The sequence below is a fragment of the Paenibacillus sp. PvP094 genome (genome assembly GCF_040546835.1).
GTDB classification, from domain to species: Bacteria; Bacillota; Bacilli; order Paenibacillales; family Paenibacillaceae; genus Paenibacillus; species Paenibacillus illinoisensis.
On record NZ_JBEPOM010000001.1, the window covers coordinates 4,791,030 to 4,848,700 of the forward strand.

The window sequence follows — 57,671 nt, forward strand, 5'->3', positions numbered from 1 at the left end:
TCTTTCTTATTAGAATATTAAGCAATCGATATGCTATTTAGAGTCGATGTGAAAGATGCCAATTTCGTTATAATGCTCCAGCTTATAGTCAATGGTACCAAGACTGCAGTTCAGCACATCCAGTTGTTTCAGTATATTTTGTCGATGCTGCTCCAGCATAACCTTTCGCTGTTCACTCGTGGAAGAACCCTCCAGGCATAACAGCATAAATGCTTTGATATCCTCCAGGGACATGCCGCTGTCCTTCAGGCAGCGGACTAACTCCAGCCAGCAGATATCCATTTCGGAATATTGGCGGGTGCCGTATTCTGTCTTTTTCAACAAAGGCATTAAACCTGCCCTGTCGTAGAAGCGTAACGTGGAAGGCGGTAATTGGGTGCGTTCCGCGACTTGTTTAATCGTAAATTCCAAGCAAATCTTCCTTTCAAAAAATCGATTGAATGGCTTGACTTAAACCTAAGTTTAACCACTATCCTAAGATTGTTCAATAGAGCGTTTTCAGGAGAAAAGCTCTCATTTTAACATTCAATGAAGGAGTGATTGGGTTGAAGTACAGAAGATTGGGCAGAAGCGGATTGAAAGTAAGCGAAATCGGATTGGGGAGCTGGCTGACCTACGGGTCGGCTACATCGGAGGAAGCTGCGCGTGCCTGCATGCATCAGGCATATGAACTGGGCATTAACTTTTTCGATACATCCAATTCCTATCCCGGTGCGGAGCAGGTAATGGGCAGTACATTGAAGCAGTATCCACGCAGCAGTTACGTACTGGCTACAAAGCTCTTTTTCCCACAAGGACCGGGTCCTAACGATCGTGGATTGTCACGCAAACATATTATGGAGCAGTGCGAAGCGAGTTTAAAGCGATTAGGTACCGATTACATTGATTTGTATCAATGCCACCGCTTTGATTCTGAAACACCGATTGATGAAACGCTTAGGGCATTAGATGACTTGCAGGCACAGGGCAAAATTCTGTATGCGGGTGTCAGCGAATGGACCGCAGCACAGATTGCGGAAGCCTCCGGGATCGGCAAACGCCTGAATCTGCGTCCATTCATATCCAATCAGCCGATTTACAACATGTTTGAACGTTATATCGAGAGAGAAGGTATTATTGAACAATGTGAGCAGGAAGGAAAGGGACTTATCGTGTTTTCTCCATTAGCACAAGGTGTATTGACGGGCAAATACAAACCTGGACAGCAGATTCCGGAAGGAACAAGGGCTTCCAATAATCAAACCAATGGGGTTATCAACAGTTACTTGCGTGAAGACGTGCTCCAATGTACTGCACAGCTGTCGGAACTGGCTTATGAGCTCGGGGCAACGTTATCCCAGTTTGCTCTGGCATGGATTCTGCGTCAGCCTGCTGTAAGTTCGGCCATCATCGGCTCCAGTAGACCGGCACAAATTGAAGAAAACATCAAAGCGACCGAACTGGTACTTACTTCTGAGGTCATCGAACGAACGGAGAAGATTCTATCGTCAATCAGCCATTTTGCACCGCTGAGATAGAAATCTTGTGCAGATGGCGCGTGAAATTCACACTGAACGCTAATTATAACCTATCCTAGAATAGATCATCTGACTGCTTTTTGCTCCTGAAGGCACACTCTTATGTGTTAATCCTGTCGGAAAAAATTGTTGAATTTGTTGTCATAGGGATCGAAGCATCAATACAGGTCACGTCGCTCGTTATGACTGGATTATTTCTGTTTGGATGTGGTTTTGGTGCAGCTGAAGTCGGTCTGAACATGGAAGGTTCTGCAGTCGAGAAGGCGTTAAATAAAGTTTTATTGCCTGCTTTTCATGGTCTTTTTAGTGCTGGTACACTTGCTGGAGCAGCAATCGGAATTGGCGCAGAAGCCATTGGGCTTCCAATTATCGTTGGGGTCTTGAGAATACCTTACATATGCCCCATTCGCACAGGCAAGCAGTCCATTTATTGCGTAAACTACAGGAGATTCAGTAGAGCGAGGTGAATTCTATGGCTAAAATCAACGATATACGCCTAAAGGCAAAGCGATATAAAGCCAAACCCGTCTGCGTGACTCTTCATAATGGTGAAACATACATTGGTTATATCGCTGAAGTGAATAACGGTGGAGTGGTGCTAACTGGTGGAGGAACCGTATTGAGCACACCGACACCAGGAGACAGCTCCCATCGTTCCAACGGGAACCGTAAGGCTGTTTCAGGCAGTAAGGGAGGCTCCTCTCACAAAAGAAAACAGGGCAAAGGCACACGTAAGCCGTCTACGCGTTCGCGCCAAATGTCGCAAGCGCAGGTTTCGTCCTTTCTGCCCATGATGGGTTCCTTGTTTGGCGGGCTCGGTGGCGGGGCTGCAGCTGGAGGTGCTGGAGGATTACTTGGCGGAGGAATGCGGTTATTCGGCATGATTCAGCAATTCGTGCCCGTCGTGAAAATGGGCTACGGTATGATCAAGTCCATCAAGCCGTTCATGGGTGCTGTCCAAGGTCTCATGGCCGGGCCTAGTCAGGCCGAACAGGAAGAAGCATAATCAACTCACAGCCCCTTTGACAGACGTAAGGGGCTTTTCTTTTTGACATAGAGGATTGGTGTCCCGGCGATATCCCACATGTAAAATCTCTTTTTATAGTTCTGAATGTATGAACAGCTTTCTGAAAAGAAGGCCGTAAACGTATGCTAAAACTAAAGGCAGAAGGTAGGAAACGGCAGTCCAGTAGATGTTCCATCCATTGAAGTACACTACTCTGCCCAATTCTTTGGCCAGCCATTCAATGAGGGTAAGAACCACGGATGTAATGACTATGGCGAGCCAGGGTTTTGTGCCTTTTTTGATAATGGCATACATCATAAGACATCCTGAGATCGGGTAGATGCCCAGATCCATTGGAAGAGCGGTATAGGACTGATTATTGGAGTTAGGGAGTATGTTCCAGAAAAAGTTGAAACCCACACTGTTGATGCAAGCAGAGGCAGCTACTCCTAGCGGATAAAAAAGGAGAAGAATTTTGGGCTGTCTCCGTAAAATCCATCCACCAATTAGAACAGGAATCATAAAACCAAAAATAATATTTCCCAACATGTTGATCATTCCTCCTGTTCAACGACCATTAGCACAAAGCCGGTTTATCCATTAGTTCCTCTTATTTTTATCCTCAAGTAGGGTATTAAGCTTCTGGTTTAAGATTGTTAATTGTTTATCATAATGCTTATATGTAATAAACCCGATTACGGCTTTAACTGCAAAAAATAATATTGCCGCAATAACAATCAGTACGTAATTATGTGCGATCTGCTTGAGCCATTCATTTATCCCATTCAATCTCGAATCCCCTTCTCTCTGGAAAGTACTTTGATCCCTCTTTATAGGATGAACCAATTTGAAGAAATTATGATGTTTTGGCATTAAATTTCGTATTGACAGGATAGTTAATATCGCTTCTTTGCGTTATTATAAATAAATGTGGTCACAATTGGCCGAGTGTTCCACTTCTGAACACCGATGATTTTGGAGAGATTATAATAAGGCTCATCCAACAACCTGTCAGGTAAGTTTAGTTAGAGGTATGGTTACTCATTTACATGGTTTGAGTTATTCGAGAGAATAGCATTAATGAAGTGCACTGATGATAAAAGATAGTGAGGTAGAAAAAAATGATTGCAAAGACAGAAGAAGACTTTAATGGTTTGAAGGAAATTGGTAAGATCGTAGCCGCCATACGCGATGAATTGGTACAGCGGACCGTTCCGGGTATAACGACGAAAGAACTCGATGATATAGCCGGAGAGCTTTTTGCCAAAGAAGGGGCCGTGTCAGCTCCAAAAAGTGAATATGATTTTCCGGGGTACACTTGTATCAGTGTTAATGATGAAGTAGCGCATGGGATTCCTGGACAGCGCGTTATTCAGGAAGGTGATATCGTAAACATAGATGTATCCGGCTCCAAGAATAGCTATTTTGCAGATACGGGAATCTCCTTTGTAGTTGGCGAGGGAGAAGAAGTATTAACCAAAATATGCGACGTTGCTAAAAAAGCATTTGAAGCAGGGCTTAAAAAAGCAAAACCCGGTTCCAAAAAAAGCGGCATCGGAAAAGCAGTGTTTCAAACTGCCAGGCAGCATGAATTAACGGTTATCAAAAATCTTACAGGACATGGTATTGGACGTACAATCCATGAAGCACCCGATCATATTTATAATTACAACGATACATCGGATGATGAATTGCTGAAAGATGGAATGGTTATTGCATTTGAACCGTTTATTTCAACTTCTGAAGAAGAAGTATTCCAAAAAAATGACGGCTGGACCTTTGCTACCAAAAACAGCTATGTGGCTCAAATCGAACATACGATTATCCTGACCAAAAATGGTCCGATTATTATCACGGAGTAACGGGAACAAGAGCGTTGTCGAAGGTCGATTTCCATTGTGAAATCGGCTTTTTTGTGTCTCAGGTTCTTGTTCCAGGGGAACGAGAACCTGAGCATGTTACTGCAGACCTGTACCCATACATTTGCCGTGAAGGTCGTTTTTATCTTGGATTACCTGGAAATAAGCGGTCTGGTTTGCAGGTAGATATCGAGATCCGAACTCGATCCAGTAAGAATCTGATCCGAAACAATTTTGGCCAGGACACCGTTATACACCGTTCCGTTATCTCCGTATGCCATCAAAATATAGCAGTGGGGATATGTCTCGTATTGGCCGAGGACAGGCAATCCGTCATGCGTGCCTCCGTAGAAGGCGCCCAGGTAGTATTCAGGCTCGGCAGGAATGTCAGGAAATAGCTTGTTAAACTCTTGAATGAGCTTGTCCTTGCTCGCCAGAATTTTGGAATCTCGGGTTGAAGCGAAGGAAGTATCCTTATCCATTCCTCCGATAATAACCCGATTGTCCGGGGTTGTACGCATATACACATATGGGCGTGCAGTTTCCCAGATCAATGTTCGTTTGTGCCAGCTTGAAAAATCGTTAATAGGCTTCGTAATGACGGCATAGGAGCTTGCCAGCGTAGCATTCTTTTCGGATTTAAAATCACTATCTTCATACCCGGCTGCAATAATTACATGTTTGGCTCGGATTTCGCGACGTTCCTTGGTGTAGAAGACGGCATAATCCTGTTCGAATCGTCTGCCTGTTATCTCCGTGTTCTCATAGATCTTTCCTCCCTGAGCTTTTGCTTTCTCAAGAAGTCCATATACGAATTTTAAGGGGTTCATTTCTGCATCGTCATGATAGTACAGTGCTGCCTTTTTCCGGAATGGGTACGAGCCGGATATGTGCTCTTCATTCCACAGATCTACCTTGAATCCGTACTTCTGTAGAAGGGCATATTCTTCATTCAAAGCGGAAACATCCTCTTCATAGCTTGCGTAATAGAGGCTATCACGTCTTATAAAATCAGGATTGATGGGTAATTGACGGCTTACCTGTTCAATGTGGTTAATGGACTCTTCACATAGCTTAAGATGACGAGCGGCAACTTCTTCACCAAAGGAGTGGCTAAGCGAAACAAAACTTTTTTCACCTGCATACTGAATCAAGGCCGTATTGGTGCTGGTACTGCCTTCTCCAACTTTTCTCTTGTCGACAATAACGACAGATACACCCTGGTCACATAGGAAATTTGCACACTGAGCTCCGGAGCTGCCAGCGCCGATAATGAGCACATCGCAGGATATGTCCTCCTCCAACTTAGGATAAGAGGGGGGATTAGCTATTGTTGTCGGCCAGTATAACTTACCACTCTGCAGATCCATTCGAGTCTCTCCCTTATATATATTCGGTACGTAGTATGGGCAACTCACGGGAACTCGATGCAGCATTTAGATACTTTCGAACAACGTACTTCGGAAACTAACAATACAGGTAACTAGGTGAAGATATGCCTCATCAAAGTGATGTTTTTTATGATTTAAGTAAATGTTCACCAGACATGCGAAACATGTTACTATTTAAGTGCTTTAAAGTTATCATTATAAGGAGCGCTTAAATATGATCATCCAATTCATTCGTTTAAGGTAGGGAGAGGTACAGCTCACATCCCCCGGAATTTTTAAAACAAGAAGCCGGGTTTGTTTGACTGTGCCTTTTTTCGTTGACCTAAAACGAATGAAAGGGTGCTTTTTTGTGTTCAACAAAAGTAAAAAGTGGATGAGTATTGAGAGAATCAGGGACTCGCAAGAGATATTTCGTTGCCCGTTATGCAGTAAACCCATGAAATTGATTCACTTGCAGAGCTTAATCTGCATGAATCAGCATTGTTTCGATATTGCCAAGCAAGGATATATCAATCTATCTTCACGCTCCATTAAATCTAAGTATGATAGACAAACCTTTGAAACAAGAAGAATAATTAGTCAGAGCGGGTTATTTCATCCCTTGCAGGCTGCCGTAAGTGAAATAATGGTGAGTCAAAACAAGACCAAAGAACCAATACGTTTACTTGATGCAGGTTGCGGAGAAGGTTCTCATCTGAACAGCATACAAACCTTTATTAATCAGAGAAAACGTATCCCTTTATTGGCCGTTGGGATCGATATCTCAAAAGAGGGGATCAGTCTTGCAGCAGCGGAATATTCAAATGCCATGTGGTGTGTTGCAGATATTGCAAACATCCCACTGGCTAACCAGCAATTCAATTTCATCATAAACATTCTATCCCCAGCCAATTATTCCGAATTCCAGAGATTGCTCTCAGATGATGGTTTGGTGATTAAAGTGGTTCCAGAGCAGCATTATCTAAAAGAAATAAGAGATATCCTCTACAAAGGAACAGGTAAACAGGTCTATTCCAATACACCTACAATTCGTTATTTTAACGAACGTTTCGATTTAATAGCGGTTGAAGACATTCAATATCAAGTTAGCCTCAGTGAGCACCTCATTCCACCTTTGCTTGGGATGACTCCGTTATCTTGGGGGGCTTCACAAGAGTCCAGAGAACAGATTTTACGGATGGATCTGAGACAAATTACGATGGACTTTAAGATTTTAGTGGGTATGAAGCCATCACAGAACGAGTAGTCTGCATTTACGATTAACTAATACCAAAGTTTCTATCAAGGCAGCCGATCAATGGATCGGCTGTTTTTTTTGAGCGTTAATCCCAATATGTGGTACTATCATTGGAATACGAACATCTGAAATGGATCAAGGGGATGATAAGGTGGGCTCTAGGTTGATGCATTTGTTGATTTCAGATTTTGTGGGCAAGGAGCTGTCTATCAAGCAGCGTGGTGATATGCTCCTTGGCGCCATAGCGCCAGATGCAAAATCTGAAAAAGGAGATACCCATTTTCTGGGGGATCAATTCAAGTATGGCGTCAACAGGCGATGGGAGTACGGGCGTTTCATCAATAAATATAAGGAGCGTATTACTGAACCTTTCATGCTGGGTTACTTAACTCATTTGGTGGCGGATGAAGTTTGGGCAATGAAATCTTACTTTAGCGGATTGGAAGAGCGACTGATCAAGGAGCCTACACTGTACGATCGCTATCACCATGACTTTCGATTGTGCAATGCGAAGCTGAATGAGATGTTTATTTCTGAGGGACTATACGAAGCACTGAATTCCGCTGTATACATACCGGTTATGGATGAACTTAATGAGAAGAATGTATTTGTATTGAAGAAACAGGCGCTGAAGGACTTTAACTATCCAGTAGAACATGTCCAGGAGGAGATGAGTGTTTTTTCGTTAGACGAGATCTTGGCATACATGGAACGCTCTGCCTACCGCGCCTTGGATGTATGTCGATCACAGCTAGGTACAATTCATACTTAAGTGAACCTCTATGGTCTTTTAGACAAGCGGATAAGCATACTGGCTTTCTTATGGAAAAGGAGAATAAAAGATGTCTATAACATTTAAGAAATCAACCTTAGAAGATATTGAAACATTGCTTCTTCTTCAAAAAGCAGCTTTTCAAGAGGATTTGGAAAAGTACGAAGACTTTGAATCTAATCCGGCATGTGAAACCTATGATAAGTTGGCTGAAAATATTAGAAAATATCAACACTTTACCATTTTAGAGGGAAAAACAATTATAGGTGCGATTGATGTAAGAGGCAACGATGAGCGCATGCACATTGATAAGGTGTTCATTTCTCCATGTAATCAAAGTAAGGGCGTAGGTACTGCAGCAATTCAATTTGTGGAATCACAATTTCCGAATACAAAATTATGGACCTTATATACACCGCATTTAAGCTTTCGTAATCATTACTTTTACGAAAAGTTTGGGTACCAAAAGACTAAAGAGGTTCAGCTTACACAAAAGCTGATTTTATTCAAATACGAGAAACGAATAGAGTAATTCTGAAAAAATAGTTCGTTATTTTGAGGAAAAAGGCTTATTGTTGCCGTCGTATATCGATGAAACTCAATATCGCATTTCGCTAAATCTCATTCATCCCATACCGCCTTACTATGATAGAATGAATGCAGTTTGGATGATGGATAAGCGGAGGATAGAAGTATGAATAAAACGGAGCGGCATCTTGCAATTACCCTTGAGTTACAGCGCAGCAAAACGCTAAGGGCAGAAGATCTGGCTTCCCGGTTTGAGACAAGTGTACGAACGATATATCGGGATATGCAAGCACTAAGCGAAGCTGGGGTACCAATAATAGGAGCACCTGGTCAGGGTTACTCTCTAATGGAAGGATATTTTCTCCCCCCAGTTAGCTTTACAGCCGAAGAAGCCGTAGCCCTGCTCATGGGGGCAGACTTTATTGAACAGAGATTGGATCATACATACGCACATGAAGCCAAATCGGCTCAACGTAAAATTGAAGCTATTTTGCCAGAATCTGTTCGAAATGAATCTTCACGTGTTCGGGAAACCATGCGACTCCTTCATGGAAGTGATCCTTTAACTGGGGAAACGGTTAAAACGTACCTTAAGCAAATACGCAGCGCCATTTTGGAAAAGCACAAGATTCGTTTTATGTACCGTAAAAAAATGCCGGGGCCAGACGGGAATCGAAGCAATCTCCGGGAGGTTTCTCCATATGGATTATCCCTTTTGCATGAACATTGGGTTTTAATCGCACACTGCGATATGCGACAAGACATTCGTCATTTCCGACTGTCCCGAATGACGGAACTTCACGTATTGAAGGATCGCTTTCTTTTACCGGATGGTTTTGACCTAAGCAAATATCGGCCGTCTGATGATCGGAATGTACGGGTATTGATTAGGGCAAACCCTGAAATAGCAGACAAGATTATAGAGGGAGTCAACTTCTATATTGAAACCATAGAGGATCATGTGGACGGTGTGAATTTTCATTTTCGTGTCCGGCATACGGAAGAACTATTGCATCATTTGCTTGGCTGGGGTGGGGATATTCAAGTGATTGAGCCGGAGTCTCTGCGCTTGCGAATTCAAGAAGCTGCGAAAAATATCTTAAAACACTACTGACATACCCCTGTCAGTAGTGTTTTTTTATACTTTGATTATATCTAAGATGAAAAGGGGTTGCTGGAAGGATGAAAAACACACTTCATGTATTAAAATCTTTTGAAAATGTGGTAGAGAGGTATTTGGCTGAATTGAAACAGCTGGGTATGGAGCAATTACATAGAAAGACGAATGAGGAGGAATGGTCCATAGGACAGATGTATATGCATTTGATTCAATCAGCGCTCTTTATGCACCTGCCTAATATAAAACAATGTTTGGTTCACAGCGAACCATCGGTACATTTGAATAAGGGAAAAACGGAGCTGGGGGAAAGCGTGTTCGAGCAAGAACAATTTCCGGCCATTCGAGTTAAAGTCCCTGCTTCACCGCAATACACTCCGAAGTCACCGGAGAACAAGGAGCAGCTGGTTGAAGGGCTGCATCAAGTCATTGAAGAAATGAGGGACATAGAAGCTGTTTTACGCCCATCGCCTGCAACGGATAAAGTCATTCACCCAAGACTTGGGGCACTGGACGCCCAGGAATGGTTTTTATTGATCGAAATGCATTACAGACATCACTTTTTGCAATTGGATCGTTTGAAGATGGAATTAGGCATTGGGCAGAGAGAAGGGGAAATCTAATGTCGGTTATAACAAATCAGACAAGTAGATATTGGATTGGCGTTGTTTCTGCTTCTCATGTCCATACAGCCGTAGAAGGCGGATTTGCACAGTTGTGTCACGGGAAGGCAGCATCACTGCGTCTGATGTCCCCTGGTGATTGGCTGATATACTATTCTCCGCGCACAGACATGTCGACAGGGAAGCCGCTCCAGGAATTTACCGCTATTGGCCAGGTGAAGGACAGCCCAGTCTACAAATATCAGATGACGGAATCATTTGTACCCTTCCGCCGGGATATCCGTTATGTTCCGTGTCGGGAAGTAAAGATTGCCTCTCTATTAAACGAACTCGACTTTACACGCGGAAATCGAAATTGGGGATTACCATTCCGCAAAGGACATTTTGAAATTGGGGCCGAAGATTTCATGACAATCGCTGCCTCCATGATTGATCATGAGGACTTTCAAATCTGATAGGAATGTGATCATTGCTATTTGAAGTATTGCTTGCGAAATTGCAGCGGAGAAAAGCCGAATTCCCGTTTGAAACAGGACGAAAAATACGGGGAGTACCGAAAACCCACTTCCTCAGCGACCCGGTCAATGGACCAATCGGTCGTGACCAGGAGACGTTTGGCCCGCTCCAGCCGAAACTGCTGCAAATAATCGGATGGCGTACATCCGTATCTCGACTTCATGCATCGTACAATATAGTTTGGATGAAAGTGCAGGGCTGACGCGATGCCTTCATTGGTGACTTTCTCCCGATAGTTAGCTTGAAGGTAAGCTACCGTCCGCTCGGCCAATCGGGAGGCCACCGAATCTGTTCGGCCGAAACATTCTTCTTCAAGCAAGCCGAGCAGTTCTCCGAGAAGCTGCTGTTCCTGCCAAAAGGAAAGTGTGGACGGCTGGGTGAGCAGCTGTTCTACCATACCGAACACGGTACGTGAGTCAGGCAAATGCATGTATTTAGGCAATCGCAGCGTGTAAGGGTTAATAAATGGCCTGGTTGTGTAAGGTGATGTATGGTTCTCCACTTCCTCTGTCACTAATGCATCCCGTCTTGGTGCATGCTCAAAGTGAACCCAGTAAAAAACGGTATCCTGATCGCAAGGTCGGATCGGATAATGTTCTCCATCAGGCAGCAGCAGCAGCATGTCTCCCTCGGTTAGTGTCCATTGTGATCCATTCTCGCCGATGTACATCTCTCCGCGGACAAGGATCAGCAGATCATACGCCCCGATGTTGCTGCGATGGGGATGCTGGTCCCCGCTTTTATACTCTGTCAGGCCCGATCCCAAATAGTAGGGGAGTGGGGGCATATGAAGTTCAATCATGGTGTCTTCACCCAGAACATTCGCATCCTTTCGCTTGTGTCATATTTTATAGAAAATGGTTCATTCCATTCCTATTAAGTCGGTTATACCAAGCATATAATTGAGTTCGTAAAGAGTCAATTAATATAGGAGGTACTACTGATGCAGACAACACAGGTTCATATCCGGGACTCATTTTGGGAGGATTATTCCGCACTGGTACGTCAAACCGTCATACCCTATCAATGGGAGGCATTGAATGATCGTATCGAAGGGGCGGAACCCAGTTACGCCATTCGCAATTTCCGAATTGCTGCGGGTCTGGAACAGGGAGAATTCGGCGGATGGGTGTTTCAGGATAGCGATTTATATAAATGGTTGGAAGCGGTTGCTTATTCGCTGAGGAGTCATCCTGATTCCGAATTGGAGGACACCGCAGATGGGGCAATCGACCTCATCGGGCAGGCTCAGCGGGATGACGGATATATCAATACTTATTTTACAATCAAGGAACCGGGCAAAGAGTGGAAAAACCTGTATGAAGCCCATGAACTGTACTGTGCCGGACACCTGATCGAAGCTGCAGTGGCTTACGCTGATGCAACGGGCAAACGTAAGCTGCTGGACATTGCCTGCCGTTTCGCTGACTTAATCGACAATCTCTTCGGTACGGGAGAGAACCAGAAACGGGCATACTGCGGGCACCAGGAGATTGAACTGGCTCTCGTCAAGTTATATCATGCAACCGGTGAGGAACGTTATTTGAATCTTAGCCAATATTTCATTGATGAGCGGGGCAGCAGCCCAAGTTATTTCATCCAGGAATGGGAACGGGGAGGCAGAACAAACATCTGGTCGCACGGTTCACCGAACTTGGAAATGTACCAATCCCATCTTCCGGTACGGGAACAGACAGCAGCCGTTGGGCACGCCGTACGTGCCGTTTACATGTATACGGCCATGGCCGATCTCGCCCGTTTGACGAAGGATGAGAGCTTGCGAGCAGCGTGCGAACGGCTGTGGGCCAATACAACTCGCAAACAGATGTACATTACGGGAGGCATCGGCGCGACACATTTGGGCGAGGCATTCACTTTCGATTATGATCTGCCGAATGACGCGGTGTACGCGGAAACTTGCGCATCCATCGGACTGATCTTCTGGGCTCGCCGCATGCTTCGTCTGGAGGCGAAGAGTGAGTATGCGGACGTGATGGAACGTGCGCTGTACAACAACGTGCTTGGCAGCATGTCCAAGGACGGCAAACACTTTTTCTATGTCAACCCGCTTGAAGTATGGCCAGAGGCCAGCATGCGCAATCCGGACAAGCATCATGTGAAACCGGTCCGTCAGAAGTGGTTCGGCTGTTCATGCTGCCCGCCAAACGTCGCGCGATTGCTCAGCTCGCTGAACGATTATATTTATGATGTCTCAGCGGAAGAGAATGTGGTTTATGTTCATTTATACATTGGCAGTACGGTAGAATTTACGTCTTCCGAAGGCAGGTCAGTCAAGCTGAGTCAACAATCCGAACTTCCATGGAACGGAAAAATCAACTTCAATATCTCGCTTGCTCCAGGCAGCTCAGATGGTGCTGCATTCACACTTGCGTTGCGAGTTCCAAACTGGTTCCAGAGTGGGCAGCCAGTTTTGCGAGTGAATGGCGAAGAGCAGGCATATACATTGAACAATGGTTATGCTCATATCCAACGACTTTGGTCGGAAGGAGATTCATTAGAGTGGTTACTGCCATTTGAAACGCACTTGATAGAAGCTCATCCGCAGATTCGAGCTGATGCAGGCAAAGCAGCCATTCAGCGCGGACCACTTGTATATTGCGTGGAAGAGGCGGATAACGGAGCGCCGCTAGCTTCATTATCCATTGCAGAAGCAGCGAACTTAACGGAGCGCGATGCACCGGAATTACTTGGCGGATGCGTTGTTGTCGAGGGCGACGGACTGACTACGGATGGGTCAGCATGGCAGGAGGATCAACTGTACCAATCGATCCGCAAACCTCGCATGCCGGTACGTTTTACCGCCATTCCTTATTATCTGTGGGGGAACCGTGAACCGGGTGAAATGAGCGTCTGGCTGCGCAGCTGAAGTGTGGGTCATCGAAGCAGCTCCACTGTTTGAAGAGGTTGAATGGCACCTGAACATAATGCGTGGTTTCAATATTGGCAGGACAGAAGGTCCCTCGTATATTACCCGAGGGACTTCCGCCATGTCTGGCCTTCTCGAAACCCGGAAGCGGAGATGAATGCATGAAACCAGAACATGTACGAAGATCCCGTATTGAACGAATTACACTCAAAAACCGAATTCTTTTCCTTTTTGCGGCAGTAGCCCTCATTCCTTTTCTTTTATCCTGCTATCTATCCTACCGAACAATCCATTCCATTTTGACGACGAAATTGCAATCCGGGATCCAAAGTAACCTGAAACAGGTGACACTTTCCTTGGAAAACACTCTCAGCAACCTGAACCATGTGTCTCAGCAGCTCGCCTTCGAGGGAAGCATTGGTAAACAACTGGAGCAGCTCATGCTTGCGGATCAACCATATGACCGCAGTTATTTGACCGACCAGATCAAAAATCAGCTGAACCTGATTGCGTTTACCAATCCCAATATCGGGTTATCGATGTACTATTTTCGTGAAGACGACACCTATCTCTTTGAAACTATGGGGGTGAAGGACTCATTCGATCCGGAGAAATTGCCGATCATGGCGAGTTATTACGGAATCACGTATTTCGGGCCTCATATCAGTAACGACAGGTTCAACGATCAATATGTTCTTTCCGCGCTCCGAAAGGTGGATCTGCCCGAACGGGAGGATGCCTATGTATACATTGAAACCGGGTTTAATCTGACACAGAGCATTCTTGATCTGGATGATGTCAGTAAAAACACGGCCCACCTCATTTTGGATAATCACGGACGCATCTCTTACAGTGAGTTAAGGGACGCTTTCCCTGAGAACGCAAATTTCCCGGTTTCCGGCCAGCTCTCCGAACCTTCTACAACGTCGGGAATCGCTTCGGGCTATTATTGGTACCAGCAATACAGCAACCAGGGATGGAGCGTTGTGTCGCTCGTGTCCAAGGCAGATTATGATCAGGAGAAAAACCGCTGGATCATGCAGATGGTTCTGTTAACCGTGTTATTCGCGGCAGTCAGCTTGGCCATCGGCTGGTTGTTGTGGAAAATGGTATATCGGCCGTTGTCCCAATTCCACAGGGAAATGAAGCTGATGCTGAACAGCAACTTCAACGTGGTCGACGCGAACTCGCGCATACCTGAATTTGAAATGCTGCTGACACAATTTGGACGAATGAAGTCCCACATTGCAAGGTTATATTCCGAAGTGGAGTTAAAGGAGAAGCGCAGGGCAGACCTGGAAATTGAAAAGCTGCTCTACCAGATCAATCCGCATTTTCTGATGAATACGCTCGATACTGCGCACTGGCTGGCGGTCATGAATGGACAGGAGGAGATCGACCGGCTGGTTACTTCGCTGAACAAGCTGCTGTATTATAATTTGCGCATGGGCGGACAGAGCTCAACCATACGGGAGGAGATTGATTCGCTCAAGCAGTATCTGATCCTGCAGCAGATTCGCTATAATTTTCAATTCGATGTTGGCATTCATATTGATGACAAGCTGCTTAACGTGCCCGTGCCGAGGTTTATTTTGCAGCCGCTCGTTGAAAATTCGCTGTACCATGGGCTGGATGACAAAGGAAGAATCGAAGTTGAAGTAAGCAGGCACAACGACCGGCTTGAAATTTCGATCAGAGACAACGGCAGGGGAATCTCCGAAGAAAAGATCAAAGCGCTGCTGGAACAAGAACAGGCCGAGCGTCATCGGGTCGGAATGGGGATTGGCATGAATTATGTCAAGCGTATGCTGGAGTCATATTATGAAGGCCAAGCCAGTATGAACGTATCCAGCGAACCGGGGCAAGGAACCTGGATCGTCATTGAGCTGCCAATTCACTGTGAAGGAGAGGAAAAATCATGATTGACGTACTCATCGTCGATGACGATCAACTCGTGCGCAAAGGCCTAATGCTCGCAATGCCTTGGGACAGATTTGAAATGAGGATCGTTGGCGAAGCGGGAAACGGAGAGAAGGCGCTTGAATTTCTGTCTGAAAACCACGTCGATCTATTGATTACCGATCTGGCCATGCCGGTCATGTCAGGGATCGAGTTAATCCGTACCGCTCGTAAGCTATACCCGGATCTGCCAATTGCGGTTCTGACCCTTCATCAGGATTTTGAATATATTCAGGAGGCACTCCGTCTGGGCGCCATCGATTACATTGCCAAAGTACAGCTTGAGAAAGAACGGTTCGAGGAAGTGCTTGGGCGCATTCATGACCGTATCCAGGCCGACAGGCGAAAACGGTTCAATGACGAAGCCACGATGGAATCCGGAAAGGATGCGATATTTTATGGGGAGCAAGGAAAAGAAACTAAATCGTTCGGTGACTCGCGCTGTGAACGTGAACGGTTCGAGTCATCAGTCGTTGAAGCGAGCGATGGGAGCGTTAAGGACAAGTTGCATTCGTTTCGCTGGGTTCATGAACAGTCTTATATGGTTGAACTTTTGGATGATTTGAAAACTATGAGATTGCCTGTCCCCCGATTGATGCAGTTGCTGTACGGTGTAACGGAAGACTGGAACCGGACGTTTAAAAACATTGTCATCACGGAAATGACGATACCTGTTCATTTTGCATCATGGAACGATGTGGTGGAATGGATGGCGAACTTTCGTGCAGAAGCGCTACGTTTATCAGGTGGGCAGTATCTGCGCAAGGAGGTCAGCAGCAGTATCATGACCGCCGTCAAAATCATACATGACGAGTTGCAGAATCCGTTATTCGCCAGCGATGTATCGAAGCGGGTCAACCTCAGCCGCAGTTATTTCAATCAATGTTTCAAGGAAATGATGGGTTATTCGTTTAACGAATATCTGCGCAAAATTCGGATCGACAAGGCGAAGAACTATCTGACCCAAACGGCCAAACCGATTGTCTGGATCGCGGAACATACGGGCTATGCGGACGAAAAATACTTCAGCCGGATTTTCCGTGAGCAGGTAGGCATGCTGCCAAGTGAGTACCGCAATACACCAAGAAGAGGGTAGACGAATGGAGAGAAGGTAGGATGAATGAATTGTAAGCGTTAACAAAAACAGACGTTTCACCTCCTGTTCTTCGTTCGGCTCTCTATCCATAAACGTTTTCCGGCCGTGTTATATTGTTGGTGCTGGACGCGAAGGACATTCCATTTTAAGGGGGAGCATCCATTTGGGTAAAAAAATGGTCATGGTGGCAATGATGCTGTTGCTCGCATTCACGAGCGCCTGCAGCGACGCGGGCGACAAGGATGAAACGGCGGAAAATAATACTACGCCTGGCGTTGTAGAAGAAGGGCCGGCAGATCCATTCGGCAAGTACGACCAGACGATTACACTAAGGTATGGCAAAGAGGTCGATCCAACAGACAAAAGTTTGCCTGCCGGGGACACACCGGAGAACAACCAGTATTCACGTTATGTGAAGGACAATCTGAATATTGATACTAAAGTCACCTGGCAAGCGGCGACCGGAACGAACTATGAGCAGAAAGTTAACCTCGCGATTTCAAGCAACGATTTACCCGATGCACTCGTGGTCAAGGATACCCAGCTGCGGGCGATGGTGAAGGCGGGCCAGCTGGAAGACCTGACCGATGCATTTAATCGATATGCTTCACCAGCCATGAAGAGTTATATGGAGAAAACAAACGGTGTGTCTGCCGAGGCGGTAACATTTGACGGGAAAATGTACGCTATCCCTAGTATACAAGTACACTCCGATGGTGTTCACCAAATGTGGATACGCAAGGACTGGCTCGACAAGCTGGGACTTGAACCGCCCCAAACGATGGAGGAACTGGAGAATGTAGCGAAAGCATTCGTGGAACAAGATCCGGACGGCAACGGCAAGAACGATACGATTGGGATTGCAGGACAGCAGAACGGCGGCCGATTATATGCGAATTTCCTGGAATCAACGAATAACACGTATGGACTTGATCCAATCTTCGGGGCTTACAAGGCTTATCCTGGTTACTGGTTAAAAGACGATGCTGGCAACCCGGTCTACGGCTCCATTCTGCCAGAAACGAAGGAAGCGCTCGCCAAACTGCGCGACATGTATGCGAATGGGCTAATCGACAAGGAACTCGGCATTCGCAAAGCCGCGTCCGAGCCCGTAGTCAACGGTAATGCTGGTATTTTCTTCGCACCATGGTGGATGGGATATGGACCTCTTCCCGATGCGATTAAAAACGATCCAAACGCCAACTGGCAGGCATACTTGCTGCCGCTGGATGCTGATGGACAATTTAATGCTCATATGGGCGCTCCTTCTACCGTATTCGTTGTTGTGCGCAAAGGATATGAGCATCCCGAAGCGGTCATCAAAATGCTGAATCTGCTCATTCGGGATGAATCGAAGTTTGATATCTCTGTGCCTGTAGGTCACTATCCGCTGCGTGTACCGATGTCTTATATGGATGAGAGCGAATATTCAGCGAAAGCTTTGCAAGAAGTACTTGCTGGCACGAAAAAAACCGGAAGACTTCACCGATCCAGGCTACAAACTGCTTGCTGCAGACATTCAGAACGTCAAAAAGGTGAAGAAAGAGCCGTATGACAATATGGACATCCAGTATTGGGACCCTCAGGCAGACCTTGGTGTATGGAGCCGCATCTATTCACTCTTGGTCGGATCATCGTCCTTGCAGCAGGATTACAACAAGGTATACAGCTTGCTCTATTCCCAAACCCGCACGATGGAAAGCCGCTGGTCGAATCTGAAAAAGCTGGAGGATGAAACCTTCCTGAAGATCATTATGGGGGCTGCACCTCTGGATACGTTCGATACGTTCGTCAGCGACTGGAAAAAGCAAGGCGGGGACAAAATCACCGAGGAAGTGAAGGAGTACGTCAAGTAGAAGCTGTCCAGAGCGCCGGGGGTCAGTCATCCGGCGCTTCTTCCTGAGAAGATCAGGGATGGGAGATTGCAGAGGAGGAACACCGGATGCGAAACCGAAGTTTCATCAAACATTATTACATCATGCTGCTGCCCGGAATGGTGTGGCTGCTGTTCATCAGCATCATTCCCATGTTCGGGATTGCCATTGCCTTTCAGGACTTTAACCCGGGCCAGGGCATTTGGAAATCGACCTGGATTGGGCTGGAGAACTTCGAATATATGTTTAGCCTGAACGATACCAAGACCATTTTCTTCAATACCATGTACATTGCCGTCATGAAAATAGCAGGTAACCTGATTGTGCCGTTAGTCTTTGCGATCATGCTGAATGAACTGCGTCTTATGGTGGTTAAGCGCTGGGTTCAAACGATCGTGTACCTTCCGCATTTTTTGTCCTGGGTGATCCTGTCAGGCATATTGCTCGATGTGTTTTCGTACACGGGTCCGGTCAACGGATTACTGAACATCGTGGGGATTGAACCGGTGTTGTTCTTCGCCCGTGCAGACTTGTTCCCATTTATTGTCGTCGGCAGCGATGTATGGAAGGAGTTCGGCTTCAACACGATCATCTACTTGGCTGCACTCACGGGCATCAGTCCATCCTTGTACGAAGCGGCTTCGATTGACGGAGCAACCCGGATGCGGAGAATATGGCATGTAACACTGCCTGGCTTGCGAACCACGATTGTACTCTTGGCGGTGTTAAGCCTTGGGAACGTACTGAACGCAGGCTTTGACCAGATTTTCAACCTGTACAACCCGCTGCTCTATTCCACGGGTGACATTATCGATACTTGGGTATACCGCGAAGGATTGCTGAACATGCAGTACGGACTTGCAACCGCAGTTGGTTTGCTGAAGTCGATAGTCAGTTTTGTGCTCATTATCGTTTCGTATCTGCTGGCTTCGAAGTTCGCCAATTACCGTATATTCTGATAAGGAGAAGGAGTCGAGCGAGATGATTAGAGAAACAACGCTGCGATCCAGGGTGTTTGATGTCACGCTTCTGGTTGTGCTGCTCCTGATTGCATTCCTGTGCATACTGCCCCTCTGGTATACGCTGGCCGTGTCCTTAAGCGAAAAATCAGCGGCGGCTGCCGGAAAAGTATGGTTATGGCCCGTTGGCTTCAACTTCAATTCATATCAACAAATTATCGGCGACCGTTCCTTTTTTAATTCCTTCTGGATTTCCATTCAGCGGGTTGTGCTTGGTGCAACAATCACGTTTGTGGTGACAACGATGATGGCTTATCCGCTCTCAAGAAGCCCGCGAGAATTCCGTATGCGGAATGTATTCATGTGGATTCTTGTGTTCACGCTGCTGTTCAACGGCGGCCTGATTCCATGGTACATGACGGTGAAGGCGATAGGTCTATATGATACCATCTGGGCACTTGTTCTTGGCGGGGGAGTGCCGGTATTTAACGTCATTCTGATCGTGAACTATTTCCGTAATCTGCCCAAGGAACTGGACGAGGCTGCGCTCGTGGACGGGGCCGGGCCTTGGCGAATGTTAATCACCATTTATGTACCGCTGGCCGTACCGGTACTGGCTACTGTCACATTGTTCACCATCGTCTACCATTGGAATGAGTTCTTCCATGGATTGGTGCTGACTTCAGGGCAGGATCATTATCCGCTGCAAACGTTAATCCAGCAATTCGTTGTGGTCATCGACGCGTCGAACATGACGGAAGACCAGTATAAACGCATGAACGAGTTGTCTAATCAAACTTTAAATGCAGCCAAAATTTTCATTGCCATGCTTCCTGTACTTATTGTCTATCCATTCCTGCAGCGCTTTTTCATTCACGGTATTACACTGGGTTCGGTGAAGGAGTAGCTGCATAGGACATAGCCTAAGAACAAAAGAATAGCGTGACTGAATAGGTCTGTAGTCGATTTCGTCGGGTACGGACCTATTTTTATTTAAGCGTTCAGTTAACTCAAGCTGCTACGAACCAAAATTCACTTTTCATTTAGGCTGTCTCCGAATAGTGAATGTGGAGTCGTGAAATTAACAACCCGTTTACATGAACATGAAACAAAAGAAATATTTCTGCTTTAACATGTAAGATGACTAACGAGGGAATGAGGACTGAATCATGAAGAACTATCCGATCATCGCCTCCATTACGGTAGATGAACAGATTGCACAGGCTATAGCAAGCGATGTGAAGCGAGTTATTCTGATGACAGGAAACATTACGAATCTTGGCTCCATCATAGACAGGTTGCATCAGAGCGGCAAACAGGCCTATGTACATACCGAGATGGTATCCGGGATTGGACGGGATGCCTCGGCCATTCAATATCTTGCCGATGTGTTTAGAGTTGATGGTATCGTGACAACGAAGAGTAATGCAGTTTCTGCGGCAAAGCAAGCAGGCATACTGAGCATTCAGCGCATATTTGCCATTGATTCAGCAGCCATTGAGACTGCAGTGCGAATGATTAAGAGCTATAAGCCTGATGAGGTTGAATTGATGCCGGGGCTTATGCCGCGAGTCATTCAAGAGCTTAATGAACGAATCACACAGCCATTGATCGTTGGTGGACTGATTCGACATGAGGAAGAGATACAGCAGGCCCTAAAGAGTGGGGCAGATTTTGTTTCGATTGGCCATGAGAAATTCTGGGCTTAATTTCATACATTTATCCTTGGGTGGAGACGACGAGAAAACCCGGTGGTAAGTAAATCAATACAACCTTGATGTTGAAGGAGGGTGATTTGCTGCTGGGTTTTTTGTGTTGTCCAAAAAAATACAACAGGAGGTAATGGAGCATGATCATTCAAGGAGTTGCTCATCGAGGCTATCCCAAGAAATATCCTGAAAATACGTTGTCTTCCTTTTTAAAAGCAGTGGAACTTGGGTTCACCCATCTCGAACTGGATGTACATCTAAGCAAAGATGGTATCCCGGTTGTCATTCATGATCATACGGTTGACCGCATGACGAATGGAACAGGTAGGGTAGCTGATTATTCAGCTTCGGAGCTGCAATCGTTCCACATAGAACAAGATGAGCACATACCAACCCTAGAAGAGGTGCTTCGAGCTTTGAAGGGGAACATTGGGCTTAACATCGAGCTTAAGCAGATGGGTACTTATTATCCTCAGCTCGAGGAGAAGGTACTTGAAGTGATTAAGGAATTCAACATGCTGGATCAGGTCGTCATTACGTCATTTGATTTTGATGCCTTGGAGAGAATCAGACAATTATCTAGTGAGGTACGTATTGGTCTGATTACCTTTGGTTGTTCGAAGGCTATTCTTGACTGGTCTGTAGAGATGGGAGCGACGTTCTTGTCTATGCACTACGCTTTTGTAACCGAGCAATATATTCATCGATGTCAAGAGCTGGGGATTCAATTGATGGCCTGGACAATTAACGAGACTTCCATCATGAAGAAATTTCAAGATTATCCGTCTGTGTGGGTCTGTACAGACGAGCTCGAATCCTTCATGGATGTGTTGGAGCTGCCCAGCTCAGTATGAGTGGGCAAGGGTAAGGTTATGGAAAATGTGTATGATTACGATGCGTATTGCTTCGATCTAGACGGAACGATTTATGTTAGCCAGATGATCCTTCCTGGCGTAAACAGCTTCATTAGCAGCTTGAGATCACAAGGCAAGCGTCTGTTGTTCTTAACGAATACTCCCGTACATACCAGGGAGGATTGCTACAAGAGGCTGCTGAGTCTGGGTGTACCATGCGAGCTTGACGAAATTCTGACCGCGGGATACGTGTCAGGGATGTATTTTGCAGAGTATGCGCCTAATGCCAGAGTACTGGTTGTAGGTGAGGAGGCTTTGCGGAGTGAACTTCGAGCGATCGGGATCACAATGACGGAAGATCCAACTCAATCAACGCATGTATTAGTCGGAATGGATCGGCAGTTCCATTACGACAAGCTTCATTTGGCGGCAAAAGCAGTTCGTCATGGAGCAGTTCTCATGGCAACGAATCCGGACAGCTGCTGTCCCGTTCAGGGAGATATCATTCCGGATACCGGCTCGATTCTAAGCTCGATTGAGGCAGCCAGCCAGCAGAAAACATCCGTCGTGATGGGTAAACCCTCCCGTTACTATGCAGAGAAGGCAATCCAGCTCTTGAATGTGAACAACAGCAGATGCCTTATGATAGGCGATCGGTTGGAGACCGATATTTTATTTGGTCAACAGAATGGAATGAAGACGGCTCTTGTGCTTACAGGTATCTCCTCAAGAGAGGATATCGAGGAAACAGGGATTATTCCGGACTATATATGGTCTTCTTTCAATGAATGCATCATGGAGCAGGATAGCCAATCCAAGCACTCAATGGTGCTGCAAATGAAGAGAATTTAAATAGCAGTAAGTTCTGAAAAATAATGGAGGTGGAGTTCATGCGTTTAGCGTTACTTGGTGATTATCACTATTCATGCATGAGTCACGGAACGGAAGAGATGAAAGCTGCGAGAGTTCGAGCTTATGAACATATGCTCCAGGCTTTTTTGGAGGTAGAGGCGGACTTTCATATCTCTATTGGCGATTTGACGCATGAAGGAACGGCTCAGGAATTCAGATCGATGTTCTCCTTCCTTTCCAGGAGTGAACGGAACTTCATTCATGTGCTTGGCAATCATGACACGTATTCGATACCGAAGCATGAAATCTCCAAATTAACAGGTCAAGATCGCTATCGGGCGATTGACACGCCTCATGCCAGGCTGATTTTTCTGGATACAACCCAGGAGATGAATCCTGCAGATTGGGGAGGGGAGCTGGACGAAGAGCAGCTGACATGGCTCGAAGAAGAGCTTAACAATTCACTTGATAAGCAAGTACTTCTCTTTGGGCACCATCCGGTATTTGATACCACTGCACGCTCGACGATTGATAAGTTGTACATTCGTCCACAGGATGAACTGAAGAGCATATTCAATAGTCGACCGGAAGGCGGCATCTATTTTTGCGGACATAATCACATCAACTCCATTGTGAAGCAGGGGAAGTGGCACTATGTTCAGACCGCAGCTTGCCTGGACGTGCCGGCATACCGTGTGATCGAAGTCCATGAGGGCCAGGTAGAGATAACTCACCATCCGATACAGGATGCGGGTCTCCTCGCTGATATTCAGAGCTTTTGCTGTGATATGCCAGGCTTCGGCCCTGTCGTGGGTGCATTAGGAGAAAAAAGCGACCTTATTTTATCGGTTCAATTCGCATCGGCCGCTCAATAAATGAAAGAGGAGGGAAGCTCATGGCACAAATTGTGCTGAAGCAGATTGAAAAAAGCTTCAAGCAGGATAAAGTCATAGCGGGTCTGGATCTGACCATTGAGGATGGTTCCTTTACGGTATTGGTCGGCCCCTCTGGCTGTGGAAAATCGACGACACTCCGCATGATCGCAGGGCTCGAGAAAGAAACGGGCGGAGAAATTTGGATCGGAGATCAATGTGTCAATGGTGTAGAACCAGGCAAGCGCAATGTGGCCATGGTATTCCAGAACTATGCATTATATCCGATGATGACTGTCAAGGAGAACATCGAATTCGGACTCGTAAATCGCAAGGTCCCCCGGCCCGAACGAGAGCGCCTCGTTAAAGAAATCACGGAGGTTGTCGGTCTGGCAGAGTATCTGCACAAGAAGCCGCAAGCTCTGTCTGGAGGTCAGCGCCAGCGGGTTGCCTTGGCTCGGGCCATGGTGAAGAGTCCTGCGGTCTTTCTGATGGACGAGCCATTGTCGAATCTCGATGCCAAGCTTCGTCATCAAATGCGTACGGAGTTAATTCAGCTTCACAAACGGCTGGGCGCAACCTTTGTCTTTGTTACACATGATCAGGTTGAGGCAATGTCGATGGGAGATCGCATCGTCATCATGAACAAAGGACTGATTCAACAAGCAGATGGTCCGATGAAAATCTACGACGATCCCGATAATGTGTTCACAGCTCAGTTTATCGGTACACCGCCGATGAATGTCATTGATCGTGAACGTATCCTGCCATACTTGAATGGGCAGCTGCATGACAACATTGGGCAGGTTGGTTTTAGACCGGAGAAAGCAACGATGACGCTTGAGAACCGGCCGCAGTCCGGACTTGTTCATTTCCCGGGCCGGATCATGACACGTGAGACACTAGGTGCAGAAATCATCTATCAACTGGAATCCGCGCTTGGATTTGTGTCTGTGAAGAGTTTTTTGAAGCCATTGGAGACAGCTTCCGAGGTGAACATCACGATCTCCATGCAGGACCTGTACTACTTTGATCGGGACGGAGTCCGTGCTCGTCAGCATGAGAGATCCGAAGAGAGAGAGCTCATTGTCCTGGGAGGGAAATATTCATGACCGTTTGGTCCAAATTTCGTCCCTATGTCATGGTGGCTCCCTCAATCGTCATATTTTCAATCTTTTTCATCTATCCGATCTTTTATATGATCTTCCTGAGCTTTTATAACTGGGACTTCATTAATCCGGTCAAGGAGTTTGTAGGCTTCAACAACTTTGTCGAGTTATTTAAGGATCGTGCCTTTCTTCAGGTCCTGAGCAATTCCTTGAACTATACGCTTCTTTCCGTATCCTTATCCATTGTAATTTCACTGCTGCTAGCCATATGGCTGAACCGGGAAGGCGCATGGTATGGGTTTGTACAGGGGGCATTATTCAGTCCACATATTGTTTCTCTTGTATCTGTATCCCTGGTGTGGATGTGGTTGATGGATCCCAAGTTCGGTTTGCTTAACGGTTTACTGGACATGGTTGGCTTGCCCAAGCTGGAGTGGCTCAGCAGCCCAGACAGTTCATTACTGTCACTTGTCCTTGTTTCGGTCTGGAAGGGCGTGGGTTATAACGCGCTTATCTTCATCGCTGGACTTCAAAGTATTCCCAAGGATGTGTATGAAGCTTCAGCTCTGGACGAGGCCAATTGGTGGCGGAAGTTCTACAAGATTACGCTGCCGATGCTATCACCGACCCTTTTCTTCTTAATTATCATTAATCTGATCAGTTCGTTCCAGGTATTTGAAACCATAGCCATCATGACTAACGGAGGTCCGATCAATTCAACGAACACACTCGTCTTTTACATTTATGAGTACGGATTCCGCTACTTCAAGATCGGTTACGCTTCGGCTGCGGGAGTTATCCTGCTTGTTGTCGTTGGTTTGCTTACATTAGTCTACTTCAAGCTGCTAAGCCGCAAGGTTCACTACCAATAGAAAGGAGAAGGGAAATATCATGGCAAGTAAGTCAATTCTGCGTACTCTGAACGTCACGGCCACGATCGTACTGGTTGCGATTTTTGCTATCCCTTTTCTATGGATGATCTCAACATCCTTGAAGTCGTATCCGGAGACCGTGATCTTTCCCCCCAAATGGATCCCCTCTAAGGTGATGTGGAGCAATTTCCAGGCGGCATGGGAATCTGGACCTTTCTTGAAATATTTAATGAACAGTGTTGTTGTATCCATCAGTATCCTTCTTCTTCAATTTACGACCATTATATTGGCAGCTTATGCGTTTGCCAGATACTCCTTCAAAGGAGACAAGCTGTTATTTGGAATTACGATGGTCACTTTAATGATTCCGGGTCAGCTCATCTTTTTGCCAGTGTATTTGTTACTCAGCAAGTGGGGACTCATTAACAATTTGCTGGCACTTATTCTGCCCTTCGCTTCCAGCGCCTTTGGGATCTTCATGCTCAGGCAGTCATTCAAGCAGGTACAGGAAGAACTCATTGAAGCTGCACGGCTTGACCAGACGCCTGAATGGAAGATCATCCTTAGGATTATGGTGCCGATGGCCCGTCCAACGCTGGTAACCTTTGCATTATTCAGTTTCATTGCACACTGGAATGATTATTTTTGGCCGCTAGTGATGACGACCTCTGATGCAGCCAGAACACTTCCGATTGGGATTTCCAAGCTTCGCGAGGTGGACGGAGGGGCGGCATGGCACATTTTGATGGCTGGAAACATGATTTTGGTCGTTCCGATTCTGATTGTTTTCTTATTTGGACAAAGGCAAATTATTAAAGCATTTGTTTATTCGGGTGTGAAATAATTCAATCCATCATTCATAGGAGGGTTTATCCATGAAAAAGTTTGGTTCACTTTTGTTAGCAGGAACTCTTGCACTTGCTTTGGCTGGTTGTGGTGATTCCAATTCTGCGGGTTCAACCGATAATGCTGCTGCTTCTGGGAGTTCGAATGGCACGGCGAATAAACCGGTAGAGATTACATATTGGTACTCATGGGGGGACAAAATCGCCGAGAACAATGAGAACCTGGTGAAAATGTTTAATGAATCCCAGGATGAAGTGATTGTGAAGGCAGAATATCAGGGATCGTATGCAGATCAGCATTCCAAGGCACAGGCTGCTTTTGCAGCAGGCAATGCTCCCGAAGTATGGCAAAATGAAATTGCTTCGGTTGGTGTATTTGCCGAATCCGGCATGACGCAGGAGTTGACTTCTTTTGTAGAGAAGGATCAGCTTGATATGGATGATTTCATTCCAGGTCTGATGGGAAATTCCTACGTGAATGACAAGCTGTATGCTCTGCCTTATTTACGCAGTACACCTATCCTGTACTTAAACCGTACGATGCTGGAGGAGGCAGGACTTGATCCTGCTGGACCGAAGAATTGGACTGAATTTGAAGATTATGCACGCAAGCTAACGATTAAGGATCAGCGCTATGGCATCTCGATGCCTGTCGATATTTGGTTCTATGAAGCTTTTGTAAGACAGAGCGGAGGAACGATGATTAGTGAGGATGGGAAAAGTGCTGCTTTCAATAATGAAACGGGAATTGAACCTGTGAAGTTGTGGCTGAAGATGAAGGATGAAGGCATCATGAGCATCGGTACAACGGATGATGCGGGTACGCAAGCCAAGACGGATTTCCACAATCAGCGTTCAGCGATGCTGTTCGCTTCCACTGCAGATTTAACCAATAATATGAAGGTTGCAGAAGAGCAGGGCTTTGAACTTGGAACAACATTTATGCCTGCGAATGATACGTTTGGTGTGCCAACGGGTGGTGCCAACCTGGTTATGACCTCTGGCCTGTCCCCCGAAAAGCAGGAAGCGGCCTGGAAGTTTATAAAGTGGATGACCTCGAAAGAGCAAACGATCTATGCGAGCTCCTTTACGGGATATTTACCTAGCCGGATCAGCGCGGTGGAAAGTGATGAAATGAAGAAGCTCTATGAAGAAAAGCCGCTGTTCAAAGTAGCGGTAGACCAACTGGAATATGCAGGTCCTCGTCCGATGCAGAAGGTTTATCCTGAAATTGGTGAGATGATTAAGGATGAGATTCTTCGTGCGGTTGTTGATTCGTCCGTTACGGCAGAGGCAGCTATAGCCGAAGCAGTGAAGAAGGCAGATGCCTTGTTGAGTAAGTAGAACAATGATGATAGCGCAAAGGGGTTAGACGGTAATTTCCGCTAGCCCCTTAGTTTTGTCCATGGGACATGGGAGATATCTGCTGGGCACTTCGTGCCGAGGGATAAAACACAGCCCAATGCAGGTGGAGCGCATTTACTAGCTGCGTTAATTTAGCGATTTGATCGCTAGTTTAGGTCCTTATTGTCTCCATGGGAATTGCAGTGAGCTTAGTGTCACTATACATCTTACAGGTGCAGTGCCTTCTTTTGGACTTGTTCACACTCCGTTCATACTGTCGTCACGAAGCGGACATCTTGCTTGATTACACTTGGAATATGTCGCCAAGGCGGCGCTTCACAAGCAGAGACAGGAGAAGATGAACGTGGTAAAAACGGTGGAAATACAAACAACGGGAATGAAGAGACGTAAGAAACGAAACTTATGGTTGAAAATCATTGGAGGAATTGTTGGGGTCCTTGTACTGTTCATGGGCGTCGTATTCGTCGTTAATGCTATAAGTAACGGAGTCGAGAAAAAGAAAATCGAACCCTATGGCCAGTATGTCCATGTAGATGGGAAAAAAATGAATGTATATATTCAGGGAGACGGCGAACAGACCATCGTCCTTCTTCCGGGGCAGGGTACTCCGTCGCCTGTACTTGATTTCAAATTATTGATTGATGAATTGTCTCCCGATTACAGAGTCGTGGCCATTGAACCTTTCGGTTATGGATTAAGTGACGAAACGGAAAAAGAGAGAACAACAGAGAATATTATCCGTGAATATCACGAAGCTGTGCAGCAGCTTGGTATTGACCGTTACATTCTGATGGGGCATTCAATTACAGGACTTTATGGAGTATCCTATGTGAACACGTATCCGGATGAAGTTATTGCTTTTGTCGGCATAGACAGCAGTGTTCCCAATCAACCTGGCATGGATGTCCAATTGCCTCTGGGATTGATGCAGTTCCTTCAGGATTCAGGTTGGATGAGATTAATTAAAGCAGTGAGTGGCGATCCTTATGCATCCCTTGATTTCGAAGAACATACCAAAGAACAGATGAACTTGATTTCGAATCAGGTCGCGACCAATCCAACGATGTTGGATGAGCTACGGCATCTCGGTTCCAATTTCAAAAATGGAGAACATCTCAGCTATCCTCGTGATCTGCCAGTACTTCTCTTTGTTCAATCAAATAATGAGCAAAATCAGCAGTGGATTCCGCTGCATGAGGAGCAAGCCAAACAATCTGCACAGGGTAAAATGATCCCAATGGAGGGGGCACATTACCTGCATCATACGAAATTCAAAGAAATTGCCCAGGAATTCAAAGAATACATGAAGGAAATAAAGTAGTATGGTAAATTTTAAACTGCGGTACCGGATTCGGTGCCGTGGTTTGTTTTTTGTTCTGCGTTTGCAGATACCCATGGCTAATGGGGAACTGTATCAAAGTCGAAAAAACGAATGAATAATCTATAAAATATCTATATAGTTCGTAATTAACTGTGAACAAATCGGATGATTCGTTGACAATGCGTGTTACTTTTATTAAAATACGAAATGGACATCAGGTTATAACAGATATGAGGATCACTTTTTGGGTCTCTAAGCTTAGCTGTTCAATCCTAATGACGAATATAGGAGCGATAAATTTACAATCCTATATGAAGATTAGGATTTTTTTGTTTTTATCTAATCCAGAAATAATTTGAAAGTTGGAGGCTGGCTTTACCATGAACAATTGGTTCAAACTGAAAGAAAGAGGCACGAGTGTTTCAACAGAAATCATCGCAGGGATCACGACATTCTTCACGATGGTATACATAGTGATCGTAAACCCGGGAATCCTCAGCAGCACGGGAATGGAGTTCAACGGGGTATTCATCGCAACGGTTCTTGCGAGCATTGTGGCAACGCTGATTATGGGGATATGGTCCAACTATCCAATCGTTATCGCGCCGGGCATGGGTCTGAATGCTTTCTTTGCCTATAGTGTAGTTGCGGGATATGGTGTGTCTTGGCAGGTTGCACTGGGCGCGGTATTTATCGCAGGGCTTTTGTTTATTGTTTTATCACTTACTTCCTTCCGCTACATGCTGCTCGATGCCATTCCCGCGAGTCTCAAGCACGCGATTACAGCAGGGATCGGACTGTTTATTACGACGGTAGGCTTGCAAAATGCGGGAATTATTGCCGATTCGGAATCGAATTTGATCACCATCGGGAACTTGGCAGAGCCAATGACCTATCTGACGATTATTGGGTTGATTATTACGGTTGTGCTGATGGCTTACAATGTAAAAGGTTATCTGTTCATCGGAATGGTGGTTACCGCGATTCTTGCCTGGATAATGGGACTATTTCAAATGCCGGAATCGATCGTATCTATGCCAGAAGGGCTTACAGCAACGGCTTTCCAACTGGATCTGGCAGGTGTATTCTCCAATGGCTTGTATACGATCATCTTCACCTTCCTGTTAATCACGCTGTTTGATACAACGGGAACGATGCTGGGAGTTGCTGAACAAGCAGGACTCCTGAAGGACGGGAAATTCCCTCGCTCACGCGGTGCGCTCTTGGCTGATGCCGTAGGAACAACCACTGGTGCCTTGCTCGGAACCAGCCCAACATCGGCTTATATCGAGTCCAGCACAGGGGTAGCTGCAGGAGGAAGAACGGGATTGACTGCAGTAACGGTCAGTGTACTGCTTGCGCTTACGCTATTCTTTACACCAATCGTAAGTGTGATATCCGGTATTCCGGCGATTACTTCTCCGGCACTGATTATTGTAGGGTACTTCATGATCAGTGTTATCAGCAAAATCAACTGGAAGGATCTCGAAGAAACATTTCCTGCTTTCCTGATTATCATCCTTACTCCACTAACGCACAGTATTGCGACAGGTATTGGCGTAGGATTCATCTTCTATCCGGTTCTGAAGCTGCTTCGTGGTAAAGGAAAGGATGTTCATCCGGTATTCTACGTGTTTGCGGTATTGTTCTTCATCCAGCTTGTATTTCTGGATCACTAGAAAACGATTTAAAATAGAGGGAGAGCGACCTGTAATTATACAGGCCGCTCTCCTTTTTGGTTTATTTTGTATGGATCTCAAGCACAACCTTACACGATTGAAAGATTCATGAAAGCTTGATAGATAGGAGCTTTTTTCCACTATCGGTATACTTGAACCATTAAGGGCTGCGCAGTGCAGCCATTCATTATGGGAGGAGTTACAGATGGATTTCATTCAAGTGGTACAGAAACTATTACCTGTCGTGGGTGTTGCATTAATAGTCGGTCTCATAGCCTTGGGAATCGTGTTAATAACGTATAGGTTGTATAGAAAAAGAGGTGGAAAACGCATGATAAAATTATGGCAGTTTATAGCCTCATTTTCGTTGATGGGCTGGCTGATCATGGTCATGATGTTAACTACATTTAGCAGAGGCGCTAACTATAGCGGATGGGTAAACCTGGAGTTGTTCAGCGGCTATGTAAGTGCATGGAATCAATGGTCGCTGAGTGAATTCCAGCTTATTATTTTCAATATGTTGATGTTTGCACCACTAGGCTTCCTGCTTCCGCTTCTGGGAATGAAGACACGTGGCTTCAAGTCGATATTAATCATATCGCTGATGATTACAATAGGTATAGAAACATTTCAGATGGTGACAGGCAGAGGGATTTTTGAACTGGATGACATACTGCACAATACGCTCGGCAGTTTAGCGGGATACGGGTTGATGAGTGCAATCCTTGATATCAGGCAAAAAAAGAGAATATCCTTCAAAGCTATGTTTCGTGCGTTCTGTATTCCTTTGACCTTTGTACTGTTATTTACAGGGGCACTTATCATGTATTCCAGCCAAGAACTCGGGAACCTTGCCATTCGTCCAGCCACATCGCAGAAAATGAATCAGGTCCATGTGACGCTAGACACGAAACTGCCCGACCACGCTGAACCCGTAGCACTATATCGAAGCTTTGAGATTCATAACATGGAGTATGCCAAGCAGATGGTCTCATTACTGAGTGATCATTTTCAACTGCAACAGAGAGGTCACATCTCCATTGACGGATTCAACCGAATCTGGAAGCTGTATGACAGCGGAGGGAACGATTACACCTTTAATTACAACATGAATAGCGGTAATTGGTCGTTGGCACCTGATCAGTATGCGACTATTTCAATGCAACCGGAGGTTCTGACAGAAAAAGGAACTGCCTATGGTAAGTGGCTAAGTCAGCATGGATTACTGCCTCAAAAAGCTGAATTTAGTACGCAAAATGAAGATACCGTTCGATGGGATTTGCATATGACCAACTCCGATATGTCAACAGAACAACGAGACTTTGATCATGGGATGATCATCATTGTTCCTGCGGCAGAAGGTCTTATTCCACAGGAATTGTTCTATGCCATGAATAAAAATAAATATATTCGTACTGTTGATGTGAGCAGTCCGGCGCAGGCGTATGAAGAAGTTCTCAGAGGTAATTTCTACATGTATAATGACCTGCAAAAAAACGACAAATTGATTGTAACGGATTATGAATTGACCTATGCCTACGATTCAAAGGGGTATCACCAGCCAGTCTACCAATTCAAGGGGGCTCTCAACGGGGAAGAGTGGAGCACTCAGATACCGGCCTTGAAGAATTAACTACTAAAGAGAAATAAGCAATTGGCCAAGATGAAGACTCACAACATGAACTAGATACGTGAAGAACAAAAAATAGGATGAGATGCTAGGTTACAAAAGCGAGCAAACGGCTCGCTTTTTCTAATTTATTTCTACACCCGGGAAAAGTTTACCCTCTCCAATTCTTTTAGTTTGTTATAACAGTCTTGCCGCGTTCAGATTATGTTTCACTGTCCCCAAAACGTTTCTCTAGACCCACATAATCTCTCGATGATACTATCGAAAACGTGCTAGAAGACTGGGGAATGCAGGAGGATTTTATTCGTGGATCAACTGAAGTACGACAATTTAAAAATGGGTGAACGAGGAGCCATTATTAGCATCATTGCTTATATATGCCTGACCGCATTAAAACTGGTTATCGGTTCCATCGCAGGCTCAGAAGCGCTCAAAGCAGATGGGTTGAATAACGCAACCGATATTGTGGCATCGATCGCAGTCCTTATTGGACTCCGGCTTGCTCAACGTCCAGCAGACAAGGATCATACATATGGTCACTGGAAAGCGGAGACCGTTGCATCATTAGTTGCTTCGTTCATCATGATGGCTGTTGGTTTACAAGTTTTATTTGAAGCCATTGGTTCCGTCTTTCAAGGGGAAAATGAATCGCCTGATCTGATTGCCGCATATACAGGCATTTTCTGTGCTGTTGTGATGTACTTGGTCTATCGCTACAATAAACGACTTGCTACCAAAATCAAGAGCCAGGCGGTCATGGCCGCAGCTCGTGATAATATATCCGATGCTTGGGTAAGTGCCGGTACCGTCATTGGAATTGTAGGCTCGCAGTTTGGCCTGCCTTGGCTTGACCCGGTAACAGCAGTCATCGTAGGTTTCCTCATTTGTAAAACAGCATGGGATATTTTCAAAGAGGCTACTCACCATCTAACAGACGGTTTTGATGTGGAGCTTATTCGGGAGTACAGAAAAACCATTGCTACGATTGATGGGGTAGAGACCGTGAAAGATGTAAGAGCGAGAAGCTACGGAAATAATGCGGTTGTAGACGTCGTTATTACGGTTCGCTCTGACCTGGACATGCAGCAAGCACACGATATATGCACCGATGTTGAAGACGAATTGCTCAGAGAACACGACGTGTATACTGTACATGTACATGTTGAACCCGAGATGTGGGAAGAATCTGTGTAATCGATATAGAAGTTGTAAACCAGTGAACGTTGATTCGTCCATTGGTTTTTTGTTTTTTTCATACATATTTAGGAATGACAAAAGTATCAACTTTGCTCATTAGAATGCACCAATAAAGGCTATTGCCTATATATTGTTGTAGAAAAGGAGCTGACGGATCATGATGAATTATGTTCCAACGTACTATTATCCTGTCTATCGAAAATCAGATCATTTGAGCTGGACGCCAGCCAGTGTCGATCTAAACAGGAAGCTCAGATCACTATGGGAACAGCATGTGTTCTGGACGAGATTAACGGTGAACAGTATCGTCGATGGGCTTGAGGATGTCCAGCCAACAACCGCGAGACTTCTACGCAATCCAAATGATTTCGCGATGGTGCTTGAACCGTTGTACGGGACGGCCATTGCCAATCAATTTGAAACGTTGTTCAGAGAACATTTAACGATTGCCGCAGAACTTGTTAGTAACTTGAAGTCAGGTAACACAACAGCTGCAGCAGATGCTCAGAAACGGTGGTATGCGAATGCAGATGCAATAGCAGCCTTTCTCGCCCAAATTAATCCATACTGGTCCCAAATCGAATGGCAACGGATGATGCATGAGCATTTACGTCTCCTCACGGAAGAAGTAGCAACTCGGATAGCGAAAGATTACGTAAGAAATGTTGCAATAAGTGATTCAATTCAACAGCAGGCGTTAGAGATGGCGGATATGATGACAGGCAGAATTGTACAACAATTCCCGGCGGTATTTCAGTATTAATTAAAATGCATGAAGAGCATCCAATTAAATTTGCTGGATAGTTAAATAAGAGTGTTTAAACTAAAAGTCGCTGTTTAGCGGCTTTTTTTAATTACATTGGGCTGATTTCTTACGCTTGGAAGGAGTTTAGGAACTTCATCCTTTGCATTTTAGGTTGTTCATACTCCGTTCATATTGCATTCATTCAGAGGACAACTTGGTTGGTTAGACTTGCATCAGTAGCCGGAAGGCCATTGTATAGATGACAAGAGGAGCTGAAAGAGATTGACACAACAAGTAGCAAGGGAAGTAAGGAAACGAACATTATTCAAGAAAGTGTTACATATTTTACTTAAAATTATCGCTGTAATCGTAATAGCCATCCTGCTTTTTGTAGCCAGCGCGTATACGTTTAACAAGGTTAGCCGTTATTCAGAACAAAAAAGAACGGAACCTTACGGTCAGCTTGTATCTGTGGATGGGAAGCAGATGAATGTTTCGATTCAGGGGAAAGGCGAAGAGACGGTTGTCCTGCTACCCGGTTATGGAACAGCGGCACCTGCACTTGATTTTAAACCACTTATCGCAGAATTAGCACCATTTTACAAAGTCGTTGTCGTTGAGCCTTTTGGTTACGGATTAAGCGATCAGACTGAGAAGGAGCGCAGCACTGCAAATATCGTAAGTGAAATTCATGAAGCATTACAAAGCCTCGATATTGACCGGTACATTCTCATGGGGCATTCCATATCAGGGATCTATAGTCTGGATTATGTGAACCAATATCCGGACGAGGTGAGAGCATTTATCGGGCTGGATAGCAGTGTTCCAACGCTGAAAGAAGAACAGACCATTGATTCATCGGTGACCACTCCGATTAAATGGTTTCGTAACCTGGGCTTCCACCGCATACAGTTAAAACTAAGCACGGACCCTTATGAAGGACTGCCATATGATCAACAAACCAAAGAGCAAATAGACATCTTCATACGTAAAAACATGTATAACAACACGCAGTTGAACGAGGCAGAGCACATGTATGCCAACTTTACTGAAGCCGAGAAGCTATCGTTCCCTCAAAACTTACCGGTTCTCCTCTTTGTTCAAGCGAATAACGCCGCAACGGATCAATGGGTTCCCGAACATGAGAAGCAAATAAAGGATTCTACACATGCAGAAATGCTCCTAATGGATGCGGGACATTACTTGTATCGTTCCCATCCCCAAGAAATCTCTGAAAAAATCAAGGAGTTTACGAGAGAATTAAAATAATGGAGTGAAGTCCTGTAGGAACCGGTAAGAGGAGAGGGATGGAAGTTACCAAGCGGTCATAGTAAAAGTAGTCATAGGACAACAAGAAGCGAGCTCGTGCTATCAGTGCACGGCTCGCTTCTTGTTGATTACACCTGTCCCAAACGAGAAGGGATAAATGGCTGCCTATTCGCCTTGCTCTCTGGAGTTATGACTTAGCGTGGAGGAATCAAATGTAAAAATGGTGATCATTAAAGGTACCGTTTCGTAAACTTCCGGTTAGGTTAGAGATCAAACTTCACACCGGTTAATTTCTCGCTAAGCTGCCACAATCGTTGTGCTGAGTCAGAGTCAATGGCCCAAGGCAGTACACCTGGCATATCCTGCACAGTAGGTACGGCTCTGGCAATGTTCACATCTAAACAGTACACACCGCCTTGACCTTCCAGAGTCGGACTTGTGGCACACCATACACTCGTTGCTGCTCCTTGCTCTTCTGTCTTGAGGTCCATTCCAAAGTCCAAATTATTCAATTCTTCCTCGGACAGGAAGCGTGACAAATCGGTATAGATTGCACCAGGATGGACAGCGAATGCCCGAATGCCATAATCATACCCGAGTTCATCTAATGAAACGGCAAAAAGGGAGTTTGCAGATTTGGACTGTCCGTAAGCTCTCCATTTCTCATATGGTTCTTGTTCGAAATGCGGGTCTTCAAAATTAACTCCTCCGAACACAATGCCTGAAGAGGAGACCGATACGACTCTAGCGCTTCCTGATTGTTTAAGGGCAGGCCACAAACGTGCAGTGAGCTGGAAATGTCCCAGATGATTGGTAGCGAATTGGGATTCATACCCACGGAAATCTCGGGTTAGAGGAGGAACCATTATACCAGCATTGTTAATAAGAATATCAAGTGGGCGTTGCGATTCCAGGAAACGCTTGGCGAAGGCATCTATGGAAGCAGGGTCCATGAGATCCAGCTCTTCTATCTCAACATGAGGGATATCGGCTAGAGCCATACGAGCCTTCTCTATGGTTCGTGCAGGAACAATGACTGTAGCACCGGCTTCAGCAAGAGCACGTGTGGTCTCCAGTCCAATGCCAGAGTATCCACCAGTTACAATACAAATTTTATCGCTTAGATTGATTTTTTGGAGCGTTTCTTTTGCTGTGGAATGTTTTCCGAAACCTGATGTAATGGGCTCCTGAGGAGTACGATGATAAGTTTTGTTTGAGTGCATGTGTAATTCTCCTTTATGTGATGTGTACATAACATACATCTTAAAGTCAACTTTAAGTCAAGCATCCTCACTCAGGAAGGTTCTTCTTCGAAATCAAATCATCATAGAATCCAATTTTCTGATTGATGCGTTCCAGATTGGATTGGATTTGGGAGATCTGCTCTTCTACGCTTTTTTTGTGTTTGATTAAAATATCTTTTCGGTCTTCAAGCATAGTCTCCACATGATAGCCTAAGTTCATATAGGCTTTCAGGTCTTCAATGCTCATTCCCGTTTCCTTTAAGCAGAGGAGAAATTTCATCAGCAGTACATGTTCTTCCCTGTAAACCCGTCTTCCACCATCATTACGTTCAATTTCGGGGAGAATCCCCTCTTTTTCGTAATATCTGAGAGTCGAAGCATTGATATTCAATATAGATTGCATTTCACTTATGGTATACACGTGCTTCACCTCACAAACTTGAACTCCAATTTTTATATATCTGACTGATAGCTCTTCATATTAATATATCAAGGTATTCGTAGACTACAAAATAACCGTTTGGTCGAAAACGAGAAGGGAGCTAACTATAGTGAAATTCATGGAGTATAGACTTACGGGTCGATCCCAGTTATACATAGTATTGCATTTCAGGTTTTTGCATATTTGGCTTGACCTACATATGGATTTGGTTACTAGGAGCATTTGCCTTTATGACGATAGGCTATATATTGGTGACTTTACCTAGTCCCAGTTTTCAACCATCGCATATCTTAGGCATAAGGAGGTGTGTAATAGTTGACCTTTTCATTGGAGCTTAATCAGATTACTCGCATAAAAGAAAACGCTTTGCGTAAGCACCCGAAAAAGGCCAGCCATCGCTCTTCGACGAAGAAGAAACTGAAGAAGACAAAACCTTGTTATAGTCAGATTCAAAATCATGAGCTTCCAAAAGATCATAAACCTTACTGTAGTAGAGATGCCAATGCTAAGAAATATAATAAGAAAAAGAAGAGCAGAACGTGTAAAAGAGGATGTGCAGGTTGGAGAGGACCACGAGGATTTAGAGGTGTAAAAGGAGATAGAGTCGCAGCCGGGAGTGTTGGTCCAGCGGGTGTGACGGGAGTGACTGGAGCAACCGGAGCTAGAGGCGCAATGGGAGCCACCGGAAGTGTAGGACCAGCGGGTGCACGGGGAGTAACAGGAGCAACTGGGGCTAGAGGCATAACGGGAACCACCGGAAGCGTTGGTCCAGCGGGTGCGCAGGGAGTCACCGGAACAATGGGCGCTACAGGAATTACGGGAGCAACTGGAGGCGTGGGTGCAGCGGGTGCGCAAGGAGTTACCGGAGCAACAGGTGCAACAAGTTCAACGGGAGCAACTGGAGGCGTGGGTGCAGCGGGTGCGCAAGGAGTTACCGGTGCGACAGGCAACACAGGTCCAACGGGAGCCACCGGAGGCGTGGGTGCAGCAGGAGCGACAGGCGTTACCGGAGTCACCGGTGCAACAGGTCTAACCGGAGTAAGCGGAGGCGTAGGTGCAGCGGGTGCGCAGGGAGCCACTGGAGCAACAGGCGCTACTGGTCCAACCGGAGCAAGTGGAGGCGCAGGTGCAGCGGGTGCGCAGGGAGCCACTGGAGCAACAGGTCCAACAGGTCCGACTGGAGCAACTGGAGGCGTGGGTACAGCGGGTGCGCAGGGAGTCACTGGAGCAACAGGCGCTACAGGAGCTACTGGCCCAACCGGTGCCACAGGTTTAACGGGTGCAACGGGCGCTACAGGTTCAACGGGAGTAACCGGTGTGACTGGGGCGACTGGAATTGCTGGCATCGATTCACCGTTTATTGAAACTCTCAAAATAGGAGACATCGATACGTTAATCCCATTTAATGCTGGGAGCGGAAATAATCAGGCCATTGGGGCACTTGCTTTTGATGGTCAAGACTCTACGATCAGTAGACTTGCTGCGTTTGTCACACAAATGGGTACAAATACAGGTACCTTTCAGATGGCAGTGCTGGAGCCAGTCACTGGCACAACAGCAAGTGTCATTGGTGTCACTACGGTAGCAACAACCATAACACCAGGCCTGTTTATATTACCATTAACTGCACCAGTTACTCTTTCAGGTAATACAGTCTATTACTTAGCTGTTTATAATCAAATTAACGGTTCATCCATAGCTGGCCGTACTACAGGAACAGGGACTGTAGATGACGCTATACCAATCAATTTTAGAGTTCAAAATCTTACAGGTTTAGCGGTGGGTGATCTTATTAATACCAGTGATGTCAGTTTGCTGTTATCCCCATGGGTCGCTGGATTAGTATAGCCGATATCCAACCATTGCTTTGTGGAAGAATCGAGGAATAGCTTGTTTCAAGCGTATTGAATATCATTTTATTTGATAAGAAAAGAAAGCCGTAATGGAGCAGCTTGTCAGTCGGCAGGTGCTCCATTGTTTTGTTTACAAGGGAGCCTTTAGAAAATATTTTCCTAGGATTCAATCTCCGCAAGTAAGGGCTTCAACAGATCTCTTGCTGTTGGGTGAAGTGGCTGTAAGGGAAGTAGATAAGCTCCTGGCTTTACATATGGACTACCATTTTTAGTTCTGAAGGAGATAGGCTCGTTCACTTTGCAATGGTAAAATAGCTAAAAAGCTCCAGGGCTTTCACATTTTTCAGCAAAATCAATAGAATAGGGTTCATCACGAAATAACGTAAACTGGGGGTTCTCATGTATAAACTGATGATTGTGGACGACGAATTGTTAATGCGCGTTGGAATTCGTTCCATGCTGAACTGGGAGGAATTTGACTTTTGTGTTGTCGGTGAAGCAGGAAACGGTAAGGAAGGCTTGGAGCTTGCACTCGAAGCTTCTCCCGATCTGATCATTACGGATATCAAAATGCCCATTATGGATGGTCTTAAGCTAATAAAAGAAGCATCCTTAGTACTGAAAAATTGCAAGTATGTCATTCTGAGTAATTTTGATGAACTCCATTATGTGAAGGAAGCATTAAAGCTGGGTGCTGTAGACTACTTGATCAAAAGTGAGATTACAGAAACATCCCTGATCGAACTGCTTACGAAGATCAGGCAGAAACTGCAAAGCGAACAGAACAGTCTGACCCATGTACCATTGGTGCAGCATGATTATTCGAAGAGTTTAAGACATCTCAAGGATAGTTTCTTCCAGGATATTGTAAGCGGATTCATAAGTGAAAAAGATATGATTACCAAAGCCGAAGAACTGCATTTTCGCATACGGTCTGACAGGCTTGTGGTGATCAAGTTTGTCGTGAACTATTACGAGCAAGTGAAGAGGAAATATATTGAGAAAGGAGAAAAGCTGCTCCGCTTTTCGATCGTGAATATTATGGAGGAGATCATTCCATCCAAGTGGAACAAGGAGATTTTAGTTGAAAGTTCATCCGAATATTGGGTTATCGTCAATCTCCCTTCTGGCAGTGGCTCCAGCCAAGTCGACATTAATAAACTGTGCAATAAGCTTCTATCCTCGATCAAGGATTTCATGAATCTATCACTAACGGCTGGTGTAAGTGCAACGGTTTCCGGATTTCGCTTTCTTAGGAAGGCATGTCAAGAGGCAGAGTCCGCGCTAAGGGAGAGTTTCTTTACAGGCAGCAACAGAGTATTGTTTTACGAGAGTCTGGCTCAAGCACCGGCACGATACGAAATAAATGGGATGCTGAGTCCGCAGCAACAAAAAGACATTCATAAGTTGTGGGTAAGCAAAGACGTCAAAGAGGCCGAGAAGTTTCTTGAAATGGTGCGATCGGATCTGGAAGCAAAGGGGGGGGATGAGAACAGCATTCGTAAGCAATATATCACGGTAATGGAAATGCTCCACTCCCATATGACGCGCGATACACGAGGCAGCAAGCCTTACTTAAAGGAAGAGTCGCCCTATGAAAGGGTTCTAAGAGGAGAATATTGGGAGGACATTCATCAGGAAATGCTGACGCATATCGCATATTGCTTTCAAGCCGATTCCCAAATCATGCAGGAGCTTACGTATGCAGATCTGGCCATTCAAATCATTGACAAGTATTATGCCGAGGACATTTCTTTGCAAAGCGTGGCTGGTCAGATTAATGTGAATCCGTCGTATCTTAGCAGAATGTTTAAGCAGGAAAAAGGAGAGAACTTTATCTCCTACTTGACACGGGTTCGAATCGAACATGCCAAGACTTATCTATTAAGCCGCGAATTAAAAGTATATGAGATCGCAGATGCGGTGGGATACCACAATTACACGTATTTCAGTAAGATTTTCAAAAAGTCCGTAGGTGTAACTCCAGAGGAATACCGTGAGCTAGAGCTGGAGTCCAGGTTATCCCGTGAATAGAGGTGCAGCATATGAAGCGTCCAGGACTTTTCCGTATCAAGTACAAAATTTTGGTGATCTGTATGACAGTGATTATCCTTCCGGTGTTCGTAATGACCATCAATTCATATTACTCTTCTGAACGGTTGTTGGCACAGAATTATACCAAGCTGCTAAGCGATCTGGCCAAGCAGACCAATATTCGCATTGACGAGTTTCTTAAAGAAATCGAGAAAATCTCACTGCTGGCCAGTAATGGTCTTAACGACAGTTTGTCTGCGACACATGATGGAAGCTTTCCGATACAGGATTTCCTGCGGGATGGTAAGGAGCAGAATGAGATTGCGGCCTATAATCTGCTAATGAATTACATCATGATGAAGGACCGTGTATTTTCCATTTACCTCTATAACTTGAATGGAGGACAGGATCTGTTCGTTAGTCCACACCAGCCTATAGACCCCAACTTCAAGATGGCGAACGAATTATGGTTTAAAAAGTTTATGCATTCCGATGATCGAACGATTACGTTGACCACCAGGATTGATAAGCAATTGGAAAATAAAATCCTGGCCGTATCACACGCACGTAAGATTCATGATGTGACCAATGGAAAACTGCTCGGAGTGATCGTCGTCAGCATCGATATTAGATTTATAGAGATCGTTAATCGCAACTTGCAGGAAGGGCTTCGCTCCAGATTCATGATCGTTGATGAGGATGACAAAATTGTATACAACGTAAATGACCAGCTGATTGGGACCTTGTTCCGTGACAACGTTCGTCCAGTAGAATCATTGAATATTGTCGTAACCAGCCCGCTAAGTCAGCAAAAGTGGACCACTTATTTATATATGCCTTTGGATGAGCTGACTGCGGATGGCAAAATACTGGGTCGTAATCTCATCATGCTGGCTATCGTCATGTCCCTGTTTGCTGCCATTATTTCGATTTTTCTCTCGCATGTGATCACACGTCCCATCAAGAAACTTTTACGTAATATCGCGCTGGTTGAAAAAGGACAGTTTGAACAGGTGGAAGAGGTTCGATCTCGAGACGAGATCGGACATTTATCCGTTCGCTTCAATAAGATGTCGTATGAGCTGAAACGTATGGTTGAGCGAATGCAAAAAGAAGAAATAGAAAAAGCGGCCGCCGAGATGCGAGCACTTCATGACCAGATCAACCCTCACTTTCTGTACAATACACTTGGATCCGTAAAATGGATTGCATCCATGCAGCAAGCCGACAAAATCGTGGAAATGACAGATGCACTTATTTCGATGCTTCGCTATGCGACCAAGTCGGATGGAACCCTGGTAACCATTCGCGAGGAAGTGGATAATATCATGAATTACGCAACCATACAGAACGTCAGATATTATGGGTCTATTCAGATGAGATATGAGATTGAAAATGATCTACTGGATTATCTTATGCCCAAGATGATTCTACAGCCTATTATTGAAAATGCCATCTTTCACGGTCTGGCCGAAATCGAAGAAGACGGTGTAATTACGATTCGGATTCAGCCGCAGGGTGATAATATTTCAATAGAAGTCTGTGATAATGGTGTCGGTATGGAACATCATGCCATTCGGAGTTTTATGGAAGGAAGGGTCGATCCGGGCAATGGTTCTAATGGAATCGGTCTTCATAATGTGCAGCGGCGCATTCAACTGCATTTTGGCAAACCCTATGGAGTACGGGTAGAGAGTAAGGTGGGAGAAGGTACGATTTTTTCCATCCTGCTTCCTGCTATTGCGAGTGTACCTGAGTAAAAAAATAGAGGCTTGCAGGTGAACCTGCAAGCCTCTTGCGTTATCCTTTGACACTACCAAGTACCAAACCCTTCGTAAAATACTTCTGTAGAAACGGGTAAACGAGCAAGATCGGAATGGCACCCAAAAACATCTGGGCGGCACGCCCGGTTCTGGCGTTCATCATGGAGAGCAGCTGAGTATAATCGGAGCCTGATTTCAGCATGATTTGTTCAAAGCTCTGCAGGAGCGTCTGCAGATAGCTCTGTAATGGATAATTGTCCGGATTGTTCATATAGATAATTCCGTCGAACCAGGAATTCCAATGGGCAACGATACTAAACAACCCAACCGTTGCGAGAGCAGGTTTGAGAAGGGGGAGTAAAATACGGACAAGGACTTGTAAAGGACCTGCACCATCGATAATCGCGGATTCTTCGATCTCTTCTGGCAATCCCCTGATGAAGTTCATGAGAATGACCATACTGAAGACAGGAAGAGCGCCAGGTAATATCAGTGACCAGATCGAATCGATCAATCCCATTTTGACCACCACGAGATAGGTAGGGATTAATCCTCCGTTAAATAGCATGGTCACGATGAAAAATCCCATATATACATTCCGTCCCATTAATTTTTGCTTTGTTTTCGAGAGCGGATACGCCGTAAGCACAATCAGGACAAGATTAACGAGTGTTCCAAGCAGGGTACGTTTGACAGCTACCCAAAGGGAAGAATAGAATGCCCCGCCGGATAATGCAAATTCATACGCTTTTGTCGTAAATTCTACGGGCCAGAATGTAACACTGCCTGCAGACACTGCCGCACTGCTGCTAAATGAAACGGCAAGCAGGTTGATAAATGGCAGAATGCATAGTAGAGAGATGATCATCAATATGGTGTAGTTTATGATATGAAACAGACGTCTACCTATACTATTATCGTTGATCATAGGGATAGCCCTCCTTAGAAGATGCGATAGCCTGCTACCCTATACGCCAGGAAATAAGATAGGGCCATCAGTATGGTGGAAATGATGGATTTGAATAATCCGACAGCGGTACCGATGGAATATTGCGCCTGTTGTATCCCTAAACGATACACATAGGTATCGATAATATCGCCTGTTTGATAGACGACAGGGGAGTATAGGTTATAAATTTGATCAAAACCGGCATTAAGTACATTTCCAAGGGATAATACGGTCATCAGCACAATGGTTGGCATTAGAAGTGGCAAAGTAATATATATGGTCTGCTTCCACCTTTTGGCTCCATCAATCACAGCGGCTTCATATAGCCCGGGATCAATACTCGTTAGGGCTGCTAGATAAACAACGGTACCAAAGCCAAAGCCCTTCCAGATATCACTTATAATCATGGTCCACGGAAAAATGGATGGTGTGCCTAGAAATGAGATTTTCTCTATCCCGAATACCCCTAAAAACGAATTAACGATGCCGTCGGCACTAAGTATATCGAGCATAATTCCAGCCATGATGACCCAAGAGAGGAAGTTGGGGATATAAACAAGGGTTTGGAACGTGCGTTTGACTGCGCTTCTTACGACCTCGTTCAGCAGTAAGGCGAAGATAACAGGTACAATAATGCCGCCGATGATCTTGAAGACAGACATATAGAGCGTGTTCCAGATCGTCCTAACGAAATTGGGCTGATTAAACACGTGTGAGAAATTGTCCCATCCTACCCATGGAGAATTGAACCCCAGCCCCGGATTGTATTTCTGAAAGGCAATAACGAGTCCGTAGAATGGGATGTAACTGAAGATGAAAACCAAAATTAGGCTAGGTATCAACATTAAATGGTAGGGACTCTGCTGCTTTAATTTTCTCAGCATTCATTTTCCTCCGTTCACGGTAATAAGATCGAATCTCCGGCAAAATAAAAGGGGAGAGAAGTTAAAATTCCTCATCCCCGCTACCAAACCTATTTATTTCCCGTAAGCTTCATTGACTGCACGAGTCGCTTCATCCCCGCCGGCAGCTCTCCAGTTCTGAACAATCACATCGAAGTAATCGATACTTTCCGTACCCATAATGATCTTGGTGAATCCTTCGGTCAGAATATCATCCAGAGTTGTGCCGTAGCTCGCCAGCGCTTCTGGGGTTACTCCCCATAAACCTGTCTTGACATAGTTCTCGCTATCGAGCACTTTTTTCGCAAGACCATAAGCATTCTTAGGAGCCCCTTGCTGCAAATAGTCACCGACTGCTCCTGGCGTTGCATTTTCCATGAATTCAACACTGTTGTTATATTTTTGCCACATTCCCGAAGTGGTGAGGCCGCTGGTGTCCTTGGACTGAAGCGCAGCGGATACCGCCTCAAACTGCTCATAGTCGGAGTTCGGATTAAGTACACGGAAAGCTCCAACCACGTGAGCGATATCGTTGTCCAGTAAGGCGGATAACGTTTCTTTGGATTCCTTGCCCTGGCCCTCATCTACGATATAAGCGTAGTCGTTCAGGATTTTAATGACTTCTTCAGCATGTTCAAATCCCTTTTTCATGACAATATAGTTGCCGTTCGCAAAAGAGATCGATTGTTTTGCTTCCTTACCGTCGATTGTGGGGATGATATACGGATAGAAGATGGCGTCCTTGCCCAAATTGGCTACCGTATCAACTCCAGGGTTATAGCCCCACCATTGATAGTAAGGCTGCATGCCCACTTTGCCGGCGACAATATCGGCATTCATGGCATTAAAGTCCTTGATCGCGAATTCCGGATCAATGATGCCAAGCTTATACCATTCGGCCCATTCAGCCAGTGCTGCTTTCATCTCCGGTTGAATTGAGCCATATACGAGCTCTCCGCTGCTATCCTCGATCCAAATATCCGGATGGGCGTTCCATGCGATGGCGAGCAGATTCAGATAATCCAGCGATTGATCTACCGCCATGCCATAACCACCGTGCTTTTCCATAAATTTCAGTGCGATATTCTTGATATCTGCCACTGATTTTGGATCTTCGAGGCCGAGTTCTTCCTTCCAGTCGTTCCTGATCCAGACGAAGTCCGGTTGATCAATTAAACCCCAGTGCATTTGAGGTATCCCGTACAATTGGCCGTCCTTTTTACCCGATTCGAAACTGTCTGCATCCGCTTTCATATATCCTTTGAGACGGTCGGAGGCGTGCTGTTCAAATGCATCTGTAAGATCCATGACCATATCTGCTTCGACTAATTGCCGTAGTTGTGAAGGATTCACCCGAAAGACGTCAGGAAGATCGTTCGATGATATGGCCAAATTCAGTTTGGTATCGTATTCATCACTAACCCAGTCTGTTTTTACATCAATATTAAGTTTCTCTTTGTATCTCCTGATCCACACATTGTTGGTGATATCGTCACCCTTAGGATATTTGGCCGAAGTGTATTCAGAGGTTACCGTGTGAATGGTTACAGTTCCAGCCTCGTTGGTTTCTGAGTCTGTGTTCGTTGGACTTTTCCCGGAGCTGCCCTCACTCGTGCACGCGGCCAATAATAAGGATGAGATGCATAATGACAACATGACCAATTTGCTTTTCTTGTTCATTTCTTTTCCCCCTTATTAGCAATATTTCAGCAAATCTATTCTTGAAAATATTGTAATCTAGAAAGGGATAACGCGATATCAAAGTTATTGACGAGAACGCGTTCATTTTTTACTTTTGAATCAGAGAGGAGAATGGAGAAGAGGAGAACGTGCACATATTTTACTTTGGACTAAACCTTTTTTTACTCAGGAATTGGGTTTTGGTTTTTTCAATACGGAAGCAGAAGGAGTGCGCGATTCATATAAGTCAAAATCAAAGCAAATTCAATGATGTAAATCAGCTGATCTCCCGGGCTAACACCCAACCCAAATCGTAACGCTGGGCATAAAGTGGTGTTAGGTCAATTACCTATAAGGAGTGAATCTGAAAATATGTCATACCCACAATCCATTTTTCCCTATCCTGCTAATCCCTTGGGACTTCAAAATTGCATTAATCGTTTCACGTATATGTGGCTTAGGAATGGAGACAACTTTTGGTTTTTCTTGACAGCGGTCGGTGAATTCAGAGCCTATGGCTACAGATTTTTTGGCGGGAGATGGAATCAGTATTCAATAGGATTGAGTGAGATTCGTTCCTTCAATTGTTCTCCGGTTCCAACGTTATATTAAAACAAAGCACCGAAGCTGCCGAGTAATTGGGCAGCTTTTTTTGTGTTGTTTGTGGTTGAAGGTTATGTCAAACGAATAGTAAATGATTAAAAACCGTTAATCTAAAATGATTTACGGTTTTATTTTACTTGGTTTAATACATGAAGGGTGGCTAACGAATAACAGTTCGTACAACGCTTGAATCATGAACGTTCAAATATAGCTTGACCTAAAGTTAACTCTAAGAGCTATACTATCTAAAGGTTTAAAGTAATGTTTAGAGAGAGGTATGGAACAATGATTAAAAGCAACAAATGGAATGTTGCAGGCCTGGCCTTGTTATTGGGTTTATTTTCAACCTTGGGCCCATTCACGATCGACATGTACTTACCAGCATTTCCTGAGATTGCATCAACGTTCAATACGAACGCTTCACTTGTTCAGTTCAGTCTAACTGCTTGCTTACTAGGGCTGGGTGCGGGACAACTGGTCATGGGACCACTGAGCGATGCTTATGGAAGACGTACACCGCTACTGATCTCCATGGCAGCCTATATCATCTGTTCATTAGCGTGCGCCTACGCTCCGAATATTGGTCTGTTGATTTTGTTTCGCTTCACTCAAGGTTTCTCGGCTTCAGCAGGAATCGTTATTTCCCGCGCGATAGCTCGCGACCTTTACAGTGGACATGAGCTTACCAAGTTTTTCTCCTTATTATTGCTCGTAGGGAATTTGGGGCCTTTGGCAGCACCGATCGCAGGCAGTGGCGTTCTTTCATTTACGACATGGATTGGTGTGTTCATTTCACTCTCCGTTCTGGGAGTTTTCTTATGGGCAATGACTAAATGGCGTCTGAAAGAGACGAACCCGCCGGAACGACGCGTTGCTCCTAACTTCAAACTTCAGTTACGTAACTATGGACAGCTTCTACGTGACCGGAAGTTCGTAGGTTACATGCTGGCACAGGGAATTATGACGGCTGGGGTTTTTGCATATGTAGCAGGCACACCTTTTATCTATCAAAATATATATGGAGTCACGCCGACGGTTTTTGCTATATTATTTGCTTCCAACGGGATCAGCTTGATCATCGGCTCTCAGCTTGTAGGCCGGTTGGCACAGCGAATCTCTGAGCAGACGCTCCTATTATCGGGACTATGGCTTGCACTAGTGGCAAGTATTGCTGCCTTGATGGTGACGCTGGCTCACGGCCCTCTTTTTGCTCTGGTTATACCGCTGTTCTTCTTTGTATGTTCTATCGGGATTACGTCAACAGCAGCATTTCCACTTGCCATGGAGAGTCAAGCCAAAAGTGCCGGAAGTGCCGCAGCATTACTTGGGGTTGTTCCCTTCTTGCTTGGCGCGTTAGTCGCTCCGTTGGTGGGAATTGCCGGTGAAGATACAGCTGTTCCATTGGGCCTTACTTTGTTAGGGACGAGTATTGTTGCTATTATCACTTACTTCGTACTGGTTAGAAAGATACCCGATCATACTGATGAGGTTCAGTCCGATCTCAACATGTAGATATACGAGTCCTAAAACATTGTACTTTGAAAAGTCGCTAATACCATTTAGCGGCTTTTTTTATATATAGGGACCATACGCCTAGTTAGGAGCAGGAATAAGAACGTGTACGAATAGCTATACCTGAAAAGAACGTTCTCCAATAAATAATCAGAGAATTGAAAATTCATCTACAGGCATAAAGTAAGGTAATGATATTGTTTGAGGCTTTAACTACAACACAGTATGTAAAACCGCAGCTAAGCGCTAAGCTCGACTGCGGGCAACAATCTAATAATGCAGTTCAAGAACAGATCTGAAAAAGTTCCCTCAGGAAATCAAAAAACATAATTACACTGGAGCAACCATAATCTAAGTTGATTTCGCACCTCTCAGAAAGATACCTACTAACCTTTGGCCCAGTGCAAGATTAGATTCATACTTTTGCGGGGTGTTCTCCCGATTGCCCATTAACATCAGGGTCGAAAAAGTCTCAGCTAAGAACATGGGATCGTCTTCGCGGAGAGTTTGCTGGTCCATGGCCAATTGGAAATGGGTCGCCAATACCTCATGAATGCGAGCCTCGGCTTCTCTAATTTCCTGAATTTGATTTTTCTCAAGAAAAGGCTCAGCTTCTCTAATCATGGTTTCAACCTCTGCATGCGGGTTCGCCAGCCTGGCCTCGGCCAACCGTACAAGTCCATCTTCCAGATGTTCAGCATGATCAAGAAAGTCTGAAGTTACTCGGCGTACATTCTGGAACATGGTAATCATAGCAACCTTAAAAAGTTCAGGCTTGCTAGCAAAGTGATAGTATATGGTCGGCTTAGACACATTGCATCGTTTTCCAATTTGTTGGAGCGTGACAGTTTCGTAGCCGTATTCCTTGAACAATTTGGAAGCAGTTAAAATGATCGTTTGCTGTACGGAAATTTTGGTGTCCGCTTGCTTGGGTCTTCCGGGCAAACGTTTGGGTGATTTATCTGGCATTGCACACTCTCCTCCATGAATATTTTATGACAAACCTCGTTCATAAGCAAAATCAACTTGTAATTATATTTACCGGTAAGTATAATTTGTATGAAATGAAACGAGTAATGAATAAAGGTGGAATGAAGTTGAAGACAGCAAAACGCAGTAACAAGTGGAAAAAGGTACTCATTTGGTCTTGTCTATCCGTAATTATAGTTGTGATCGGACTTTTCGTTTATCTCCAATCCGTCACGTATAGTCCGTCGGAAAGAGCCGAAGCAGCCATGAACCCGGATAGTCAGGTTAGCATCAATAAGATCAAAAATGGCTATCGGTTTGAACGGGTGGGTACCGAGATCGTGGAACCTAACATCATTTTTTATCCGGGAGGTCTAGTGGAACCAGCCAGTTATGCTCCGTTTGCCAGAAAATTGGCAGAAGAAGGACATAGAGTCTATATTGCCGATATGCCTTTCAATTTGGCCATGTTTGGGGAAAACAAGGCGGATTCTTTTATTGAGGAACATCCAGACGAAGCCTTTGTAATTGGTGGCCATTCGCTGGGAGGAGTTTTTGCATCACGGTATGCTGCCGAGCACACAGACACGCTGGACGGTGTCTTTTACTTAGCATCCTACGCCGATGAGAGTGGAAGCCTAAAGGAGACGGACTTGTCAGCCTTACAGATCACTGGTACAGATGATGGAGTGCTGAATTTCGAACGATGGGAAGAATCCAAAATAAATCTTCCTCAAAACACGACATATGTAAGCATCAAAGGCGGTAATCATGGGCAGTTTGGCTCGTACGGGGAACAAAAAGGAGATCATGCACCAGCAATTACTGAGGAACAGCAATTGGAGGAAGTAGTAGCTGGACTCGAAGCATGGTTTAACCAGATAAATCGCTAATAGCTAGTTGTGAATCTTCGAATCCTTGATTGGAAACTATTTATAATTACCTTCGTATGTACTATGATACATAGAAGGGAAAATAAGGAATCACTTCAAGGAGGAAGATGGTTGAAAAAGAGCACAAAATGGGTATTATGGATTTTGGGATTCATGCTGGGTGCAATTTTTATTAATTTTTTCATGAATTTATTCAGTTTCGCTTATGCCTTGATTACTGTACTTTTACTTGCCTTAATGGGATGGGGATTCGTAGTAAAGTTAAAGAATGATGTTCGTCAGCACGAAGATCATTATCGAAGAGAGTCGCATTCTGAGATAAACGATATTGAAAGGTACACAAGGTAGATCATATCACATACCTCACAGAAAACAGCCGCCTATTTTAAGGCGGTTTTTCTATTTCATTGGCAAGGATGATGTACTTGGTACAGGGGTGCAAAACACTGTTTTCGTTCTGCACCTCTATTTAAATTAGCTTTTCTTTTTTAGGTTAAATGAAAGTCAAAGTCTTTACCAGTGAGATTAAGTGATCCTGATCGGCCCACAAGATGAAATAGGAATACGTACTTCCATGAATCACAACAGGCGTAGGGTATTTGACAATAAGTGCCGCCTGATTTCTCATTTCTACGGCTTGGTCTTCTGAAGGAAATATGAAACAGGCTTCCTGTGCTTGAACCAATGCAGGAAAGATTCGTGGATTGGTTCCATAAGGTTGCAGGACATGGAAGGCTTCGGCTCTGCATACTGCGTGAATTTCCTCTTCGGAAGATATCGCCGATATCTGAAAAAATCCGTCCGATCCTTCGAATCGTTCTTCGGTCACTTTGCGCCAGTTTCGCGGATAATAGAAGGATACCTTGTATACCTGGTTTAGGTATAATTTATAGGAATCATGTTCATGGAATTGTGGTGACCAGGCTAGAGATGTAATCCACTTGGCTTCAACAATTTTAGTCGGATGATTAGGGTGATCTAAATCAATAACCCAAATTTCGTCTGCTTGTTCTTGATTGCTGCATCCTGATAAGTATGCAAGTCGTTTCCCGTCCGGAGACCAACTAAGCGGGGTGGAGAAACAGGTGGAGACCGCCCATGTTTTTTGCTGCCCGCCAGCTCGGCTGTCAGTCTGGATGAATGAAACGTATTGATTATTCACGATATCTGTGGCGCTGTATGCGACTGTCGCAGAGTCTGGAGACCATTCGGGAAAATAGTTCTTGGCCTGTGGTCCACCTTGGAGTTGGGAGCTTACTCCTGTTGATAAATTCACGGTAGTGATTAAGGAAATGCTGGCCCCTGGGGATGTATATAGAGCAAACTCTCCATTCGGAGATATTCTGACATTGTGGAGTGGCCCCTCCGTATTACGAGTTAATTGCTGTTTGTTCATGCCATCCCGGTTGATCTTATATAATTGAGTGATGCCTGCTTCATCTGGTGCTGCATACAGGAAAGCTTCTCCAGAGGGAAACCATTGAACATCGGTGACTCTATATTGAACGATCGAGCCGCTGGTATGCGTGTAGATATTGTAGATCACAATCCGATGGTCCTTTACATAAGTCAAGTAATGACTATCCGGTGACCAGCTCAGTAATGTATAAGGTTCAATTTGATCAATCTGTGCCCATGTTCTGCTGTTAAGATTCAATACCATCACAGTATTATTCTTGCCAATAAAGGCGATATGCTGAAGATCCGGGGACCAATATGGAATTGAAAACTCTTCACCAAGATTCTGGGTTAGCTTCATGGTCCGAGCTGTTAAAGCGTGATAAAGCCAAATGTCGTACGAACCACCCCCAACATTAGAATTAAAAAGGATTGCTTCACGATCAGTACGATTCATATGCCAATCCGTCCTTCCATTCGAATTCCTACAATATATTCAAGAATGGTAAATGGGCGAATTATTTATTATCGTACCTTATGTTATAAAGCTTGAGGACATAAATACAGATAACAGGCACATGGCATATCAATGGCCTTCTCATTGTATGATCACAAAATAAAGGCATCGTTCTGATAAGAACGTGCCTTTATTACTTCGTTACCTATTTACGATTTACATGAACATATCCATAATCAGAACACCAGCAAGTCCCACAAGTGAGATTATCGTGACCATGACGGACCAGGTTTTTATCGTTTTACCGATACTAAGATTGAAGTACTCCTTGTAGATCCAGAATCCTGCATCATTGACATGAGAGAAGGTAACGCTACCGGCACCCGCTGCGAGAACCATCAATTCGGGACTTACGCCCGTTGCAGCAACCAGAGGTGCGGCTATACCAGCTGCTGTCATACCGGCTACGGTTGCAGAACCGACAGCAATTCTTAAGATTGCTGCGATCAGCCAGGTTAACAGGAGTGGAGAGAGGGTCGAGCCTGACATGAGATCAGAAATATATTGGTCAATATGACTGTCGATCAAAACTTGCTTAAATGCACCACCACCGGCGATGATTAAAAGGATCATTCCGATTCCGCTTACAGATTCGCTCAGTGAGGTCATAATCTCAGGCATTTTTTTGCCCAGATTTAACCCGAAAGTAAAGATAGCCACAATAACTGAAATTAACAGAGCGACATTTGCATTACCGATAAAGTCCGTTACTGGCGAAATTGCTGATTCAGGAGCAAAAATCTCAACAATGGTTTGAAGTGCGATCAAAATGACCGGTAGAAGAGCTGTAAAAAGACTGATTCCGAATTTAGGAAGTTCTTCTTCTTTGAATTCCTTCGGATTAAATAGACCTTTAGGGATATCAATCTGCAATGCTTCTTTTTTAAACAGCTTGGTGTAAACAGGACCCGCAAGGATAAAGGCAGGGATCGCAATAATTATACCCAGGATCATCGTTAATCCGATGTTGGCTCCAAAAACGTTAGCAACGGCTGTCGGTCCAGGATGAGGAGGCACGAATCCGTGCATGGTGATCAGCGCTGCAATAACGGGCATTCCCAGATACAGAACTGGCACGCGTGCAGCTCTCGCGATGGTAAATACCAATGGAATTAATACCACTACACCTGTTTCAAAGAATAAAGCGATTCCAACAATAGCCGCCGTAATAACTGCCGCTAGCTGAGTCCGTTTTTGACCGAAGGCACCTATCATGGTTGTGGCAATACGCTGGGCACCACCTGAATCAGTCATTAGTTTCCCGAGGATACCTCCGAAAATAATAATCATCGTTAAATGTCCGAGCGTCCCACCCAGACCGGATTCGATGGATTCGACAGCTTGAATCGGTGTCATTCCTTCCAGTACGCCAACCGCCAGGGATACAATAATGAGTGATATGAAAGCGTTTAACTTAAAAGCCATCATTAATATGAGCAGTAAAATGACCCCAATGGTAACAGAGATAATTGGCATATATTTTTCCTCTTTTCTATATTGGCTTGATCAAAGAGACCACAATGTAAGGAGTGCACGATTGATTTTTGTTATATTTATTCATCAGTGTTACTCCTTACAGTCTGGCCATACTAAACTGAATTAGAATGATTTCGTACTCAACATTTCAACGACTTCTCTCAAATCCGTTTTGGTACCGACGTTACCAGGGAAGATGACATAGGAAATCCCCGGGAATTTACTTTCACTGCCTGTTGTCCACACGGGGATACCTGGACGAATCTGTCCAGCAACGGTAGCTCGTTTTACTTCAAGGCCGTTCGTTCCAATATCGCTCGAGGTAATTCCACCTTTAGCAATGATATACGATGGTCTTACTTCCAGCCGTTTGACAATACTCGTGACGGCATCCGAAATTTTGACGGAAAGTTTTAATTCCTCTTCTTTTCTGTCTTCTCCAAGATCCAAGCGTTCTCTTCGGGTATAGACAGCCACATTTTTACCTTGAAGAATGAATTGGTTGGTAGTCTCCACAACTCTATTAAGCTCGTTCTCGAATTGATCGGGCTCCAGAACAAGATGAACATTAAATTCAACAAATTCTACTGCACCGGACTTTCTCAGTTCTTCAAACTGTTCCGTTGTTTTCTTAACATGGGATCCGATGATGACTAGTCCGCCATGATTTGTGTGATCACTCATCATCTCATCACGAGTGAGCAGACTTTTGTCACTAACGCCTCCCATGACCTTCGTAAGGGCAGCAGCACTTCTAAACATCAAGTGTTTACCTTGGTTGATGGCTCGAATTAAAGCAATGGTGAAGATCTGTACATCGGCATAGTCGATTGCATTCACAATAACTTTGTTAAAACCTTCAACGTTCAACAGCTGCTGTTCAATCAGATCCAAGTTCATGGCACGCAGACTTTCAAGCGAAATGTAAGTCATGTGTTCAGCTTTATACTGACCATTCGATTTTTCCTCAGCCCACTCACCCAAATGGGACTTGGTGTAACCAAAGGTGCGGTCCTTGGCGAATTCGGTTTCTCCAGCAGGAACCAGTTCCGTATCATACTGCACGTAGTGAACATTATCGATCGTGAAGCGTCCGCCTTCTTTGAAGAAAGGAAGGATGATCTCACCGTCAAATCGGATATCTGACTGGGCTTCAACGGTATCCTTCAGTATTTCCGTTTCCAGCGGGTAGTGGCCTCTAAGTGTGGAATCTCCACGACTAATAATGGTGAACTCAAGGTTGTTTTTCTTGGCAGCTGCTACGATATTTGCAGCAATGTCCTGGTGTGCTTTTGTCGTTTCTGCAGCAGTAAATCCGCGTGAGTTGGTGAGAACAAAGAACATCGAATTCTCTTCCTTAAAACCTCTGTCGATGCTTTCCAACGACCAATCCGTATAGACCGATACACCATGTACCGTTTGGACACCAGTTGGATCATCATCCAACACGATAATTTTGTGATTAAAGTGTTGAAGCTCTTTTTCAATCATTTCATGGACAAGAGTGGTATCCACAGAAGGAATGTTGCTGAACACTTCTTCAACAGACCGATTATTCGTTTTCATGGTCAAGACCCCTAACTTCGACATTTGCTAATTTTTCATAATACTGTACGATCCCGCCGTGATCGTTCATTAATTTCCCGTCAACTTTTAGGGCATGGAATATTTCCAACAGGTGACTGGAAAGGGGAAGAGGTACTCCAATCTCGTGAGCTGTATCCATGACATTCGTAATATCTTTCATATTGATCGCAATCGTGCCTCCCGGGGCAAAGTTTCTGTCCAGAATAAGCGGAACTTTGGCATCCAGAACAGCACTGCCTGCTAATCCGCCTCGGATTGCCTGATACATTTTCTCAATATCGATGCCCGCTTTGGCAGCCAGGACAAGGGCTTCGGACATCGCAGCAATATTCAAGTTAACGATGATTTGGTTCGCGAGCTTCGCTGTAACTCCGCATCCGCTATCTCCAACCAGGGTGACAGCCGTTCCCATATCAAACAATACGGACTTGGCTTGTTCGAATACGCTTTCTTTACCGCCCACCATAATGGCTAATGTGCCATCAATCGCTTTAGGTTCTCCGCCGCTAACGGGTGCATCCAAAAAGCCGACGCCTTTTTTCGCAGCTTCTTCAGCAAGAGCAATGGAAACAGCAGGAGTGATGGAACTCATATCGATAATAATCGAGCCTTCTTTGGCTCCGGATAAAATGCCCTGTTCACCCAAAACTACAGCTTGCACATGTTGGGATGCAGGGAGCATCGTGATGATGATTTCACAGTTTTCAGCGACTTCTCTAGGTGAGGAAGCTGCAGCTGCACCTGATTCTACCAATATTTGAACCGCTTCCTGATTCAGATCATTAACGGTTAGTTCGTGTCCTTTTTTTCTGAGGTTAAGAGCCATCGGTTTCCCCATGATGCCGAGTCCAATAAAACCAACTTTTTTTGCCATGATGTTTTCCTCCTAATAACTTTTCTAAGAAAGGCTTATATGCCTATGAATTGAGTTCTGTACACTGATTAGATTCAAACAACGTTGAAGTGAACTTGAGTTACTGAAAATAAAACGATTGATTCAGCAACCGCTTACATCGTTGTTTGCGTTTTCATTGTATACTAAAAATTAAAAATTGTATACATTAAAATATAAAATTGTATACAATTAATGAAATTACGTATACTTTTATTGCCTACCATCGTTTATTGGAATGATTTTATGAACATAATTTGGTACTATATTTATGATGAGAAATGAAACTGAGGTGAAGTTAGTGCATGACCATAATAGCTCACGACCGGCGTATCATCAGTGTTACGAAATTCTCCGAGACAAGATCTTAAACGGTGAGCTTCCTAGCGGTACAAAGATCGTTGAAGAGAAACTAGCTGCAGAGCTTGGAGTTAGCAGAACGCCCATTAGGGATTCCATACGAAAACTGGAGAACGAAGGATTAATTGTTCAAAAGAAAGTGGTTAAGCCAACGGAAAAGGACTTACGTAATTTGTTCAATGTTCGGATATTGTTGGAAGGGTATTCAGCTAAATGCGCGGCGAATTTCCTGAAAGACAACGAGATTGAGGAACTGTACAAGTATGTGGAAATCGGGAGATCCGGGACCAAGGATGAGATTATGTCCGCGAATGAAAGCTTCCATAATGACATTGTAAAAGCGAGTAATAATCCGCTCATGATCGATATTATAGACCGGATGCAGGCTATTATTTATCTGTTCAGGAAAACCGTTGTCATCTATAATCGTCCTCACCTGATTGATGAGCATGAAGAAATATATAATGCAATCAAGTCCAGAGACGGCGAGAAAGCCGAAGAGTTGATGAAAAAGCACCTGGAGAACGACCTGAACTTTTATCTCCATGTCATGAGCAATCAGTAAGAGGCAAGAGGGCAAGAGGGTAAGAGTGAAGAGGTATAACGAAAACGCCGGTGACCTTAATAAAGGTTACCGGCGTTTTTCAATTAGCGTTTCGGCATTTTGTTCTCATCCATGTAGAGCAGGTTCCACCGATGACCGTCCAGGTCTGCAAATCCTGCACCGTACATCCAGCCTTCATTTTCACTTGGTTTGCCAAAGATACTTCCTCCGGCAACTTCAACCTTCTGAATAAAAGCATCGACTTCTTCTCTGCTATCAGCACCAATTGAGAATATGACTTCTGCACTATGGGAAGTATCTGCGATGGTTGAACCTGTAAATTTCTCGAACGCCGTATCCGGGAACAGCAGAATGGTGGTTTGACCGATGGTA

53 protein-coding genes (1 of these 53 only partly in view) are annotated in these 57,671 nt (G+C 44.9%); 38 read left to right on the top strand and 15 right to left on the bottom strand.

The features are described from left to right. Window positions 1-33: 33 nt before the first annotated feature. On the bottom strand, window positions 34-411 hold the full coding sequence (locus ABIC22_RS21985) for a MerR family transcriptional regulator (RefSeq protein WP_095286613.1): 378 nt from the start codon (window positions 409-411) through the stop codon (window positions 34-36). Window positions 412-545: 134 nt separating this feature from the next. Between ABIC22_RS21985 and ABIC22_RS21990 the strand changes: the two genes are divergently transcribed. The 3 genes from ABIC22_RS21990 to ABIC22_RS22000 all read left to right on the top strand — a co-directional run bounded on the left by ABIC22_RS21990 (window position 546) and on the right by ABIC22_RS22000 (window position 2,523). Beyond that, a complete protein-coding gene (locus ABIC22_RS21990) occupies window positions 546-1,517 on the top strand; it encodes an aldo/keto reductase family protein (protein ID WP_354483759.1) in 972 nt (323 codons plus the stop codon). 104 nt (window positions 1,518-1,621) lie between these two features. Continuing rightward, entirely contained in the window at window positions 1,622-1,984 is a 363-nt protein-coding gene (locus ABIC22_RS21995; RefSeq protein ID WP_354483761.1) for a hypothetical protein, read from the top strand. 5 nt (window positions 1,985-1,989) lie between these two features. Next, on the top strand, window positions 1,990-2,523 hold the full coding sequence (locus ABIC22_RS22000) for a hypothetical protein (protein WP_354483763.1): 534 nt from the start codon (window positions 1,990-1,992) through the stop codon (window positions 2,521-2,523). A 93-nt stretch (window positions 2,524-2,616) separates the two neighbouring features. Here ABIC22_RS22000 and ABIC22_RS22005 read toward each other — a convergent pair whose 3' ends face one another. Continuing rightward, window positions 2,617-3,072, bottom strand: coding sequence for a CBO0543 family protein (locus ABIC22_RS22005; protein ID WP_354483765.1), 456 nt, complete (start codon window positions 3,070-3,072; stop codon window positions 2,617-2,619). Window positions 3,073-3,644: 572 nt separating this feature from the next. On the opposite strand from ABIC22_RS22005, the gene map reads away from it, so the two are divergent. Next, on the top strand, window positions 3,645-4,385 hold the full coding sequence (gene map / locus ABIC22_RS22010) for a type I methionyl aminopeptidase (protein ID WP_354483767.1): 741 nt from the start codon (window positions 3,645-3,647) through the stop codon (window positions 4,383-4,385). A 149-nt stretch (window positions 4,386-4,534) separates the two neighbouring features. Here the strand turns inward: map and ABIC22_RS22015 are convergent, their stop codons facing one another. Continuing rightward, window positions 4,535-5,752, bottom strand: a complete 1,218-nt coding sequence (locus ABIC22_RS22015; RefSeq protein ID WP_354483769.1) for an NAD(P)/FAD-dependent oxidoreductase — start codon at window positions 5,750-5,752, stop codon at window positions 4,535-4,537. Window positions 5,753-6,146: 394 nt separating this feature from the next. Between ABIC22_RS22015 and ABIC22_RS22020 the strand changes: the two genes are divergently transcribed. The 6 genes from ABIC22_RS22020 to ABIC22_RS22045 all read left to right on the top strand — a co-directional run bounded on the left by ABIC22_RS22020 (window position 6,147) and on the right by ABIC22_RS22045 (window position 10,505). Beyond that, window positions 6,147-7,019 (top strand): putative RNA methyltransferase, encoded by an 873-nt coding sequence (locus ABIC22_RS22020; RefSeq protein ID WP_354486058.1) that lies wholly within the window; start codon window positions 6,147-6,149, stop codon window positions 7,017-7,019. A 154-nt stretch (window positions 7,020-7,173) separates the two neighbouring features. Further along, complete coding sequence (locus tag ABIC22_RS22025) at window positions 7,174-7,782, top strand: hypothetical protein (protein ID WP_354483771.1); 609 nt, start codon at window positions 7,174-7,176, stop codon at window positions 7,780-7,782. Between the two features lie 70 nt (window positions 7,783-7,852). Then, on the top strand, window positions 7,853-8,314 hold the full coding sequence (locus ABIC22_RS22030) for a GNAT family N-acetyltransferase (RefSeq protein WP_354483773.1): 462 nt from the start codon (window positions 7,853-7,855) through the stop codon (window positions 8,312-8,314). Between the two features lie 162 nt (window positions 8,315-8,476). Next, a complete protein-coding gene (locus ABIC22_RS22035) occupies window positions 8,477-9,424 on the top strand; it encodes a helix-turn-helix transcriptional regulator (RefSeq protein WP_354483775.1) in 948 nt (315 codons plus the stop codon). Between the two features lie 68 nt (window positions 9,425-9,492). Further along, the gene (locus ABIC22_RS22040; protein WP_354483777.1) at window positions 9,493-10,050 is read left to right on the top strand and encodes a DinB family protein; all 558 of its coding nucleotides are present in this window, start codon (window positions 9,493-9,495) and stop codon (window positions 10,048-10,050) included. Beyond that, a complete protein-coding gene (locus ABIC22_RS22045) occupies window positions 10,050-10,505 on the top strand; it encodes an EVE domain-containing protein (RefSeq protein ID WP_354483779.1) in 456 nt (151 codons plus the stop codon). Before ABIC22_RS22040 ends, ABIC22_RS22045 begins: the two co-directional genes overlap by 1 nt. A gap of 17 nt (window positions 10,506-10,522) precedes the next feature. On the opposite strand, the gene ABIC22_RS22050 is transcribed toward ABIC22_RS22045, so the two are convergent. After that, entirely contained in the window at window positions 10,523-11,368 is an 846-nt protein-coding gene (locus tag ABIC22_RS22050; protein WP_354483781.1) for an AraC family transcriptional regulator, read from the bottom strand. 141 nt (window positions 11,369-11,509) lie between these two features. Between ABIC22_RS22050 and ABIC22_RS22055 the strand changes: the two genes are divergently transcribed. The 21 genes from ABIC22_RS22055 to ABIC22_RS22155 all read left to right on the top strand — a co-directional run bounded on the left by ABIC22_RS22055 (window position 11,510) and on the right by ABIC22_RS22155 (window position 35,660). Further along, window positions 11,510-13,453 (top strand): glycoside hydrolase family 127 protein, encoded by a 1,944-nt coding sequence (locus ABIC22_RS22055; RefSeq protein ID WP_354483783.1) that lies wholly within the window; start codon window positions 11,510-11,512, stop codon window positions 13,451-13,453. A 161-nt stretch (window positions 13,454-13,614) separates the two neighbouring features. Continuing rightward, the gene (locus tag ABIC22_RS22060) at window positions 13,615-15,375 is read left to right on the top strand and encodes a sensor histidine kinase (RefSeq protein WP_127536881.1); all 1,761 of its coding nucleotides are present in this window, start codon (window positions 13,615-13,617) and stop codon (window positions 15,373-15,375) included. After that, the gene (locus ABIC22_RS22065) at window positions 15,372-16,508 is read left to right on the top strand and encodes a response regulator transcription factor (protein WP_354483785.1); all 1,137 of its coding nucleotides are present in this window, start codon (window positions 15,372-15,374) and stop codon (window positions 16,506-16,508) included. The genes ABIC22_RS22060 and ABIC22_RS22065 overlap by 4 nt, the downstream gene beginning before the upstream one ends. Window positions 16,509-16,671: 163 nt before the next feature. Beyond that, the gene (locus ABIC22_RS22070; protein ID WP_354483786.1) at window positions 16,672-18,063 is read left to right on the top strand and encodes an extracellular solute-binding protein; all 1,392 of its coding nucleotides are present in this window, start codon (window positions 16,672-16,674) and stop codon (window positions 18,061-18,063) included. Further along, the gene (locus ABIC22_RS22075; RefSeq protein ID WP_354483788.1) at window positions 18,044-18,364 is read left to right on the top strand and encodes a hypothetical protein; all 321 of its coding nucleotides are present in this window, start codon (window positions 18,044-18,046) and stop codon (window positions 18,362-18,364) included. Before ABIC22_RS22070 ends, ABIC22_RS22075 begins: the two co-directional genes overlap by 20 nt. 86 nt (window positions 18,365-18,450) lie before the next feature. Further along, on the top strand, window positions 18,451-19,341 hold the full coding sequence (locus tag ABIC22_RS22080) for an ABC transporter permease (protein WP_354483789.1): 891 nt from the start codon (window positions 18,451-18,453) through the stop codon (window positions 19,339-19,341). Between the two features lie 22 nt (window positions 19,342-19,363). After that, entirely contained in the window at window positions 19,364-20,248 is an 885-nt protein-coding gene (locus ABIC22_RS22085; protein ID WP_095286647.1) for a carbohydrate ABC transporter permease, read from the top strand. Window positions 20,249-20,510: 262 nt separating this feature from the next. Next, window positions 20,511-21,050: a glycerol-3-phosphate responsive antiterminator gene (locus ABIC22_RS22090; protein ID WP_354483791.1), complete on the top strand. Its 540-nt coding sequence runs from the start codon at window positions 20,511-20,513 to the stop codon at window positions 21,048-21,050. Between the two features lie 140 nt (window positions 21,051-21,190). Continuing rightward, window positions 21,191-21,904: a glycerophosphodiester phosphodiesterase gene (locus tag ABIC22_RS22095; RefSeq protein ID WP_354483793.1), complete on the top strand. Its 714-nt coding sequence runs from the start codon at window positions 21,191-21,193 to the stop codon at window positions 21,902-21,904. A gap of 18 nt (window positions 21,905-21,922) precedes the next feature. Continuing rightward, window positions 21,923-22,756, top strand: coding sequence for an HAD-IIA family hydrolase (locus ABIC22_RS22100; RefSeq protein WP_354483795.1), 834 nt, complete (start codon window positions 21,923-21,925; stop codon window positions 22,754-22,756). Window positions 22,757-22,794: 38 nt separating this feature from the next. Continuing rightward, entirely contained in the window at window positions 22,795-23,631 is an 837-nt protein-coding gene (locus ABIC22_RS22105; RefSeq protein ID WP_354483797.1) for a metallophosphoesterase family protein, read from the top strand. A gap of 20 nt (window positions 23,632-23,651) precedes the next feature. After that, a complete protein-coding gene (locus ABIC22_RS22110; protein ID WP_354483799.1) occupies window positions 23,652-24,740 on the top strand; it encodes an ABC transporter ATP-binding protein in 1,089 nt (362 codons plus the stop codon). Beyond that, window positions 24,737-25,609 (top strand): carbohydrate ABC transporter permease, encoded by an 873-nt coding sequence (locus ABIC22_RS22115; protein WP_154893990.1) that lies wholly within the window; start codon window positions 24,737-24,739, stop codon window positions 25,607-25,609. Before ABIC22_RS22110 ends, ABIC22_RS22115 begins: the two co-directional genes overlap by 4 nt. 19 nt (window positions 25,610-25,628) lie before the next feature. Then, window positions 25,629-26,453, top strand: a complete 825-nt coding sequence (locus tag ABIC22_RS22120; RefSeq protein WP_127536890.1) for a carbohydrate ABC transporter permease — start codon at window positions 25,629-25,631, stop codon at window positions 26,451-26,453. A 31-nt stretch (window positions 26,454-26,484) separates the two neighbouring features. Beyond that, window positions 26,485-27,798: an ABC transporter substrate-binding protein gene (locus tag ABIC22_RS22125; protein ID WP_354483801.1), complete on the top strand. Its 1,314-nt coding sequence runs from the start codon at window positions 26,485-26,487 to the stop codon at window positions 27,796-27,798. 358 nt (window positions 27,799-28,156) lie between these two features. Continuing rightward, entirely contained in the window at window positions 28,157-29,140 is a 984-nt protein-coding gene (locus ABIC22_RS22130; RefSeq protein ID WP_354483803.1) for an alpha/beta hydrolase, read from the top strand. Between the two features lie 380 nt (window positions 29,141-29,520). Next, window positions 29,521-30,819, top strand: coding sequence for an NCS2 family permease (locus ABIC22_RS22135; RefSeq protein WP_095286656.1), 1,299 nt, complete (start codon window positions 29,521-29,523; stop codon window positions 30,817-30,819). A gap of 331 nt (window positions 30,820-31,150) precedes the next feature. Beyond that, entirely contained in the window at window positions 31,151-32,452 is a 1,302-nt protein-coding gene (locus tag ABIC22_RS22140) for a VanZ family protein (protein ID WP_354483805.1), read from the top strand. Between the two features lie 303 nt (window positions 32,453-32,755). After that, window positions 32,756-33,643, top strand: coding sequence for a cation diffusion facilitator family transporter (locus ABIC22_RS22145; RefSeq protein WP_354483807.1), 888 nt, complete (start codon window positions 32,756-32,758; stop codon window positions 33,641-33,643). Between the two features lie 160 nt (window positions 33,644-33,803). Next, window positions 33,804-34,409 carry an acetylglutamate kinase gene (locus ABIC22_RS22150; protein ID WP_354483809.1) on the top strand — a complete coding sequence of 202 codons (606 nt, stop codon included), beginning with the start codon at window positions 33,804-33,806 and terminating at the stop codon, window positions 34,407-34,409. Between the two features lie 264 nt (window positions 34,410-34,673). Then, a complete protein-coding gene (locus ABIC22_RS22155) occupies window positions 34,674-35,660 on the top strand; it encodes an alpha/beta fold hydrolase (protein WP_354483811.1) in 987 nt (328 codons plus the stop codon). A 263-nt stretch (window positions 35,661-35,923) separates the two neighbouring features. On the opposite strand, the gene ABIC22_RS22160 is transcribed toward ABIC22_RS22155, so the two are convergent. Both ABIC22_RS22160 and ABIC22_RS22165 read right to left on the bottom strand, forming a co-directional pair. After that, window positions 35,924-36,883, bottom strand: a complete 960-nt coding sequence (locus ABIC22_RS22160) for an oxidoreductase (RefSeq protein WP_354483813.1) — start codon at window positions 36,881-36,883, stop codon at window positions 35,924-35,926. 67 nt (window positions 36,884-36,950) lie between these two features. Beyond that, the gene (locus tag ABIC22_RS22165; RefSeq protein ID WP_354483815.1) at window positions 36,951-37,334 is read right to left on the bottom strand and encodes a MerR family transcriptional regulator; all 384 of its coding nucleotides are present in this window, start codon (window positions 37,332-37,334) and stop codon (window positions 36,951-36,953) included. A gap of 654 nt (window positions 37,335-37,988) precedes the next feature. Here ABIC22_RS22165 and ABIC22_RS22170 point away from each other — a divergent pair. The 3 genes from ABIC22_RS22170 (at window position 37,989) to ABIC22_RS22180 (ending at window position 42,993) form a co-directional block, all read left to right on the top strand. Then, entirely contained in the window at window positions 37,989-39,194 is a 1,206-nt protein-coding gene (locus tag ABIC22_RS22170; protein ID WP_354483817.1) for a collagen-like protein, read from the top strand. A 404-nt stretch (window positions 39,195-39,598) separates the two neighbouring features. Beyond that, window positions 39,599-41,233 carry a helix-turn-helix domain-containing protein gene (locus ABIC22_RS22175; RefSeq protein ID WP_354483819.1) on the top strand — a complete coding sequence of 545 codons (1,635 nt, stop codon included), beginning with the start codon at window positions 39,599-39,601 and terminating at the stop codon, window positions 41,231-41,233. 11 nt (window positions 41,234-41,244) lie between these two features. Beyond that, window positions 41,245-42,993 carry a cache domain-containing sensor histidine kinase gene (locus ABIC22_RS22180; protein WP_153978845.1) on the top strand — a complete coding sequence of 583 codons (1,749 nt, stop codon included), beginning with the start codon at window positions 41,245-41,247 and terminating at the stop codon, window positions 42,991-42,993. A 40-nt stretch (window positions 42,994-43,033) separates the two neighbouring features. Here ABIC22_RS22180 and ABIC22_RS22185 read toward each other — a convergent pair whose 3' ends face one another. The 3 genes from ABIC22_RS22185 to ABIC22_RS22195 all read right to left on the bottom strand — a co-directional run bounded on the left by ABIC22_RS22185 (window position 43,034) and on the right by ABIC22_RS22195 (window position 46,527). Beyond that, on the bottom strand, window positions 43,034-43,924 hold the full coding sequence (locus ABIC22_RS22185; RefSeq protein ID WP_336781790.1) for a carbohydrate ABC transporter permease: 891 nt from the start codon (window positions 43,922-43,924) through the stop codon (window positions 43,034-43,036). Between the two features lie 14 nt (window positions 43,925-43,938). Next, window positions 43,939-44,829: an ABC transporter permease gene (locus tag ABIC22_RS22190; protein ID WP_095357605.1), complete on the bottom strand. Its 891-nt coding sequence runs from the start codon at window positions 44,827-44,829 to the stop codon at window positions 43,939-43,941. Between the two features lie 93 nt (window positions 44,830-44,922). Next, window positions 44,923-46,527: a type 2 periplasmic-binding domain-containing protein gene (locus ABIC22_RS22195; RefSeq protein ID WP_354483822.1), complete on the bottom strand. Its 1,605-nt coding sequence runs from the start codon at window positions 46,525-46,527 to the stop codon at window positions 44,923-44,925. 888 nt (window positions 46,528-47,415) lie between these two features. On the opposite strand from ABIC22_RS22195, the gene ABIC22_RS22200 reads away from it, so the two are divergent. Beyond that, complete coding sequence (locus ABIC22_RS22200) at window positions 47,416-48,642, top strand: multidrug effflux MFS transporter (RefSeq protein ID WP_354483823.1); 1,227 nt, start codon at window positions 47,416-47,418, stop codon at window positions 48,640-48,642. 351 nt (window positions 48,643-48,993) lie between these two features. On the opposite strand, the gene ABIC22_RS22205 is transcribed toward ABIC22_RS22200, so the two are convergent. After that, window positions 48,994-49,611, bottom strand: a complete 618-nt coding sequence (locus ABIC22_RS22205) for a TetR/AcrR family transcriptional regulator (protein ID WP_354483824.1) — start codon at window positions 49,609-49,611, stop codon at window positions 48,994-48,996. Between the two features lie 122 nt (window positions 49,612-49,733). On the opposite strand from ABIC22_RS22205, the gene ABIC22_RS22210 reads away from it, so the two are divergent. Next, window positions 49,734-50,504 (top strand): alpha/beta hydrolase, encoded by a 771-nt coding sequence (locus tag ABIC22_RS22210; protein ID WP_483312561.1) that lies wholly within the window; start codon window positions 49,734-49,736, stop codon window positions 50,502-50,504. 111 nt (window positions 50,505-50,615) lie between these two features. Beyond that, on the top strand, window positions 50,616-50,852 hold the full coding sequence (locus tag ABIC22_RS22215) for a hypothetical protein (RefSeq protein WP_354483828.1): 237 nt from the start codon (window positions 50,616-50,618) through the stop codon (window positions 50,850-50,852). 145 nt (window positions 50,853-50,997) lie between these two features. On the opposite strand, the gene ABIC22_RS22220 is transcribed toward ABIC22_RS22215, so the two are convergent. The 4 genes from ABIC22_RS22220 to garR form a co-directional block, all read right to left on the bottom strand. Beyond that, complete coding sequence (locus tag ABIC22_RS22220) at window positions 50,998-52,359, bottom strand: TolB family protein (protein WP_354483830.1); 1,362 nt, start codon at window positions 52,357-52,359, stop codon at window positions 50,998-51,000. 216 nt (window positions 52,360-52,575) lie between these two features. Then, the gene (locus ABIC22_RS22225) at window positions 52,576-53,895 is read right to left on the bottom strand and encodes a gluconate:H+ symporter (protein ID WP_354483832.1); all 1,320 of its coding nucleotides are present in this window, start codon (window positions 53,893-53,895) and stop codon (window positions 52,576-52,578) included. A 123-nt stretch (window positions 53,896-54,018) separates the two neighbouring features. Further along, complete coding sequence (locus ABIC22_RS22230; protein WP_127536912.1) at window positions 54,019-55,461, bottom strand: four-carbon acid sugar kinase family protein; 1,443 nt, start codon at window positions 55,459-55,461, stop codon at window positions 54,019-54,021. Next, window positions 55,448-56,356, bottom strand: a complete 909-nt coding sequence (gene garR, locus ABIC22_RS22235; protein WP_127536913.1) for a 2-hydroxy-3-oxopropionate reductase — start codon at window positions 56,354-56,356, stop codon at window positions 55,448-55,450. Before garR ends, ABIC22_RS22230 begins: the two co-directional genes overlap by 14 nt. Window positions 56,357-56,666: 310 nt before the next feature. Between garR and ABIC22_RS22240 the strand changes: the two genes are divergently transcribed. Continuing rightward, entirely contained in the window at window positions 56,667-57,299 is a 633-nt protein-coding gene (locus ABIC22_RS22240) for a GntR family transcriptional regulator (protein WP_354483834.1), read from the top strand. An 83-nt stretch (window positions 57,300-57,382) separates the two neighbouring features. Here the strand turns inward: ABIC22_RS22240 and ABIC22_RS22245 are convergent, their stop codons facing one another. Then, window positions 57,383-57,671 carry the 3' portion of a VOC family protein gene (locus ABIC22_RS22245; RefSeq protein ID WP_354483836.1) on the bottom strand. It continues 113 nt past the right edge of the window, so only the last 289 of its 402 coding nucleotides appear in the window; its start codon lies off the right edge, out of view; the stop codon is at window positions 57,383-57,385.

Bases quoted from the DNA above. Each gene is read 5' to 3' on its own strand.
- ABIC22_RS22000 (WP_354483763.1), top strand. From the start codon at position 1,990: ATGGCTAAAATCAACGATATACGCCTAAAGGCAAAGCGATATAAAGCC.
- ABIC22_RS22005 (WP_354483765.1), bottom strand. From the start codon at position 3,072: ATGTTGGGAAATATTATTTTTGGTTTTATGATTCCTGTTCTAATTGGT.
- map (WP_354483767.1), top strand. From the start codon at position 3,645: ATGATTGCAAAGACAGAAGAAGACTTTAATGGTTTGAAGGAAATTGGT.
- ABIC22_RS22015 (WP_354483769.1), bottom strand. From the start codon at position 5,752: ATGGATCTGCAGAGTGGTAAGTTATACTGGCCGACAACAATAGCTAAT.
- ABIC22_RS22020 (WP_354486058.1), top strand. From the start codon at position 6,147: ATGAGTATTGAGAGAATCAGGGACTCGCAAGAGATATTTCGTTGCCCG.
- ABIC22_RS22030 (WP_354483773.1), top strand. From the start codon at position 7,853: ATGTCTATAACATTTAAGAAATCAACCTTAGAAGATATTGAAACATTG.
- ABIC22_RS22035 (WP_354483775.1), top strand. From the start codon at position 8,477: ATGAATAAAACGGAGCGGCATCTTGCAATTACCCTTGAGTTACAGCGC.
- ABIC22_RS22040 (WP_354483777.1), top strand. From the start codon at position 9,493: ATGAAAAACACACTTCATGTATTAAAATCTTTTGAAAATGTGGTAGAG.
- ABIC22_RS22045 (WP_354483779.1), top strand. From the start codon at position 10,050: ATGTCGGTTATAACAAATCAGACAAGTAGATATTGGATTGGCGTTGTT.
- ABIC22_RS22050 (WP_354483781.1), bottom strand. From the start codon at position 11,368: ATGATTGAACTTCATATGCCCCCACTCCCCTACTATTTGGGATCGGGC.
- ABIC22_RS22055 (WP_354483783.1), top strand. From the start codon at position 11,510: ATGCAGACAACACAGGTTCATATCCGGGACTCATTTTGGGAGGATTAT.
- ABIC22_RS22060 (WP_127536881.1), top strand. From the start codon at position 13,615: ATGAAACCAGAACATGTACGAAGATCCCGTATTGAACGAATTACACTC.
- ABIC22_RS22065 (WP_354483785.1), top strand. From the start codon at position 15,372: ATGATTGACGTACTCATCGTCGATGACGATCAACTCGTGCGCAAAGGC.
- ABIC22_RS22080 (WP_354483789.1), top strand. From the start codon at position 18,451: ATGCGAAACCGAAGTTTCATCAAACATTATTACATCATGCTGCTGCCC.
- ABIC22_RS22085 (WP_095286647.1), top strand. From the start codon at position 19,364: ATGATTAGAGAAACAACGCTGCGATCCAGGGTGTTTGATGTCACGCTT.
- ABIC22_RS22090 (WP_354483791.1), top strand. From the start codon at position 20,511: ATGAAGAACTATCCGATCATCGCCTCCATTACGGTAGATGAACAGATT.
- ABIC22_RS22095 (WP_354483793.1), top strand. From the start codon at position 21,191: ATGATCATTCAAGGAGTTGCTCATCGAGGCTATCCCAAGAAATATCCT.
- ABIC22_RS22100 (WP_354483795.1), top strand. From the start codon at position 21,923: ATGGAAAATGTGTATGATTACGATGCGTATTGCTTCGATCTAGACGGA.
- ABIC22_RS22105 (WP_354483797.1), top strand. From the start codon at position 22,795: ATGCGTTTAGCGTTACTTGGTGATTATCACTATTCATGCATGAGTCAC.
- ABIC22_RS22110 (WP_354483799.1), top strand. From the start codon at position 23,652: ATGGCACAAATTGTGCTGAAGCAGATTGAAAAAAGCTTCAAGCAGGAT.
- ABIC22_RS22115 (WP_154893990.1), top strand. From the start codon at position 24,737: ATGACCGTTTGGTCCAAATTTCGTCCCTATGTCATGGTGGCTCCCTCA.
- ABIC22_RS22120 (WP_127536890.1), top strand. From the start codon at position 25,629: ATGGCAAGTAAGTCAATTCTGCGTACTCTGAACGTCACGGCCACGATC.
- ABIC22_RS22125 (WP_354483801.1), top strand. From the start codon at position 26,485: ATGAAAAAGTTTGGTTCACTTTTGTTAGCAGGAACTCTTGCACTTGCT.
- ABIC22_RS22130 (WP_354483803.1), top strand. From the start codon at position 28,157: ATGAACGTGGTAAAAACGGTGGAAATACAAACAACGGGAATGAAGAGA.
- ABIC22_RS22135 (WP_095286656.1), top strand. From the start codon at position 29,521: ATGAACAATTGGTTCAAACTGAAAGAAAGAGGCACGAGTGTTTCAACA.
- ABIC22_RS22140 (WP_354483805.1), top strand. From the start codon at position 31,151: ATGATAAAATTATGGCAGTTTATAGCCTCATTTTCGTTGATGGGCTGG.
- ABIC22_RS22150 (WP_354483809.1), top strand. From the start codon at position 33,804: ATGATGAATTATGTTCCAACGTACTATTATCCTGTCTATCGAAAATCA.
- ABIC22_RS22160 (WP_354483813.1), bottom strand. From the start codon at position 36,883: ATGCACTCAAACAAAACTTATCATCGTACTCCTCAGGAGCCCATTACA.
- ABIC22_RS22175 (WP_354483819.1), top strand. From the start codon at position 39,599: ATGTATAAACTGATGATTGTGGACGACGAATTGTTAATGCGCGTTGGA.
- ABIC22_RS22180 (WP_153978845.1), top strand. From the start codon at position 41,245: ATGAAGCGTCCAGGACTTTTCCGTATCAAGTACAAAATTTTGGTGATC.
- ABIC22_RS22185 (WP_336781790.1), bottom strand. From the start codon at position 43,924: ATGATCAACGATAATAGTATAGGTAGACGTCTGTTTCATATCATAAAC.
- ABIC22_RS22190 (WP_095357605.1), bottom strand. From the start codon at position 44,829: ATGCTGAGAAAATTAAAGCAGCAGAGTCCCTACCATTTAATGTTGATA.
- ABIC22_RS22195 (WP_354483822.1), bottom strand. From the start codon at position 46,527: ATGAACAAGAAAAGCAAATTGGTCATGTTGTCATTATGCATCTCATCC.
- ABIC22_RS22200 (WP_354483823.1), top strand. From the start codon at position 47,416: ATGATTAAAAGCAACAAATGGAATGTTGCAGGCCTGGCCTTGTTATTG.
- ABIC22_RS22205 (WP_354483824.1), bottom strand. From the start codon at position 49,611: ATGCCAGATAAATCACCCAAACGTTTGCCCGGAAGACCCAAGCAAGCG.
- ABIC22_RS22210 (WP_483312561.1), top strand. From the start codon at position 49,734: ATGAAGTTGAAGACAGCAAAACGCAGTAACAAGTGGAAAAAGGTACTC.
- ABIC22_RS22220 (WP_354483830.1), bottom strand. From the start codon at position 52,359: ATGAATCGTACTGATCGTGAAGCAATCCTTTTTAATTCTAATGTTGGG.
- ABIC22_RS22225 (WP_354483832.1), bottom strand. From the start codon at position 53,895: ATGCCAATTATCTCTGTTACCATTGGGGTCATTTTACTGCTCATATTA.
- ABIC22_RS22230 (WP_127536912.1), bottom strand. From the start codon at position 55,461: ATGAAAACGAATAATCGGTCTGTTGAAGAAGTGTTCAGCAACATTCCT.
- garR (WP_127536913.1), bottom strand. From the start codon at position 56,356: ATGGCAAAAAAAGTTGGTTTTATTGGACTCGGCATCATGGGGAAACCG.